The organism is Janibacter sp. LM (genome assembly GCF_039631275.1).
Lineage (GTDB): Bacteria > Actinomycetota > Actinomycetes > Actinomycetales > Dermatophilaceae > Janibacter > Janibacter terrae.
The window spans coordinates 111,184-167,471 of record NZ_JBDIVG010000014.1 but is presented as its reverse complement, the minus strand read 5'-3'; the positions used below and the strand labels follow the sequence as shown (position 1 = coordinate 167,471).

Here is a 56,288-nt window from a genome sequence, read left to right as displayed (position 1 = left end):
ACCTTCGCGCCGCCGGGGCCGATCTGCGCGGTGCCGCTCGCCTCGGCCTCCGCGCCGGCGACGTAGCCCTCGACCTGGGCCTGGGTGCCGTGCTCGTTGCCGTAGTGGGCCTCGCCCTTGCCGAGGTAGACGCCCGCCTCCGCGGCCGCCTCCACGTAGGCGCCGCGCGTCGCGTCGATGCCGGCCGTGCCCTCGGTCTTGGCCTTGGCCTCGGCGAGCGCGATGCTGGCACCGGTCTGCTCGTCACCGGCCCGGGCGGAGACCCACTGCTTCTCCCCGCCCTCCTCCCAGAGCTTCTGCTCGACGATCGGCTCGCTGCGGACGTTGTCCGTGACCTTCTTGACGTCCTGCCCGATGTTGTCGTCGAAGGACTTCTCCTTCGACCACTTCTCGCCGTACTCACGGTGCCCGCCCCCGTCGCCGCGGGTGGACTCGCGCTCCCAGCCGGTGTCGCCGACCGGGCCCTTGCGGGTGTCGCTGTCGTGCCCGAAGCGGTCCTGCGAGGACTCGTAGGTCCCACCCGGCGACTCCTGCCACCGCTTGCCGGTCACCGGGTCGTAGTAGTGCTTGCCGCCGGACCCGTCCGTGTTGACCTTGACCCAGGGCGCGTCCCTGCCGGGGTACTCGATGTTGCCCTTGGTGACCTTGGTCTCCTCGGTGGGGTCCCCGCCGGGACCGCCGGGACCGCCGGGGCTCTCACCGGGTCCACCGGGTCCACCAGGGCCGCCCGGTCCTGCGGGACCGCCCGGGCCACCGGACCCGCCCCCGACGACGTCCGAGGTGTCGTCCTGGTCGTCGGCGTTGCGCACCAGGGCCCGGGAGGCCTGGCGCACCGTGTCCGAGGCGGCGGTCAGCTGCCGGCTCGCCTCGTCCTGCCAGGTGGTGAGCATCCGGCGCACGTCCGCCCCCGCCCAGTTGGCCGAGAGGACGTTGGCGCTGGTGCCCCCGCGCGCGACGATGTCGGCGAGCTTGTCCGCCTGCGTCTCCAGCCGGCTCGCGATCTGCCGGATCCTGGCAGTGTCCATGCCCTGCTGCACGGCCATGTCGTCTCCCTGGTGGGCCCGGAGGCCGTCGTCATCGGTGTCGCGACAAACCTAGGGCGAGCAGGGTCGGGGAGGACATGGGGAGCACTCCCCGCCGGCTCCCCCGCCGGGTCAGCCGCGCTGCGCCCACCAGGTCCGCAGCCGCTGCGCCGCGGCGTCCTCGCCGATCGGGCCCTCGTCGAGGCGCACCTGCAGCAGGTACCGGTAGGCCTCCCCGAGCACGGGCCCCGGCGGGATCCCGAGCACCTCGGCGATCTGGTTGCCGTCGAGCTCGGGACGGATCGAGTCCAGCTCCTCCTGCTCACGGATGACCGCGATGCGCTGCTCGAGGTCGTCGTAGGCACGGCGCAGCCGGGTCGCCTTGCGCTGGTTGCGGGTGGTGCAGTCCGCCCGGGTCAGCCGGTGGAGCCGGTCGAGGAGGGGACCGGCGTCCGTGACATAGCGGCGCACCGCGGAGTCGGTCCACTGCCCGTCCCCGTACCCGTGGAAGCGCAGGTGCAGCTCGACGAGGCGGGCGACCCCCTTCGTCGTCTCCTTGTCGAACCGCAGCGCCCGCATCCGCTTGGCCGTGAGCTTGGCACCGACGACGTCGTGGTGGTGGAAGGAGACGCCGCCGTCGGGCTCGAAGCGCCGCGTGCGGGGCTTGCCGATGTCGTGCATGAGGGCGGCGAGGCGCAGGACGAGGTCGGGCGCGGGGACGGCACCCTCGTCGTCGGTCTCCAGGTCGATCGCCTGCTGGAGGACGGTGAGGGAGTGCTCGTAGACGTCCTTGTGCCGGTGGTGCTCGTCGATCTCCAGACGCAGGGCGGGCAGCTCGGGGAGCACCTCGTCGGCCAGGCCGGTGTCGACGAGGACGCGCAGGCCCGCGACCGGGTCGGCGCCGAGCAGGAGCTTGACCAGCTCGTCCCGGATGCGCTCGGCCGAGACGATCTGCAGGGTCGACGCGGACTCGGTCATCGCCGCGAGGACCTCCGGCGCGGGCACCAGCCCGAGCTGGGCGACGAACCGGGCCGCGCGCATCATCCGCAGCGGGTCGTCGGAGAAGGAGACCTCGGGGGCCGACGGGGTGCGCAGCCGCCCCGCGGCGAGGTCGATCATCCCGCCGTGCGGGTCGACGAGCTCGAGGTCGGGCAGCCGCAGTGCCATGGAGTTGACGGTGAAGTCCCGCCGGACGAGGTCGTCCTCGAGGTTGTCGCCGAAGGCGACGACCGGCTTGCGGGTCACGCCGTCGTACGCGTCGGCGCGATAGGTCGTCACCTCGACGGTGTCGGAGCCACGTCGCGCGCCGATCGTGCCGAACTCGCGGCCCATGTCCCAGTGCGCGTCGCCCCAGTCCGCGAGGATCGACTCCGTCTCCTCCGGCGACGCGGAGGTCGTGAAGTCGAGATCACCGCTGGTGCGCCCGAGGAAGGCGTCGCGCACGGGTCCGCCGACGAGGGCCAGCTCGTGGCCGTCCTGCGCGAAGCGCTGCCCGAGGTCCGTGAGCAGCGGCACGACCGGGGCCAGGTGGGCCACCGCGGCACGCAGGATCTCGGGCGGCAGGGCAGGGGAGGACATGGGCCCCAAGGTTACTGCCGCGCCACCGGGCGGTCTCGGACGGGATGGCTACAGTGACCACATGACGCACCCCGCCCACGCCTCCGGTTCGCAGCGTCGGCTGCCTGCCGTCGAGGAGCGGAGCGCCGGCGGTGTCGTCGTCGACGTGCACGAAGGGGAGGCCCGCATCGCCGTCATCGCCCGCCGCAACCGCGCCGGGCGCCTCGAGTGGTGCCTGCCCAAGGGGCACATCGAGGGCGAGGAGACCCTCGTCGAGACCGCAGCCCGCGAGGTCGCCGAGGAGACCGGCATCGAGGCCCGCGTCCTCGTCGAGCTCGGCACCATCGACTACTGGTTCGCCACGTCCGACCGGCGGATCCACAAGTTCGTGCACCACTACCTGCTCGAGGCCATCGGCGGGTACCTGACGATCGACAACGACCCCGACCACGAGGCCGTCGACGTCGCCTGGCTGCCGCTGCGCGAGGCGCACCGGCACCTGACCTTCCCCAACGAACGACGCATCGCGAGGGAGGCGTGGCAGCGGCTCGCCGGCGACGCCTGACGCGCGGGGGCGCCGCGCTCCTGCTCGCCGCGCCCGTCCTGCTGCCCGGCCTTGCCGTACCCACGTCCGCCATGTCGGCCGGACGCGCCGCGGAGCCCGGGGACGCCCGCATCACGATCACCTCGATCACCCCCGTCGTCGACGGCGACGGCACCGCCACCGTCCGGGGACGCGTGACCAACACCGGCAACGGCACCCTCGAGGACCAGCGCATGGCCCTCGTCGTGCAGCCCGGGGAGACCGACCGCGCCGGGCTGGACGCCTGGGCCGAGGGCGAGGAACCCGTCCTCGGTACGGCCCTGGACACCACGTCACCCCTCGACGTCCCGTCGGGTGGGTCCACCCCCTTCGCCCTGACCGTGGACGGTGCCGACCTCCTGCCCGGGACCGCGGCCGGGGCCGTCCGGCTCAGCGTGCAGACCGAGGCGACCGCGGTGCACACCTTCCTCGGGGTGCACCGGGCCAAGGAGTACGAGCCGCTGCGCATGGTCTGGGGTCTGCCGCTGCTGCTGCCCGGCGACCGCGAGCTCTTCGGCGAGTCCGGCACGACCCGCACGCAGACCTGGCAGGAGGCGGTCGGACCGGACTCGCGGCTGGCCGGGCTCACCGCTGACCCGCCCGGCGAGGACGAGGCGTGGCTGCTCGACCCCGCCCTGCTCGACGTCCCCCAGCCGTCCGAGGACTCGGGCGTGGAGGACACCGGCATCAGCGAGGAGGAGCGCACGGTCCGGGCCGAGCGGGCGGCCACCCTGCGCCGTCGCCTCGTCGCGAGCCGCACCCTCGTCCTGCCCGACGCCGACGCGGACGTCGCCGCCGGCGCCGCCTCCCCCGAGGCCCACCGGCTCGTCGGGCCCCGCGTCAAGCGCGGCACGAGCGTGGCCCGCGGCCTGGGCGCGCGCAGCGACGTCATGTGGCCCGCCGACGGGCTCGTGACGAGCGAGCGGGCGAGCGCCCTCTACCAGCTGCGGCCCTCGGGCAACCGGCCGACGGTGCTCGTGCCCGACACGAGCCTGCAGCCCGGCGGCTTCACGCCGACCGGTGGCACGCGCACGAGCGACGGGACCCCGCTCGTCGTCAGCGACAGCGTCCTGTCCGACCTCGTCTCCGACCTCGAGTCCACCGACGACGTGCCCCTGGCGCGGCAGCGGCTCGTCGCCGAGACCGCGGAGCTGCTCGGCGAGCGGCCCGGGACGAGCCGCACCGTGCTCGTCGTCCCGGACCGGGACAGCCAGCCAGAGGTCGACGCCTGGCAGCTGCTGCGCGACGGGGCCGGTCGCATCCCGTGGCTGGAGCCGGGCAGCCTCTCCTCGGTGCTGGCGGAGTCCGCGCAGGCCGACCCCACCTTCCTCGCGCGCACCCCGGGACAGATCGCCGAGGCGACGAAGGGGGACCCCGCCCCCGCCCCGCTCCTCACCCCGGAGCGGGCGCGCCGCGTCCAGCGCGACGAGCGGGCGATGGCGACCTTCGCCTCCGTCCGCTCCGACGGCACGTCGTGGCGGCGGGTCGTGCAGCCGGCGCTCCACCAGCTGACGTCCACGCGGTGGCGCTCGGACTCCTACGACTTCATCCGGCTGCACCGTCACCTGCACGACGCCGTGACCCTGGCCCGCGACGACCTCGTCGTCTCCTCCGGTGACGTCAACTTCTTCGCCGACACCGGGCGGCTGCAGATCACCGTCATCAACAACACCGACGTCGAGCTGTCCAACCTCGTGGTGCGGCTCACCCCGCGCAACCCCTCGCTGCGCATCGACGCGCCACCGGACCCGGTGACCATCGGCCCGGGGGGGCGCCAGACCGTCACCGTGCAGGCCTCCGCCCTCGCCGCCGGGCAGGTGCCGGTCGACGTGGGCGTCACGACGCCGGCCGGGCACCGGCTCTCCGCCCCGGCGACGCTCCACGTGCGGGTGCGGCCGACGGGTGACTCGATCTACTGGCTGGTCGGCGGCGCGGCCGTCCTGCTCCTCGCGGCCGGCACCTGGCGTAGCGTGCGGGGCGGTCGCCGCTCGCCGGCGGCCACCGCCAGGACCACCGAGCCCGAGGGACACGACGCATGAGCGAGGCCGCCACGCCGGACGAGGCGCTCGGCGACGGTGGGCGCAGCGCGCCGGACATCGGCCGCTCGAGCGCCGTCATGGCCGCCGGCACCCTCTTCTCCCGCGTCCTGGGCTTCGCCCGCAACAGCCTCACGGCCTACGTCGTCGGCCTGACGATCATCGCCGCCGACGCGTGGAACGCCGCCAACACGCTGCCCAACATCTTCCACCTGCTCATCGCCGGCGGCGTGCTCAACGCCGTGATCGTCCCGCAGATCACCCGGGCGATGCGGGATGCCGACGCTGGCGAGACCTACATCAACCGGCTGCTCACCATCTCCGTCGCGGCCCTGGCGGGCGTGACGGTCCTGCTGACGCTCGCGGCACCGCTGCTCGTCTCGCTCGTCGTCTCCAGCAGCTGGCCGCCGGAGGCGCGCACCCTCGCGACCGCCTTCGCGGTGCTGTGCCTGCCGCAGGTCTTCTTCTACGGGCTGTACACGCTGCTCGGCCAGGTCCTGACGGCGCACCACCGCTTCGGGGCCTTCATGTGGGCGCCCGCGCTGGCCAATGTCGTGGCGATCGGTGGTCTGCTGTGGTTCGTCCTGGCCGACCAGCCGAGGCAGGGGCCGGTCTCCTCGTGGGACCCGACGATGATCGCCGTGCTCGGTGGGACGGCGACGCTGTCGATCGCCCTGCAGGCGCTCGCCCTCGTCCCGGCCCTGCGGCGCACCGGGCTGCGGTTCCGGCCGGTGTGGGGGCTGCGTGGCAGCGGCCTGCGGGGCGCCTCGCGGATGGCGATGTGGGCCTTCGCCGCCGTGGCCGTCGGCCAGCTCGCCTACCTCGTCAACTCCCGCGTGCTGACGGGCGCGCTGCACGCCGCACAAGCGGAAGGGGTCGAGGGCGCTGGCCTCACCGCCTACGCCAACGCCTTCCTCCTCTTCATGCTGCCGCACGGGATCATCACCGTCTCGCTCGTCACCGCGCTCTTCACCCGCATCTCGCACGCCGCGCACGACGACGACACCGCGGCCGTCACGGCGGACCTGCGGCGCGGGCTGACGATGCCCGGCGTCCTGCTCGTCCCCGGCACGGCCGCCATCCTGCTCGTCGCCCCGCACCTGCTGGCAGCGGTCCTGCCCGGCACGCCGCGCGTGCAGACCGACGCGTCCGTGGGGGTGCTCTTCGCGATGATGCTCGGCCTCGTCCCGTACGGGTGGTTCTTCCTCGTGCAGCGGGCCTACTACGCCTACGAGGACGGACGCACCCCCTTCGTCCTGCAGCTCGTGGTCACGGGCATCGCGCTGACCTTCACGGTCATCGGCAGCATCGGGCCACCGACCCACGCCGCGACCTGGGTGGGCCTGGGCCAGACCGTGTCCAACCTCGTCGCGGCCGTCATCGGCCTGTGGCTGCTGCGCCACCGCCTCGGCTCGCTGGGCCTGTCCTCGGTCGTGCGCACCCTCGTGCGGCTCGCACTGGCGACCGCGGTCGGGACCGCGATCGGGTACGGCGTCCTGCGCGGGCTGGCGCTCGTCGTCGACGAGGGGACCTGGCTCGGCTCCGTCGTCATCACCACGGTCGTCGGGCTCGTCGTGCTCGGCGTGGCGCTCGTGCTCGCTGCCCGCCTGCGGGTCCGCGAGGTCGACGAGGTCCTCGGGCCGCTCACCCGACGGCTGCGACGGGGCTGATCGGGCCGGCCGTCCGGCCCAGCGGCTGACGCGCCCCGGGTGCGGCTCCCGGACGCAGCCCACGCGTCCACCTAGGATGGCGCGGCAGGCAACCACCGACGAGAGGGACAGCGTGCACGGGGTGAACCCGGGGACGGAGCTCGGTCGATACACGGTCGGCAGCAGGATCGAGACGATCGCTGGTGCCGAGCGCTGGAGCGCCCGGGACACGACGCTCGACCGCGACGTCACCCTGCTCGTCATGGCCGCCGACGCACCGCAGACGGCGGCCGGGCTCGACGCCGCACGGCGCGCGGCCGGGGTGGAGGCCTCACAGCTGGTCCGCATCCTCGACGTCGGCACGGAGGGCGGGCTGTCCTTCGTCGCCGAGGACGGCGTCGGCGACGGCGCGCGCACCTACGCCGACCTGATCGGGGGCGACGGCCTGCCCGCCGAGGAGGTCCGTCGGATCACCGGCGAGGTCGCCACCGGACTCGAGGCCGCCCGCAGCCGCGGCCTGCACCACCTCGCCCTGGGCCCGGACCTCGTCCTGCTCACCTCCGACGGACGCGTCAAGGTGCGCGGCCTGGCCACGATCGCCGCGCTGTCCGGGATCGAGTCCGAGGGCGAGGACGCCGACCGCGACGACGCCGTGGGGGTCGTGGCCCTGGCCTACGCCGGCCTGACCGCGACCTGGCCCCTCCAGCGCCCGTCGAGCCTGCCGAGCGCCGCCACCGGAGGCGACGGCCCGCCCGCCCCCTCCCGGGTCGCCGTGGGCGTCCCGGGCGATCTGGACACGATCTGCCGCGAGACCCTCGCCGAGGGCACCGGGCCCGACTCACCCGGGGACTACGCCGCCCAGATCGCCCCGTGGTCGCGCATCCCGCTCGCCGGCGCCGTGCGCACGAGCCCCGGGGCCCGGTCCGCGGCGACCACGCCTGCCGTGCCGGGCCATGCCGCCGACAGCCGCGCCGACGACGACACACCGACGACCGCCATCCGGGTGGTCGGTGCAACCCCCCGTGCGGAGGAGACCGCCCTCCCCGAGGACCAGGTGACGCGGGAGATCGCGCTCGACGCGGACGACGAGCCCACCGCGGTCATCCCCCGGGCCGCCGGTGGTGAGCGCGAAGACGCACCGGAGGACGGTGACGACACGCAGGCCGGTCGGGCTGCGGCTGCTGCCGCCGCCGCGGCAGCAGCGGCGGCCGCAGCCGCAGCGGGTGCCGTGGGCACCGGCGGCAAGGTCATCGGTGACCGGCTGGGTCGTGTCGCCAAGACGGCGAGCGGGCGCTCCAAGGAGGCCCTGCAGGACGCCCGCGCCCGCCGTGAGGCGATCCGCGCCGACCAGCGCACCCGCAGCTCCCTGGGGTCGGCCGCCGTGACCGCCGACCTGGAGGCCCCGGCCCCCCTGCTGCCGGCCGAGGCCGGCGCACCGCCGAGCCGCAGCCAGTCCAACCTCGTCCTGGTGCTCATGGCCGGCCTCGTGCTCATCGCCTGCGTCATCGGCGGCATCGGCGTCTCCCACATCGGTGAGGGCAGCGACCTGGGCAAGATCCTCGGGGGCGACGAGACCACGGCCGTGGCCACCAGCGAGGTCTCGAGCAGCACCCGCTCCAACCGTGGCGCCACCGGTGACGAGCCGTTGGGCATCCTCAACGCGGCCGGCTTCGACCCCCCGCCGGGGGACGGTGTCGAGCACAATGCCGAGGTCCAGCGGGTCTACGACGGTGACCCCTCGACCACCTGGACGACCGAGGGGTACGGCAGCGAGGCCTTCGGGGGCGTCAAGCAGGGCGTGGGCATCACCGTCGACCTCGGACAGGCCCAGGACGTCTCGTCGGTGACCCTCCAGCTCCCGACCACCGCCCAGGCCACCGTCTACGGCGGCGACCAGGCGACCAGCTCCGGCGACGAGATCGGCCGGACGCAGGGACGGACCGGTGAGGTCACCCTCCAGCCGGCGTCCCCGGTCCGAGCCCAGTACGTCACCGTGTGGTTCACCTCGCTGGCGCCCAGCGACGACGGCCGCTTCCGTGCCGCGCTCGGCGAGATCACGGTCCGCTGAGAGCCGGGCCCGATGACCGACACCGCCCTGGCCGAGGTCGACGACCGGCTCCTCCTGCGACGTCACGTCGAGGGGGACCCGGACGCCTTCGCCGAGATCTACCGGCGGCACCGGGACCGCATGTGGGCCGTCGCGGTCGGCGTCTGCGGTGACCGAGAGCTCGCCGCCGAGGCAGTGCAGGAGGGCTTCGTCTCCGCCTTCCGCAGGGCGAGCTCCTACCGGGGCGACTCTGCGGTCACCACCTGGCTGCACCGCATCGTCGTCAACGCCTGCATCGACCTGACGCGACGGGCCCGTCCCTCGAGCGAGCTCACCGACGAGGTCATCGCGCGCGCGCCCACGGCCCCGGACGCCACGGCCGGCGTGGACACCCGGCTCGCCGTCCACGAGGCGCTCCGCGCCCTCCCCGAGGCGCAACGGCTGGCCCTCGTCCTCGTCGACATGCACGGCGTCCCGGTGGCCGAGGCCGCCGAGATCCTCGAGGTCGCACCCGGCACGATCAAGTCCCGCTGCTCGCGCGGCCGGGAGGCCCTCGCCCGCGCCCTCGGGTCGACCGAGGGAACCTCGCGGGCCGCTGGCTCGTCAGACACATCAGGCCACTCGCAGACGAAGGGAGGTGGCCATGACTGACGACCAGGACCCCACCGGCATGCGTCACCTGCTCTCCGGCCTGAAGGAGAAGGGACCCATGCCCGCCGACCTCGCCGAGCGCATCCGCGCCACGCTCGAGGACGAGCACGCCCAGCGGGTCGCGTCTGCGGGCGAGGACGACACCTCGACCTTCTTCAGCGAGATGGACGACCCCGACGAGGCACGGCCGCGTCGCCGCTACCGTTCGGCGCCCCTGGTGCTCGCGGCCGCCGCGGCCCTCGTCATGGTCCTCGGCGTGGGTGGGCTCATCCTGGAGCGCAGCGCCGGGGGCTCCGACGAGGCAGGCTCGTCCGCGCAGACGGCCCAGCAGGAGTCCCGTCAGGGCAGCGATGCCGCTGCCCCGCGGGAGGGCAAGGACTCGTCCACCGCCTCGGCGTCGGAGGCGCCCGCCTTCGCCATCACCGCTTCGGGCAGGGACTACACCCGGGGCACCGCCGGCGACGACGCCGCCCGGCTCCTGGAGGACCCCGGATCGGTCAAGGCCAACGAGGACGACGACGTCCTCGGGACCCTCACCACCGCCGCCGGCGCCACCGACTGCCTCGCGCGGCTGGGCCAGCCCCAGATGACCGCCGTCGTCGTCGACGTGGCCACCTTCGACGGGGCTCCGGGTCTGCTGCTCATCGCGCAGGCGCTCCCCGCCGGGGGGGCCCGGGCGTGGGCCGTCACCGAGGGGTGCGCGCCGATCTGGTCCGACCCGGTCGACGTCCCCGTCCGCTGACCGAGCAGCGTCGCCGGCCGGTCGACCTGCGACCTGCTGGAACAGACGCACCTACGATGGCGTTGTCACCGTCAGACCCCGCGCCCCCCGGCGCCCCAACGACGCAAGGACTTCACCCGTGGCCGACGCCAGCACCGACATCCACGACGTCATCATCATCGGTTCGGGCCCAGCGGGCTACACGGCGGCCGTGTACGCCGCCCGCGCCAACCTCGAGCCACTGCTCTTCGAGGGCTCCGTCACCGCAGGTGGCGCCCTGATGAACACGACGGACGTCGAGAACTTCCCCGGCTTCGTCGAGGGCATCATGGGCCCCGACCTCATGCTCAACATGCGCGCCCAGGCGGAGCGGTTCGGTGCGCAGATCGTCACCGACGACGTCTCCTCGGTCGACCTCCTCGGTGACGTCAAGGTCGTCACCGACGGTGAGGGGACCACCCACCGCGCGCACGCCGTGATCCTCGCGATGGGCTCCGCCTACCGTGAGCTCGGGCTGCCCGACGAGAAGCGCCTGTCCGGCCACGGCGTCAGCTGGTGCGCCACCTGCGACGGCTTCTTCTTCCGCGAGCAGGACATCGTCGTCGTCGGCGGTGGGGACTCGGCCGTCGAGGAAGCGACCTTCCTGACGAAGTTCGCCCGCTCCGTGACGATCGTCCACCGCCGCGACGAGCTGCGGGCCAGCAAGATCATGGCCGAGCGCGCCCACTCCAACGACAAGATCCGCTTCGCGTGGAACTCCGAGGTCACCGCGATCCACGGCGAGGACAAGGTGACCGGGGTGACACTGCGCGACACCGTGACGGGTGAGAGCCGCGAGCTGGCGGCGACCGGTCTGTTCGTCGCCATCGGCCACGACCCGCGCAACGAGCTCGTCCAAGGGGTCGTCGACCTCGACGACGAGGGTTACGTCCTCGTCGACGGCCGCTCGACGCGTACCAACGTCGACGGCGTCTTCGCCGCCGGTGACCTCGTCGACCACACCTACCGGCAGGCGATCACCGCCGCCGGCTCCGGCTGCTCCGCCGCGCTGGACGCCGAGCGCTGGCTCGCCGCCCGCGAGGGCGCGGCCGCTCCGGCTCAGGACCAGGCCCTCATCGCCCAGGACTACCCCGTCGCCGGCACCGTCGGCGCCCGCTGACCACCGAACCACCCCGAGAGAGGAAGACCCACCCATGGCCACCACCCCCACCACCGACGCCACCTTCGACCAGGACGTCCTCAGCAGCGAGACCCCCGTGCTCGTCGACTTCTGGGCCACCTGGTGCGGCCCGTGCCGCGCGGTCGCCCCGGTCCTCGAGGAGCTGTCCGGTCAGTACGACGGCAAGCTGAAGATCGTCAAGCTCGACACCGACGCCAACCCGCAGATCACCGCGCGCTACGGGATCACCTCGATCCCGACGATGCACGTCTTCCAGGGTGGCGAGATCGTCAAGACGATCGTCGGTGCCATGCCGAAGCCCAAGCTGGTCAAGGAGCTTGAGCCCTTCGTCGGCTGAGTTCACCTGCGCTGCAACGGGTTTCGTCCCGTCGCCGTCAACGAGAGGGCCCCGAGGCGATTGCCTCGGGGCCCTCTCGCACGTGGCCACACCATCGCGGCTCAGCCGTGGTCGGGGTCAACGCCCATCTGGCCGAGGACACGGTGCAGGTCCTCGATCGACGCGAACTCGATCGTCATCCGCCCCTTGCGCTGACCGAGGTTGATCTTGACCCGCGTGTCGAGCCGGTCGCTGATCCGGCCCGCGAGGTCGTCGAGCTGGGGATGGTGCGCGCCGGCACGCGGCCCCGCACGCCTCTCCTTCTCCGGCTCCATGCCCAGGGCGACGATCTCCTCGACCGTGCGCACCGAGAGCCCCTCGGCGACGATGCGCTGGGCCAGCCGCTCCATCTGCTCGCCGTCGTCGAGGGTGAGGAGCGCGCGCGCGTGGCCCGCGCTCAGGACCCCGGCCGCCACGCGACGAGCCACCATGGGTGGCAGGCGCAGGAGGCGCAGGGTGTTGGAGATCTGCGGTCGGGAGCGGCCGATCCGCCCGGCGAGCTCCTCCTTGGTGCACCCGAAGTCGTCCAGCAGCTGCTGGTAGGCCGCGGCCTCCTCGAGGACGTTGAGGTTGCTCCGGTGCAGGTTCTCCAGGAGGGCGTCCCGCAGGAGCTCGTCGTCCTCGGTGGCCTTGATGATCGCCGGCACGGTCTCCCTGCCGGCCTCGCGGCTGGCGCGCCAACGGCGCTCACCCATGATCAGCTCGTAGGCGATGTCGTCGTCGCCCGTGACCGGCCGGACGACGATCGGCTGGAGGACGCCGATCTCTTGGATCGAGTGGACCAGCTCGGCCATGTCGTCCTCGTCGAAGACGCTGCGCGGTTGCTTCGGGTTGGGTCGGATGGCTGCGACGGGGACCTCGGCAAAGCTGGCCCCGGGGACGGGCGCCAGCCCTCCGGGCTGGGCGTCGGCAGCCCCGGGGCCGCCCTCGAGCGTCCCCGCGGCCGACCCCGGCGAGGTTCCCTCCTGCGACTGGTCCGCGTCCCGTGCACCCACGCCCGAAGAGTCCGCACCGACGGACCCTGCGCCGGCGGCGTTGCCCGTGGGTGTTGCGGCGAGCCTGCCGGCGACCGTGTTGGGCACGGCGGGGCGGTCCTGGTCCCGGAAGAAGACGTCGACCGGCCGCTCGGTCGCCCGACCTGCCGTGCCTGCATCCGGGATCAGGGCGCCCAGGCCCCGCCCGAGCCCACGTCGCTTGTCACTCATGCGTTGTCCTTCTGCTCTGCGCCGCGGTGCGCGATCTCGGCGGCTGCTGCGTGGTAGCACCGGGCGCCGGTGCTCTGGGGGTCATAGGTGATCACGGTCTGCCCGAAGCTCGGGGCTTCCGATACCCGCACCGAACGGGGGATCGTCGCCTCGAGGACCTGCTCTGGGAAGTGCTCCCTCACCTCTTGCGCCACCTGGGAGGACAGCCGGGTCCGTCCGTCGTACATCGTCAGCAGGATCGTCGAGACGTGCAACGCCGGGTTGAGGTGGGTGCGGATGAGGTCGATGTTGTTGAGCAGCTGGCTCAGGCCCTCGAGGGCGTAGTACTCGCACTGGATCGGGATGAGTACCTCGTCCGCGGCGACGAAGGCGTTGACGGTCAGCAGGCCCAGGCTGGGCGGGCAGTCGATGAGCACGTAGTCGATGCGCTCCTCGCCTCGATCCTGCGCGGTCTGCATCCACGCGGCGATCGCCTTCGTCATCCGGCTCTCCCGCGCCACGAGCGAGACGAGCTCGATCTCCGCACCGGCCAGGTCGATCGTCGCCGGCACGCACCACAGGTTGTCCACCTCCGGACATGGCTGCACGACATCCGCGATCGGCGTGCCGTCGACGAGCACGTCGTAGACAGAGGGCACCTCGGCGCGGTGGTCGATGTTCAGAGCGGTGCTCGCGTTGCCCTGGGGGTCGGTGTCGATGAGGAGGACACGCAGACCCGCCTGGGCGAGTGCCGCGGCGAGGTTGACTGCGCTCGTCGTCTTGCCGACACCGCCCTTCTGGTTGGACACGGTGATGACCCGCGGCCGGTCCGGCCGGGGCAGGGTGGCCGCTGGAGCGGGAGTCGGCACGCGCCCCACGTCCGGCGTGCTCGGCCCCGGCTGGGCGGTCGGCTGCGCTGACCCAGAGGGCGCCGAGGTCAGGCTCGGCCCCTCGGCGGGCTGGTCGCCTCCTTCACCTCCGAGCCATCCGACCGGTGCGGTCTCCGCAGGTCCGGCGACTGCCGGCCAACCGATACCCATGACGACGGAGCGTGGTGAGGTCACCGAGACATTCCTCCTGTGGGGACTGCGAGCCCAGCCATACAACCCCACCACGGCCCGACACGCCAAAACGGGGACCGGGGGACGGTCTGCCGTGGGGCCGCGAGGCACTTGTCCACCGGATGTCCACAGCTTGTGGTGGAAAAGTCGGGCCCGCGAGGCGTTTCACGTGAAACGCGCGGACCGCGCGGCGGACGACGCAGGGCACCGTTTCACGTGAAACGGTGCCCTGCGTGCACAGGCGGCGATGCCGGCGGTCAGTGCGTGCGCGGAACGGTCGTGCAGTCGACCGTGAGAGTCGGCTCGGCCATGATCTCGGTACCGTGAGCGCTGATCCGGCTCGCGACCACTCCGAGCCGACGCAGCGCCTTCATGGCCGCCTCGAGCTCCTCCTGCGCGGATCGGCCCTTCATGGCGACCATCGTGCCGCCGGGCGCGGTGAGGGGGAGACACCACCGGGCGAGCTTGTCCAGACGGGCTACCGCCCGGGCGGTCACGTACGACCCCTCCAGGCTCCCGTGGAGCTCCTCGGCGCGACCCCGGTGCACCGTGACATTGTCCAGACCGAGGTCGGCCACGGTGGACTCCAGCCACTGCGTGCGGCGGAGCATGGGCTCGACGAGGTGCAGGTCGAGGTCGGGGCGGGCGATGGCCACGGCCACCCCGGGCAGGCCCGCCCCCGATCCCACGTCCACGACGCGGGCGTCACGTGAGAAGGCGTCCTCGATCACGGCGCAGTTGAGGATGTGGCGCTCCCAGAGGATCGGCACCTCCCGTGGACCGATGAGGCCGTGGCTCACGCCGGTGTCGGCGAGGATCGCGGCGAAGTCCTCGGCACGGGCAAGGCGCCCACCGAAGACTCGGCGGGCGCCTTCCGGTGCCTGGGGCAGCTCAGCTGTCATGGGCCCAGCGTTTCACGTGAAACGTCCTCAGTCCTCGTCCGTCGCGGAAGTGTCGTCGGCCTGATCCGTAGCCACCTCTTCCGTGGGCAGCTCCTCCGTGGGGTCGGAGTCCTGCGTCGCGGGATGGATGACGACGAAGCGACGTGGCTCCGTCCCGGACGAGTCGGACACGAGTCCGGCGGCGAGCACCTCGTCGTGGACGACCTTGCGCTCGAAGGCGCTCATCGGCTCGAGCTCGACGGACTCGCCGTCGGCCGTCGCCGAGGCGATGGCGGTCCGGGCGATCTCCACCAGCTCGGCGCGGCGGGCGGCCCGGTGGCCGGCGACGTCGAGCATCAGACGGCTGCGGTCTCCCGTCGCGGACTGCACGGCGAGGCGGGTCAGCTCCTGGAGCGCCTCGAGCACCTTGCCGTCCTGGCCGACCAGACGTCGGGGCACGCGTCCCTCGTCGGAGTCGACGATGGCGACGGCGGCCCGGTCACCGTCGATGTCCAGGTCGATGTCGCCGTCGAGGTCGGCGATGTCCAGCAGTGTCTCGAGGAAGTCGGCCGCGACCTCACCCTCGCGCTCGAGCAGCTGACGCCGCGTCTTCTTCGGGGCCGCGTCCTGTGCGGGTGCGGCGGCCGAGTCCTCGGTGGTGGCCTCGGTCGTGGTGTTCTCGCTCATGCACTTCTCCTGCGTGTGGCGGGTGGTCGTCCGGCGCTGCCGGGACGACCGAGGTCAGTGGTCGGTCTCGGGCTGCTGCTCGTCGACGGCAGCGCCCGGCCCCGTCCTGGGCGGCTGACCGCCCTTCTTCTTGGCACGCTTCTTGCCGGTCGGCTGCTGGCGCTGCCCGGAGATGACGCCCTTCGCCTCCAGCTCGGAGGCCATCTCGGCATCGTGCCTGCGCTCCCGCGACTCCTCGGGGGTGTCCAGGGGCTTGCCCGACTTGCGGCGTCGGTCCTGCATCGCCTTCTCCGCGGCGGAGCCGGGGGCCGGCATGCGGCGAATCACGTAGAACTGCTGGCACATCGTCCACACGTTCGTGGTGAACCAGTAGAGGAGGACACCGATCGGGAAGTAGACGCCGGACACGGCGAAGATGATCGGGAACAGGTAGAGCATGATCTTCTGCTGCTGGGCGAAGGGGCCCTCCAGCGCGGACGCCGGCATGTTCTTGCGCATCAGCTGGTGCTGGGTCGTGAAGGTCGTGAGCGACATGAGGATGATCAGCGTGATCGTCACGAGCTTGACGCTCAGCCCGCCCTCGGTCCCGAGGAACTGGGCGGACAGCTGGGCCCCGAAGATCGAGGAGGACTCGGCCTGCGCCGCCACCTGCTGGGTGATCGGGCCGATACCCCGCTGGGCGCCGGAGCCGATCTCGTCGAGGCTGTTGAGGACCCGGAAGAGACCGAAGAAGAACGGCATCTGGGCGAAGATCGGGAGGCAGGAGGCGAAGGGGTTGGTGCCGCTGTCCTTGTACAGCGCCATCGTCTCTTCGGTCATCTTCTGCTTGGACTCGGGGTCGTTCTTCCCCTTGTACTTCGCCTGGATCTTCTGCATCTCCGGCTGGATGAGCTGCATCTTGCGCGAGGCGTGGATCTGCTTGACGAAGAGCGGGATGAGCGCCGCCCGCATGACGATGACGAGGCCGACGATGGACAGGCTCCACGTCCAGCCGTTGTCGGCAGGCAGACCCACCGCGGTGAGCAGCCCGTGCCACAGATACATGATCCAGGCGACGAGCCACTCGAAGGGGTACATGATGTCGCTGAAGCTCACGTGGTGGACGTCCTTCTGTCTGTGGCGTCGCGGGGGACGCCGTCGTCGTGGTCCTCGATGTCGGCGAAGCGCGGTTGGCTCAGCTCAGGAGCGCCGCGTTGCGCCCACGTCTCGGGCACGTGGTCGATGCCCCCGGCGGACCAGGGGTTGCACCGCACGATCCGGTGCACGGTCAGGTAGCCCCCACGCAGCAGGCCGAACCGCTGCAGGGCGGTCACGCCGTAGGCCGAGCAGCTCGGGAAGTACCGGCAGCTCGGCGGGAGCAGCGGCGAGACGAGCAGCTGGTAGCCGCGGACGAGCCAGATCAGGGGCCGGGCGAGGAGCGTCATGGTCCCTCACCAACGAGCAGACCGCGCAGGCAGTGCCGCAGCGCCTCGCCCAGCTCGTGCGAGTCGGCGTCGGCCGCGGCCGGGTTGGCGCGGACCACCACGTCCGTCCCCGCAGGGAGGGAAGGGAGGAGGCTCGCGGCCTGCGCCCGCAGGCGCCTCTTGACGCGGGTGCGCGTCACGGCGTTGCCCACGGCTTTGGACACGACGAGACCGACGCGCGGGGAGTCGTCTCCTCGAGCGTCGGTCCGGGTCGAGTCCGCCACACGGGCATGGACCACGAGCAGTCGGGAACCCTGGCGTCGAGCGCCTCGTCCCCGGATGGTTGCCGCGAAGTCCGCGCGATCCGTCAGGCGGTGCCGCGCGGGCAGCACCCGGCAGCTCGTCAGGCGGAGAGCTTGGAGCGGCCCTTGGCGCGGCGGGTGGACAGGATCGCCCGACCGGCGCGGGTGCGCATGCGCAGACGGAAGCCGTGCGTCTTGGCGCGGCGACGGGTGTTGGGCTGGAAGGTGCGCTTGCTCATTGCAGTCTCCGATGGGTCGATGGGGCCCGTGTGGCCCGGTGCGGAAGTCGGCGAGCCTCTTCGGCCGCGATCGGAAGCCCACGTCGTGACGCCGGAGCGGTCCGGCAGATCATGGGCATGCGAAAGCGGCCGACAGGCCGACGTCCACGGTACGGGACGGCCGAGCGCGGGGTCAAACCGCCCTTCGTCCTCGTGCGGAGTGACCCCAACCGGGCCACGCTGCCAGCACCTGGCCCCTGGTCCCCGCAGACACGCCGAGGGCCGGGACACATCGACGGGCCCCGGGTTGCCCCCACCCGTCCGGGTTGTTAGCGTCGCTCCTCACCACCTGCCATCGGTATATACCCACAGACTGTGGACAACGCTGTGGATCCCGCGACCGGCAGGCGATGATGTCAGTACCAGCGCGTGAATCGATCGGCCACCGGCCGCAGGAATGTGGGTGAGTCCGTGACCGGAGCCGAGGTCGACTTCGGTCAGGTCTGGCGCACCACGCTGGACTCCCTGGACGCCGACGGTGTCCCGGTCACCCGCCGCGCGTTCCTGAGCATGGCTCGCCTCGTCGGTCTGCTCGACGACACCGCGCTCATCGCGGTGCCGGACGACTTCTCGAAGAACTTCGTCGAGCAACGCCTGCGCATGCACGTCACCCAGGCCCTGTCCGAGCAGCTCGGCCGCGAGGTCCGCCTCGCCGTCACCGTCGACCCCGAGCTGGCCGACAGCGAGCCGCTGCCCCCGACCCAGGGTCTCGCCGAGCCGCTGCCGGGCCCGGTCGAGGAGCCCACGGACCGGCCCCGCCCCCAGGGCCTGTCCTCCACGCTGCCCGTCGACGGGCGCGACGACGGCCTCGTCGACGAGGACCCCGAGCCGGCCCCTCCCTCCCGACGCGGCCGCCCCGAGCCGGAGCAGGTGGAGCTGACCCGGCTCAACCCGAAGTACACCTTCGACACCTTCGTCATCGGCTCGAGCAACCGCTTCGCCAACGCCGCCGCGGTCGCGGTGGCCGAGGCGCCGGCCAAGGCGTACAACCCGCTGTTCATCTACGGCCAGTCGGGCCTGGGCAAGACCCACCTGCTGCACGCCATCGGTCACTACGCGCGCAGCCTCTACCCCCACGTCAAGGTGCGGTACGTGAACTCGGAGGAGTTCACCAACGACTTCATCAACAGCATCCGTGACGACAAGGCCGCCAACTTCCAGCGTCGCTACCGCGACGTCGACGTGCTGCTCATCGACGACATCCAGTTCCTGCAGGGCAAGATGCAGACGCAGGAGGAGTTCTTCCACACCTTCAACACGCTGCACAACGCCAACAAGCAGGTCGTCATCACCTCCGACGTGGCGCCCAAGCTGCTCTCGGGGTTCGAGGAGCGCATGCGCAGCCGCTTCGAGTGGGGCCTGCTGACCGATGTGCAGCCGCCCGACCTCGAGACGCGGATCGCCATCCTGCGCAAGAAGGCCATCCAGGAGAAGCTCTCGGTGCCGGCCGATGTGCTCGAGTTCATCGCCAGCCGGATCAGCACCAACATCCGCGAGCTCGAGGGCGCTCTGATCCGCGTCACCGCCTTCGCCAGCCTCAACCGGCAGCCCGTCGACATCGGTCTGGCGCAGATCGTCCTCAAGGACCTCATCCCCAACGAGCAGTCGAGCGAGATCTCGAGCGCGACGATCATGGCCCAGACGGCCGACTACTTCGGTCTGACGATCGAGGACCTGCAGAGTGCCTCCCGCACCCGGCTGCTCGTCACCGCGCGCCAGATCGCCATGTACCTGTGCCGCGAGCTGACCGACATGTCGCTGCCCAAGATCGGTGACCAGTTCGGCGGTCGTGACCACACGACGGTGATGCACGCCGAGCGCAAGATCCGCGAGCTCATGGGCGAACGGCGTGCGATCTACAACCAGGTCACCGAGCTGACCAACCGCATCAAGCAGCAGGTCGGCTGACGATCCCGGACTCTCGTCCAGTCTACGAGTGATCTGATACACGGTGATACACCGCCATCTGGATCGGTGAAGCCTGCTTGTCCACAGGCTTCTCCCCACCTGTGTGTGCCCGGAGACCACATCGTGACCGTCTCCCCCGATCGGCCGCGATCTCCCTTCGCCCACCCTCTGTCCACAGATCCACAGGGTGTGGACAACCCTGTGGGTCGTCGAAAGATGCCGGGACGAGCACGGATCCGTCCCCGCTGTCCCCATCTCCACACCGAGCCTGTGGGAAACCGGGGACGCCGAGGGCCGGCGACGGGTCACCGCTGTCGGTGTCCGGGCGACGCGCCGGGATCGGCCACCCAGCCTGAGGACGACGGTGTGCGCAGGCCTGTGCACGGACTGTGCAGGACGCCTGCGCCCTGGTGACGAGCTCGCGTCACCCACACCCGGTCCTTGTCGTTCCCCCCTTCGTCCACAGGCTCGCCCACAGGCACGATGCCCGGGACGACGGGGCCCAGCAGGGTTGTCCACGGTATCCACACCGCCTATGACAACGATGAGTCCTCTCTCCATCCGATCCCTCCCCCACGCATGGCTGCTGCCCGGTCTGTGGACCACGGACTGACGGGCGGATGACAACGGACCCTCGGTTCCCCGTCACGGCCCCGACCGCGTAATGTCAGGAACCCACGCGCTCGACGGCGCGTGGATCCGTGTCATTCCCATGAGCACGCGCACAGGGCGCGTCGAAGGGCAGGTCTGTCGTGAAGTTCCGCGTCGAGCGCGATGTGCTGGCCGAAGCGGTCACCTGGGTGGCCCGCGGGCTGCCGAACCGTCCCCCGGTGCCCGTGCTCGCGGGTGTCCTCATCGAGGCTGCCGACGACGGGACCCTCACCCTCTCGACCTTCGACTACGAGGTCTCGGCGCGCATCTCCGTCGCCGCCGAGGTCGCCGAACCCGGCACCGTCCTCGTCCTCGGCCGTCTCCTCGCCGACATCTCGCGCAACCTGCCCGCCAAGCCCGTCGACGTGGCAACCGAGGGCGCCAAGGTCCAGGTCACCTGCGGCAGCTCGCGGTTCGCCCTGCTGCAGATGCCGGCCGACGAGTACCCGACCCTGCCGACCTCGCCCGAGGGCAGCGGCTCGGTCGACGGCACCGTCTTCACCCAGGCCGTCCAGCAGGTGCAGATCGCCGCGGACCGTGGGGACACCCTCCCGATCCTCACCGGGGTGCGCGTAGAGATCGAGGGCGAGAAGGTCACGCTGCTCGCGACCGACCGCTACCGACTCGCGATGCGCGAGCTCACCTGGAACCCCAACGTCTCCGACGCGAGCCACGTCGCCCTCATCCCCGCCCGCACCCTCTCCGACACCGCCAAGGCGCTCGGCGCCGCCGGCTCGATCGAGGTCTCCCTCGGCGCGGCCGCGGGCGGGTCCGGGCTCGCTGGGTTCGAGGCCGGGCAGCGGCACACGACGACCCGCCTGCTCGACGGCGAGTACCCCAAGGTCGCCAAGATCTTCCCCACCTCGAGCGAGACCGAGGCGGTCGTCGACACGGAGGTGCTCACCGAGGCGGTCAAGCGCGTCGCGCTCGTCACGGAGCGCAACACCCCGGTGCGGCTGCGCTTCACCGAGGGGCAGGTGACCATCGAGGCCGGCGCCGGTGACGACGCCCAGGCCTCCGAGGCGGTCGAGGCGGTCGTCCACGGTCCGCAGATCGAGGTCGCCTTCAACCCCGGCTACCTGCTCGACGGGCTGGGTGTCCTCGGCACGGCCTTCACCCGCCTGTCCTTCACCGCCCCGCTCAAGCCGGCCATGATCACCGGCCAGGAGAGCCAGGACGGCGAGATCGACACCACCTACCGCTACGTCCTGCAGCCGGTTCGACTCGCCGGCTGAGGCCCCCCTTCGTCCCCGTCAAGGAAGGTCCCGTCATGCAGCTCGGTCTCATCGGTCTGGGCAAGATGGGCGGCAACATGCGTGAGCGTGTGCGCCGCGCCGGCCACGAGGTCGTCGGCTACGACACCAACCCCGAGGTCTCCGACGCCGAGAGCGTCCAGGCGATGGTCGACGCGCTCGCCGCGCCGCGGGTCGTGTGGGTCATGGTCCCCTCCGGCGAGATCACCCGGGCGGTCATCAGCGACCTCGCCGAGCGCCTCGAGCCCGGTGACCTCGTGATCGACGGTGGCAACTCACGCTTCAGCGACGACGGCCCCAACGCCGAGCTCCTCGGTGCGAAGGGGGTCGGCTACCTCGACTGCGGCGTCTCCGGCGGCATCTGGGGCTTGGACAACGGCTACGGCCTCATGGTCGGCGGCGACGCGCAGCACGTGGAGCAGGCGATGCCGATCTTCGACGCCCTGCGGCCGGAGGGACCCCGCGACGAGGGCTTCGTGCACGCGGGCGCCGTGGGCGCCGGCCACTACGTGAAGATGGTGCACAACGGCATCGAGTACGGCCTGATGCACGCGTACGCGGAGGGCTACGAGCTGCTCGAGCGCAAGGACATCGTCACCGACGTGCCGGGGGCCTTCAAGGCGTGGAGCCGCGGCACCGTCGTGCGGTCCTGGCTGCTCGACCTCATGGTCAAGGCCCTCGAGGAGAACCCCTCGCTCGAGGACGTCAGCGACTACACCGCCGACTCCGGCGAGGGGCGCTGGACCGTCGAGGAGGGCATCGCCAACTCGGTGCCGATGCCGGTCATCTCTGCCTCGCTCTTCGCGCGGTTCGCCTCGCGCCAGCAGGTCAGCCCCGCGATGCAGGCCGTCGCGGCGCTGCGCGGGCAGTTCGGTGGTCACCAGGTCATGACGGTCGCCGAGGGCGAGGACCTGCGGGCGGAGGCGGCCAAGGGCGTCGCGGCGGCCAGGACCAGCCGGGCGCAGGAGGAGAAGAAGATCGACAAGCCAGCCTCCCCCGCAGAGGCGCCGAAGGGGGACGCGGCCGATGCCGGTCCGACCTCCGGCACGCAGAGCACGGGTGGGTCGCCCGGGCCGACGAGCGGGACCGGCTCGACGCAGTGACGTGCACGTACGCCACCTGAGCATCGGCGACTTCCGCAGCTATCCCAGCGCCGAGCTGGCCCTCGAGCCGGGGATCACGACCCTCGTCGGGCTCAACGGGCAGGGCAAGACCAACCTGGTCGAGGCGATCGGGTACGTCGCCTCGCTCTCGAGCCACCGGGTCGCGACCGACCAGCCGATGGTCCGCTTCGGCTCCGACCGGGCGATCGTGCGCTGCGCGGTCGTGCGGGACGGGCGCGAGAGCCTCGTCGAGCTGGAGATCACCCCCGGCCGTGCCAACCGGGCCAAGCTCAACCGCTCCCCCCTCCCCCGGACCCGCGACGTGCTCGGCACGCTGCGCACGGTGCTCTTCGCACCCGAGGACCTGGCCCTGATCAAGGGTGACCCGGGCGAGCGGCGACGCTTCCTCGACGACCTGCTCGTGCAGCGCCAACCGCGCTGGTCGGGGGTGCGCTCGGACTACGACAAGATCCTCAAGCAGCGGGGCGCCCTGCTGAAGTCGGCGGCCGCGCTGCTCGGCTCTCGGAGCGGGCGTGGGCGACGCAGCTCCTCGGCCCCCGAGGGCGTGGACCCGCGCGCCGCGGTCGAGGACGCACTGCGGACCCTGGAGATCTGGGACGACAACCTCGCCACCCTCGGCAGCCAGCTGCTCTACGCCCGGCTGCGTCTGCTGCGCGACCTCGTGCCGCACCTGCAGGAGGCCTACCGGGAGGTGAGTGCGAACCAGTCCGAGGCGACCGCGGTCTACCGCAGCTCGCTCCACGAGGAGGCCGCCGAGGCGATCGCTGCCGGCGAGGTGCCCGAGCCGGAGCAGCTGCGCGCCGCGATGCTCGAGTCGATGGCGCGGGTGCGTGACCAGGAGGTCGAGCGGGGGGTCAACCTCGTCGGCCCGCACCGCGACGACCTGGTCCTCGGGCTCGGTGAGATGCCGGCCAAGGGGTACGCCAGCCACGGCGAGTCGTGGTCCTTCGCCCTCGCGCTGCGGCTCGCGGCCTACCACCTGCTGCGTCACGACCTCGGGGACGACCCGGTCCTCGTCCTCGACGACGTCTTCGCCGAGCTCGACTCCGGCCGGCGCGAGCGGCTGGCGGCCATGGTCGCCGACTGCGAGCAGGTGCTCATCACCGCGGCGGTGCCGCAGGACGTGCCGGAGAGCCTGGCGGGGCAGACCTTCACGGTCTCGCTCGGTGAGGTGGGCGCGGCATGAGCGAAGGGGAGGTCCCCCCGCCCGGGGACGAGATCGACGCGGCCGCCGCGGCGCTCGCCCGGGCGCGCGCCGTCGCCAAGGGCAAGGGGCTGCGCCCCGGGATGAAGCCGCGCCCCAGACGGAAGTGGCAGCCGCAGGGCATCCTGTCGACGGGTGGCCGTGACCCGCAGACGATCGGCGACCAGGTCGAGCGCCTCGTCGGTGACCGCGGCTGGCAGGTCGATGTCGCGGCGGGGTCGGTCATGGGTCGGTGGGGCGAGATCGTCGGTCGCGAGGTGGCGGAGCACTGCGAGCCGGTGACCTTCGAGGCCGGGGTCCTGTCCGTGCGCGCCGACTCGACCGCCTGGGCGACCCAGATCCGGCTGCTGTCGAGCTCGCTCCTCGGACGGATCAGCGAGCTCGTCGGGCCCGACGTGGTCCACGAGATCCGGGTGCACGGGCCGAGCGCGCCGTCGTGGTCGCGCGGTCTGCGGCGCACGAGCGACGGCCGGGGTCCTCGCGACACGTACGGGTAGCTCCTCGAGACGGCCGCGGGCGGCCTCCTCAGGATCCGGGCAGGATGGGCCCATGGGGATCCTCGACACCGACGCCATCGTCCTGGACCAGGTCCGGTCCTTCCTGAGCAACGACTTCGCGATCCACGACCTCGCAGGCACGCCCATCGGGCGCATCGTGACGGAGGGGAGCGCTGGGGCACGGATGCTCATGGGCAGCCGGCAGCTCGCGGTCGTCGACACCGACGGCACCCTGCTCGTCCGCGTCGTCGACACGCCCGACCTCGGCCTCGACCGCTTCCAGGTGCAGGACGGGCAGGGCGGGGTGATCGCCCAGGTCGTCAAGGAGTTCACCTTCTTCACGAAGGCGCTGCGCATCGAGTGCTGGACCGGGCCGCAGCTGTGCCTCGAGGGATCGATGTGGGACCGCGAGTTCACCGTCACCGGGCCCGGCGGGCTCGCGGCGACCGCGAGCCGGCACTGGCCGGGCGTGGCCCAGGCCTTCCTCGGGCGGGAGCGCTACGTCCTGGGGTTCAGCCCGCAGGTGCCGGTGCCGGAGAAGCTCGGCACGATCGGCGCGGTCATCGCGCTCGACCTCATCCGGGCCAAGGAGCGCAACGACGGGTGAGCGCCGCCCCGCAGACGCGGGACGGGCCCCCTTCGTCCGGCATTCCCCTAGGGCAATGTAGACCTGGACGTGCATTCCCCTAGGGGAATGCGGACCTTGACGCGCATTGCCCTAGGGGAATGCACGACCGGGACGAAGGGGGACGCCGCGCCTCGTCGTCGGAGCGTGCCGGAGCGTCCGGACGCGCCAGCGTCTCAGAACTTGTCGGCGACGAGGCTCTCGAGGAGGAACACGAAGGTGTCGTGGGCCTCGATCTGGGTCCAGTGACCGCTCTTGGGGATGATGTGCAGCGACGCGTCCGGCAGCTGCTGGGCCAGCCAGGTGCTCGACTGCACCGGGACGATGATGTCGTCGCGACCGTGGACGCACAGGATCTTGTGCGGGATCGTCGCCATCTCCTCGGCCGTGAAGCCCGGCTTGGGCGCCGAGGGGTCGAACATCGCCGCGTGCGAGCGCTGGATGTCGGGCCGCTCGATGTAGGGCATCCGCTCCGCGACGACCTCGTCGACCTTGGCGGCCAGGACGTCCATGTCGTAGACGAAGGACGAGAGCAGCTGCTTCATCGACGCCGGCGTGGGGTCGGCGTAGAAGCCGAAGAGGTGCTGCAGCCCCTCGGTGACCGGCAGGTCGGGTGCGCCGCCGGAGCCCATGAGGAGCATGGTGCGGATGCGCCCGCCGTCGAGGAGGGCCATCTCGAGCGAGATCATCCCACCCATCGAGTTGCCGACGAGGGTGACCGGCTCGGTGATGCCGAGGTGGTCGAGCAGCTCGAAGAGGGTGCGGGCCTGGACGAGGTTGAGCGCCTTCATCCCCCGCGGCGGGTCCTCGAGGTGCGTGGAGTCACCGAAACCGATCATGTCGGGGGCGATGCAGTAGTAGCGGTCCCCGAGCTCCTCGATGACGGCCTTCCAGTTCGAGGTCCCGGTGGCCCCGGGCCCGGAGCCGTGCAGCAGCAGGAGCGGGGTCATGCCCGGCTCCCCGGTGGTGTGGACCCGGTAGGTGACCTCGCTCAGGGCGACGTCGCGGCTGGTGACCTCGGCGTTCTTCGTCGGCATTGACGTGTCCTTATCTAGAGTGGTCGTTACACGATATGCCGGAAGCCGACGCGGAACAAGGTCTTGCCATGGCCCGCCTGAACTGGTGATCTGTTGCATCTACTACACGGAAGGTGGGTTGACGGATGAGGATGGCCAGCAGCGCAGGACGAGGGGTGGTTCTGCCGGGAGGTGTGGAGGGACCCCTCCACGGGTGGGACGTCGCGACCCTGAGTGAAGGGAGGATCGGCCCGGACCCCATGGCGATGTACGCGGCCGTGGACGAGCTGCGCTCTCTGGTCGCTGCGGCCGACCCGTCCACCGCCACCCCCGTGGCGCTCGAGGAGCTCGACGCGCCGGTCCCCCGCCCGTCGTCCGTCGTCGCCATCGGCCTCAACTACGCCGAGCACGCCCTCGAGTCCGGCTTCGAGCCGCCGGCGGACCTGCCGCCCGTCTTCACCAAGTGGCCGAGCTCGATCACCGGCGCCCACGGCGAGGTGGTCCTGCCGGAGGGGTCGGTCGACTGGGAGGTCGAGGTCGTCGCCGTCCTGGGACGTACGCTCCACCGGGCGAGCCCGCAGGAGGCCGTCGCCGCCCTCGCCGGGGTCACCGTCGGGCAGGACCTCTCCGAGCGGGACCGCCAGCTGCGCGGCCCCGCGCCGCAGTTCGGCCTGGCCAAGTCCTTCCCCGGCTTCTCCCCGATCGGTCCCTGGGTGGTCACCCTCGACGACGCGCCACCCCTGGACGATCTCGCGCTCGGGTGCGCGGTCGACGGGGAGGTCGTCCAGGACGGCACGACGGCCAAGCTCCTCTACCCGATCGCCCGGGCGATCGCCGAGCTGTCGCAGGTCCTGACCTTCTCCCCCGGCGACCTCGTCTTCACCGGGACGCCCGACGGGGTCGGCATGGCCCTCGACCCGCCGCGGTTCCTGCGGCCCGGGCAGACGCTCACGACATGGGTGACCGGGGTGGGGCGCATGGAGCACCGGCTCGTCACGGGCTGAGCCGACCCGACGGATCGTGCCCCGCCCCCCCTTCGCTGCACCGGAACTGACAGAGAAGTCTCGCTCACGACGAGCACGTCGTGACCGACCCGGAGCGCCGGGGCGGCGGACCGCTCATGTCCTGCCTGCGGGCCGAGCTGGTCTCCCGGGACAACGTCGCCTTCGTCGACGAGGCGCCGGTGCGCCGGCTGCTCACCGAGCCCGACCCCGAGCGCCCGGGCGACGAGCGCGTCGTCGGGTCTCGTCGCCGAGCAGAACGGCGAGCTCGTCGAGGTGCGGGCGGCGACGACGGTGGTCGCCACCGACGGCTTCGCGAACAACCCCGAGCTCATGCGGCGCTTCGCGGCGTCCCTCGGCACCCCCTTCTACGGCGGCGTGAGCACGTCGACGGGTGACTCCGTCGCGTGGCTCGAGCCGCTCGGGGCGCAGTGGACGCACATGGAGGCCTGCCTGCGGCACGGCCAGATGACGCTCGGCCACGGCACGCGGGTCAACCCGGCCCTGCCGTGGGCGGGCGCGGTCCTCGTCAACACCGACGGGGAGCGCTTCGTCGACGAGCAGGCCCACGGCTACTCCGGGCTCGCCGCGCAGATCCAGGCGCAGCCGGGCGAACGGGCCCTGATGCTCTGGGACGAGCAGGCGATGGCCGAGACGATCACCTCGGAGATGATGCGCGACTCCCTGGCCGCCGGGGCGATCCGCGAGGCAGAGGACCTGGCAGACCTCGCCCGGCAGACCGGCATCCCGCTCGCCCGGCTCGAGGAGTCGGTGCGCCCGATCGAGGGTCGTCGGGCCCAGAGCGGGCGCCTGCACCACACGTGGGTCACCCACGGGGTGCTGACGACCCAGGGCGGGGCGCTCGTGGACCCGCGGGGCCGGCTCGTGCGTGCGGACGGCTCGACCGTGGTCGGCCTGCGGGTCGGGGGCGGCAGCGCGGTCGGGACGGCCGGCCCGCGCTCGGAGGGCTACTCCTCCGGCGGGGGGCTCATGGCCGCCATGGGGGCCGGGTGGATCATCGGCGCGGAGGTGGCGAAGGGGGCCTGAACCCCCTTCGCCCTCCGCGCTCACATCATGAACCAGCTCTGGTAGTCCCTGAGCAGCTCGCTGCTGCCGTTGTGGCCGAGCGCGTCGGTCATCTCGGCGGCGGCCTGCTGCAGCGAGGCGACCCACTCCCGCACGACCGTCCCGTCGACGTCCTGCGGGAGCTGGGTCATCCGCAGGACCATGGAGACGCCGCCGTGGGGGTTGAAGACCGGGACGACGATCGAGCCGAGGTCGTAGGTGCCGTCCTCGCAGATGTCCACCGGTCCGAAGAAGAGCGACATCTGCGCGATGACCTCGCGGACGGCACGCTCGCGGCTCGGGGTGAGGGGGCCGGAGGCGTACTCGTCGAGCGCCTCGTGCAGGCGCGCGTACTCCTCCTCGCGCTCCGGACCGACCTGGACGACCGCGAAGCCGTCGCGGCGGATCGCCTCGAGCCGTCCGCGGTAGTGGGCGATCGCCTCCTCGTCCTTGGCCGCCTTCGCGAGCCAGTGCTCCTGGACCTGCGGCGGGGCGAACGCGACGTAGACCTCGCCGATCGGCGGCATCAGCGGGATCCGGGCCCCGAGCCGCTCGTACGCCTCCGCGCTCCCGCCGAAGGCGGAGTCGGCCGTGGTCATGTCCTCGTCGTCGATCGCGACGAGGACGGCCGACTCGCAGCCGTGCCGGTCGGCGATGCGGCGGATGTGCGGACGGGCCGTCTCGGCGAGGCGCAGGGCGGCGATGAAGTCACCGTCGCCGAGCGCGGACAGGCCCTTGGGGTTGAACCCGCCGTACCCGCCCTGGAAGAAGAGCAGGGGGGTCACCGGACGGTTGACCTCGAGGTCGTCGACCGCGCAGATGGTGATGTAGTGGTCGCCGGCGAGCACCTCCTGCTCGCGGCGGCAGTGGATCAGGGCGACCGCGTCGTCGAGCACGGGCGCACCCTGCGCGGAGGGCGACCAGCCGACGCGCTCGAACTTGTCGTCGGCCGGGATCGCCATCGTGCGGCAGACATCCGTCTGGTCGTGGGCGAGGACGTTGATGACGAAGGAGGGGCACTCGCGCAGCCGCGCGTAGGTGCCGGAGTGCGCCCCGGGCATGAAGGCCACGAGCGGGGGGTCCATCGACACCGAGCTGAAGGTGCCGACCACCATGGCGACCGGCTCGCCGTCGGGGTGCGTCCCGGTGACGGCGACCACGCCCGTCGGGTAGTGGCCGAGGACCTCGCGGAAGGTCGCGTCGTCGAAGCGGCGCTCGAGCGCCTGGTCCGCTGCCATGTGAGCTCCTCGTTGAGTCTCGGATGACGGCCCCACGGGGGAAGCCTGTAGTGGTTGCTACAGCGAGAGTAGCCATCGCGAAGGGGGTTGATCAAGCCTCCGTCGCAGGATTCCGCGCCAGACGGCATCGATCCCTGTAGGATCGCTTCCAGCACCGGCCCTGCTCGAGGCGGACCGAACGAGACCCGAGGGGGTGGCATGCCGCGCAAGACCGACCGCGTCCACAAGCAGGGCGAGGAGTCCAAGGAGTCGATCCTGCGGGCGACGCTGGAGATCGCCGCGACCTCAGGCTACGACGGCACGACGGTCGCCAAGGTGGTGGAGCGCACGGGCCTGCCGGCCAGCTCGATCTACTGGCACTTCGGCAACAAGGACCAGCTGCTCGCGGCGACCCTCGAGTACTCGTACCGTCAGTGGCGCCCGACCGCCCCGACGTGGGTGGAGCGGGCCGAGCCGGAGGACCTGCGCGAGCGGGTCGAGCAGCGCTTCCAGCGCGCCGCGCAGTCGCTCGTCGACACCCCTCAGTTCTGGCAGCTCGGCCTGCTGCTCACCCTGCAGAAGCGGGTCAAGCAGCCCGAGGCCCGCGCGCGCTACCTCGACGTGCGCCGTGACACCGAGGACGCGATGGCGAGGTGGTGGACCGAGGTGCTCCTCCCCGAGGCCTTCCCCGACGAGAGCGCGCGGCTCGCTGCCGCCCAGCGCGTCGCGCGGACCCACATGGTGCTCATGGACGGGCTCTTCGTCCACGTCCGCTCCAGCTCTCCCAAGGACGTGCGGCGCCTCACCTCGCTGCTCGCCATGGGCTGGTCGGCCCATCTCCGCGAGCTGGGGTGGGCCCGATGAGCGGCAGGCCGACCGGCGCGGCCGACCCCAAGGACCCGGGCCTGGCCTCCCGTGACCGGATCCTCGTCGCCGCCGCCGAGGTCGCCCGGGAGCGTGGTGTCACCGGCGCGACGATCGCCGCCGTCTGCAAGCGCTCCGGGCTGCCGGTCTCGAGCCTCTACTGGTACTTCAGCGACAAGGACGCCCTCTTCGCCGAGGTCGTGCGCACCAGCTTCGCGCGCTGGCTCGCCGAGTCGCCCGGGTGGGGAGCACAACCCGGCGACGTGCTCGAGCACGTCGGGCTGATCCTGCGGGCCTCGGAGGAGACCCTGCGGCAGCGGCCGAGCTTCATGAACATCGGCATGCAGGTGCTCCTGGAGACGGGCGAGGACACCCACCAGACCCGGCAGGCCTACCTCGACGTGCGCGCCCAGGCCCTGACGATGCTCATCGTCTGGCTCGAGCGGGCCCTGGGGCAGGTCGGCGACCCGCAGCTGACGATGGACCTCGCCGTGCTCTTCCGGGCGTTGTCCGACGGTCTCGTCGTCGCCGGCGAGGCTTTCGACGACTTCGCCGCCGCGGAGGTCATCGACCTCTTCCTCCCGATGATCCAGACCGTCATCCGCGAGGCCATCGGGACCGGCGGGCGTCCCTGACCGGACGCGACGCCTTGGCGCCGTCGTCGTTCCGCGCAGGGGAACGGTCTACCCCTTCGCCCTGCCGATGGGAGAGAGTCGTGGTACGGGGCGCAGTTGCCTCGTGAGCGACCACGAAGGAGTGTTCGGTGACGACGATCATCGTGCAGCCGTCGGGGACCGAGATCCACGTCTCGCCCGACGACACAGTGCTGGCAGGCCTGCAGAAGGCTGGCTACGCCTACACGGTGGGCTGCCGACGCGGCGGCTGCGGTATCTGCAAGATCGACGTGCTCGAGGGTTCCTTCACGTACAACCGACCCGTGGCCGACTCGGTCGTGACGAAGGAGGAACGCACCGACGGCACCTGCCTGAGTTGCCGTGCGGTCCCCGACGTCGACCTGACGATCCAGATGCGAGACGCGTCCCTGCGCCTCGTCAACCCCCTGCTCGGCCAGATCAACGCCGCCAAGCGCGAGCGCGTCAAGCCCGAGCGAACCCTCCCGGAGGAGCAGTAGATATGGGCATCATGCGAATGGGCTACGCCCACGTGCGTGTCACCGACATGACCGAGGCCAAGAACCACTACGCGTCGACCCTGGGGCTGTACGAGACCCTCGAGGACGTCTCCCCGGAGGGCAACAAGCGCGTCTTCTATAAGGGCTGGGACGAGTGGGACCACCACTCCGTCGTGCTCGAGGAGGGTGGCGTCGGCGTCGTCAAGTACGGCTGGAAGGTCGAGCACGAGAGCGACATCGATGACATCGAGGCCAAGGCCAAGACCTTCGGCGTGTCCGTCGAGCGGATGTCGAAGGGGGAGAACCCGGAGGTCGGCGACGGCATCCGCTTCGTCACCCCGAGCGACCACGTCTTCGAGGTCTACCACTCGCAGACCGCCATCGGCACCGAGGTCGGCACGCACAACCCCGACCCCTTCCCCCGTCACCTCGTCGGTGTGGGCGTCCCCGCGCTGGACCACTCGCTCGTCACCTGCGAGGACCCCAAGACGATGGAGCGCATGCTCATGGACGTCTTCGACTTCTACGCGACCGAGCGCATCCAGACGAGTCTCGACGACGACCACGAGCTCGCCGGCACTTGGCTGACGTCGAACAACCAGATCCACCAGTTCGCCGTCATCGGGGGCCCGCAGGGCAAGCTGCACCACTTCGCGTTCAGGCTCGACGACTGGAGCCAGGTAGGGCACGCGGCCGACCTGTTCACCATGGACGACGTGGCGGTCGACGTCACGCCGACCCGCCACGGCATCACCCGTGGTCAGACGACGTACTTCTTCGACCCGAGCGGCAACCGCAACGAGGTCTTCGCCGGTGGGTACCTGGCCTTCCCCGACCGCCCGACGAACGTCTGGACGGTTGACCAGATCGGGCAGGGCATCTTCTACCACGCGCGTGAGCTCAACGAGCGCTTCACCACCGTCCTGACCTGATGAGCCACACCCGACGCAGCGCCGTCCTGACCCTCGAGGGGGCCGGGGCGGCGCTCGCCGCTGCCCTGGCGTACGCCACCGAGCACGGCCTGCGGATGAACATCGCCGTCGTCGACACCGGTGGCGCGCTGCTGACCTTCGCCCGGATGGACGGCGCCTTCGTCCACTCCGGTCCGATCGCCATCGACAAGGCGTGCACGAGCGTCGGCTTCGGTGGCGCGCCGACCGCGGGCCTCTACGAGGCACTGGCCGGCGAGGACGCGGTGATCCGCGGGATCGGCAACCGTCCGGGGGTCGCCGCCTTCGGCGGTGGTGTCCCGATCACGGTCGACGGCGAGCTCGTGGGCGCGATCGGCGCCTCGGGTGGCTCTGCCGAGGAGGATGCGCAGGTCGCGTCCGCCGGGGCCGGGGCGGTCAGCTCCGGCTGATCCGCCGTCGGTGGGTGAGGTCGCGCACCTCGCTCCATCGCCAGGCGAAGGCCCGCGTGCGTTGCCGCTCGGGGGTGTCGCTCAGGAGGTACCGCCCGAGGCGGAGCATCAACCAGCCCAGCAGCAGGGAAGCGGCGAAGAAGGCCAGGCAGGTGAGGAACCACTCGAGCTCGAACCCGAGCAGGCTCGTCAGCAGCACGACGCCGGAGACCGGGACGGCGAAGGCGGCACTCGTCGCCCCGATGATGAGGACGACGACGAGCAGGCGGCGCCCGACGGAGCCGAGGGAACCCGAACCGGTGAGCGCTGGAAGGCCCCGGCCGAGCTGGCCCGGACGCCCCGCGGCCCAGTCCAGGAGGGCGGGGCGCACGCGACGTGCACCGAGGCTCTCGGTGATCCCCAGGACGAGCACCGTCAGCACGGCGAGCACGAGTCCCGCGATGCTGAGCAGGAGCAGCACCCCGGTGACCGAGTCGGTGGCGACATCGTCGAAGCGCCACCGCCACCCGTCCCACGCCCGGAAGACGCGGGTGAAGCCGCCGGTGACGAGGCCCGTGAGCACGGCCAGGAGCCCGCACCCGAGGAACACCCAGCCGCTGATGGTGAAAAGGGTCCCGGTCACGACCCGCCACAGCCGCCACACCGGGCCGAGCGCCATCTCGGCCACCTCGGTCGCCTCGCGCAGCTCCTCACGCATCGCCTCCGGGAGCTCCGTGTCGGCGGGCCGGATGCTGCCGGACCGTCGGCGGTCCGCGGCGAGCGCCCGCCGGGCAACGGACCGGTCCCGGGTCCCCACGTAACGCTCGACCTGCGCGTCGCTGAGAGCGTCGACGAGGATGCCTGCGCTGACCTCGAAGTCCTCAACCGTGTCCTGATGCCTCGACATGGCGCCGAGTGTAGGTGGGCTGGTCCCGGGGTCTTGCGACCGGCGCCGGTCAGCTGGCGGTGGCCAGCGTGCGGCTCGGCAGCTCGCCGTAGCGCGTCCGGTAGGCGGCGGCGAAGCGACCCAGGTGGGTCACGCCCCACGCGAGCGCGACGTCGGTGACGTTGCCACCACGAGCGTGCGAGAGGTCGTCGTGGATCCGCTCCAGGCGGATGTCGTGCAGGTGGGCGAAGGGGGTGGTGCCCACGTGCTCGCGGAAGGCCTGCTGCAGCCGTCGCACGCTCACCCCCGCGATCTCCGCGAGGTCGGCCGGGGTCCAGGCCCGCGCCGGGTCGGCCTCCATCGCCGCGATGGCCCGGTGCACCGGTCGGGGGCGCAGCATCTCGCGCCCGGTCGGCTCCTCGGGCACGGCCGCGAGGAGGAGCCCCGTGACGAGCATGCTCGCCACGGAGTCGGCGACCTGTGGGTCGCGGTAGAGGACGCCGCCGCAGTCGCGGGCGTTGTCGAAGGTCGTGCGCGCCATCCGCAACCACGCAGCCCCCGCCGGGGTGCGCAGGTCGATGTCGGTCGGCAACCGCACGCCCTTGCGGGCGAAGACCCGCTCGCTCTCACGGTGCAGGTGCGCGCTGTCGATGCGCAGGCCGAGGACGACGAGGTCAGGAGCCCAGGCCGGCATGTGTGCGGGGGTGTCGGCCGGGAAGGCCGTGGCCCGACCGGGTGCGGCGTCGTAGTTCATGCTGCCGATGCGGGAGGCGAGGTGACCGCTCAGCGGGATGTTGACTGCCACGGCACCGGGGTGGTCCGAGTCGATCCCCACGGTCGCGCCGAACTTGATGCGGGCCAGCCGGCAGCTGTCGAGGTCGACGACCTCGATGCCCGAGGCAGCAGCCCCGGACACGGCCTTGGGGTGCATCGCGTGCGGGAAATAGGCATTGGACAGGGCGTCGTGCACCCCCTCCCAGTCCTCGAACCGGGGTGCCGACTGCAGAAGGTGCCTCATCGCACTCCTCTCGCGATCATCCGTGATCGTTTGATGATGACCCGCCAGGGCGACGGGGCCGGTGGCGTTCCGCAGCGGGGAACAACGATGTGCTGACGGGTGCCTGCGCCGAGCGGACAGCGACTGCGCTCATCGGATCGTGGCGGGCGCCACACCCGGCCTACGTTGCCTCCACGACAGACCACGCCGGGGTGGTGGGGCGGACCTCGCTCCTCGTCCCCGGATCATCGAGGAGAGGTGCCATGACGCCCTTCATGACGCGCGTCGCCGAGCTCGTCGGCACGCCCCATCAGCACCTGGGCCAGCTGTCCCAGGGGCCGTCCACCGTGCCGCGGACCCGGATCAGCGAGCGGGTGGCGACCGGGACCGGCGCCGACCGGCACGTCGCCCTGCGGTCGCTCGCCGAGCAGTACGTCTGCGAGGCGAATGCCGTCCTCGGGTCCGAGCGCGAGCATCTCGGCCTCGTCGACGAGACCCTCCCGAACGAGCTGGCGTTCACCGTGACCTTCGGTGACGCCGGTGCCCGGTGCTCCACGACCTTCGCCGACGGCCGAGCGGTCGGTCGTCTCGTCGGCACCTTCGACGAAGGGGGTGACGAGCGTGAGCTCGACGGTCCCGACGCCCTGCCGGATCTGCTCGTCCGGCTCCTGGAGACCGCCCCGACGCAGGCGACGCGCACCGCGCAGCCGAGCTGACTCCCCCTTCGCCAGCCCACCAGACCAAGGAGAACGTCCAGTGCAGTACGAGCTCAAGACCCAGGTCATCGAACCCCAGCGGCAGACCTTCACCCACATCGCGAAGCGCTATGGCGACAAGCCGGCCTCGCGCTACCTCGAGGGCAGCATCGACGTGCAGCCCAAGGAGCACTTCCAGTACCGCCCGACGTGGGACCCGACGCGGGAGATCTTCGACGACTCCTACAGCGTCTTCCGGCTGACCGATGCCTACAGCTACCTCGACCCGCGGCAGTTCTACTACGCCCCCTACGTCACCGCCCGCTCCGGCCACCACGAGGCCTTCGCGACCTCGCTCGAGTACATCGAGGCCCGTGGGCTGCTCGAGCGTCTACCCGACGGCTGGCGCAGCGTCCTCACCGAGCTCGTGCTGCCCCTGCGGCACCTCGAGAGCGCCGGCCAGCTGATCCTCTGCGGGATGGCCCGCTTCGGCTGGGGCGCAACGGTGACCCAGGCGGCTGCCTACTCTGCCTTCGACCGGGTCGGCAACGCTCAGGTCCTCAGCCGGGTCGGCATCGCCCTCGGCGGCGGCACGGCGGACCTGCTCGCCGGGGCCAAGGAGCACTGGCTGCAGGACGCGCCCTTGCAGGGGCTGCGCCGGATGGCCGAGGAGACCATCGTCGAGACCGACTGGGGTCTGGCGCTCTTGCGTCTCGACGCCGTCGACCGGCTCGTGTACGACCTGCTGTACCAGCACCTCGATGACCAGGCCGTCGTCAGCGGTGCGCCGGCCTACTCGCTCGTCGCGCAGCACATGGCGAGCTGGTTCGCCGACAACCGCAGGTGGATCGACGCGCTGTACACGGCCTGGCGCGAGGACCCCGAGCTCGGTGCGACCAATGCTGCCCTCCTCGCGGAGCACGGTGCGGCCGCCGTCGACACGGCGCTCGAGGTCGTCACCCCCTTCGCCGCCCGCATCGACGAGCTGCTCGGCGGTAGCTCGGCCGTCGACCGGATCACCACGACCGCCGCCGAGGTGCGCGCTGCGCACACCGGCGCGGCCGCCTGAGAGGAGAGCGCCATGCAGGAGCAGACCACGGCAGACGATCCGCAGACGAAGGGTGTCCGCGACGTCGGCGTCGTCATCCAGGAGTCGGAGAACAACAGGCCCGTCATCGAGGCCATCGAGGCCGACAACCCCGGGTGCACCGTCATGCACACCCCCGGCCTCGTGCGGATCACCGCCCCCGGACGGATCGTGATCAACCAGGAGACGGTCGAGGAGAAGGTCGGCCGGGAGTGGGAGACGCACGAGTTCCAGATGGCGATCGTCAGCTACTTCGGCAACATCCAGGAGTGGGACGACGACGAGATCGTCATCGCCTGGGACCACTGAGACAGACAGACAGACAGACCAACCGACCGCATCAGGTCTCGAGGCTCGGGCGCCCGGCGCCCTCACACCTCGACCACCGTTGACCACAGGAGAGACCCACGATGACACTTGCACCGGAGAAGAAGACGAAGAAGGCCAAGAAGCTGTCGATGAAGGCCCGCTACGAGGCCCTCACCCGCGGCCTCGACTGGGAGCCGTCCTACGTCGAGAAGGACGAGATGTTCCCGCACCTCGACTACGAGGGCATCAAGATCCACGACTGGGCGGCCTGGGAGGACCCCTTCCGCCTGACGATCGACGCCTACTGCAAGTACCAGGCCGAAAAGGACAAGCGCCTCTACGCCGTCCTCGACGGCTTCGCGCAGGGGCAGGGCCACCTCGGCCTGACCGATGCGAGCTACCTCAACGCGATGAAGATCTTCATCCAGGGCGTCACCCCGCTCGAGTACGGCGCCCACCGGCACTTCGCCTACCTGGCGCGGCACTTCGCCGGACCCGGCCCGCGGTTTGCGGCACTGTGCCAGTCGATCGACGAGATCCGTCACATGCAGACCGAGATCCACACCCTGTCCAACTACAACAAGTACTACTCGGGCCTGCACAACTGGCCGGAGCAGTACGACCGGGTCTGGTACCTGTCGGTGCCCAAGAGCTTCATGGAGGACGCACTGTCCTGCGGGCCCTTCGAGTTCCTCATCGCGATCGGCTTCTCCTTCGAGTACCTGCTGACCAACCTGCTCTTCGTGCCCTTCATGTCCGGGTCGTCCTTCAACGGCGACCTGCCGACGATGACCTTCGGCTTCTCGGCGCAGTCCGACGAGTCGCGGCACATGACCCTGGGCCTCGAGGCGATCAAGTTCCTCCTCGAGCAGGACGAGGCCAACGTCCCGATCGTCCAGGGCTGGATCGACAAGTGGTTCTGGCGCTCCTACCGCGTCACCGCACTCGTCGCCCAGATGCTCGACTACATGCTCCCGCGCAAGGTCATGAGCTGGAAGGAGTCCTTCGAGCTGTACTTCGAGGAGCAGATGCTCGGTGGCCTCTTCGAGGACCTCGCCTTCTACGGCATCACGCCTCCGCGCCACGTCGAGGACGCCATCAAGGAGAAGGACATCCTCTCCCACCAGGTGTACTGGACCCTCTACCAGTTCTCCTTCGCGGCCGCCTTCACGACGAGCGTTCCGAGCGACGAGCACATGGACTGGCTCTCGCAGGCCTACCCCGACACCTTCGACACCCACTACCGACCGCTCTGGGAGAAGGAGAAGAAGAACATCGAGGCCGGCGGACGGCATTTCGCGCCGGGCCTGCCCCAGCTGTGCCAGGTCTGCCAGGTGCCGATGCTCTTCACCGAGCCCGGCGACGCGACCACCTTCGCCCAGCGCGAGTCCGAGTTCGAGGGCGAGATCTACCACACCTGCTCCAACGGCTGCCAGTGGATCTTCGAGCGCGAGCCGGAGAAGTACCGCCAGGCCTGGCTGCCCGTGCACCAGATCTACCAGGGCAACTGCGGGGGTCCGACCGTGCCGGAGGTGCTCGAGTGGTACGGCCTGCAGGACGGCGACGCCGGTGAGTACATCGGATCGCGCGACCACCGCAACTGGCAGGCCTGGCACGACGAGGCCGCAGCCGACACCGCCACCCCCGACGACACGAAGGCAGGTGCCTGACATGGCGCTCAAGAGCATGGGTGCGTACGACTTCCCCTCCCGCTCCCGGCAGGAGCTCTACGGCGACGACCAGCTCGTCTCCGTGTGGTTCCAGGACACGATGTGGTTCGCCTCCCCGGCGATGTTCCGGGCACCGAGGGCGATGACCTGGGCCGACTTCCGGGACCAGATGTTCGTGCCCTTCGCCGAGGAGGACCCCGACTACGACCCCGCTGCTCCCCGCACGTGGACGCTGCACGGCGCCCCCTTCGAGCCGCGTGACGACCAGACGCTCGCCGAGCTCGGCGTCCGTCACAAGGACGTCATCGGCACTCGCGTGGCCGCCTGAGGTGGAGACGACGATTCCCTGAGGCGCTCCTGCGTGGCGCTCCGGGGAATCGTCGTCTCCTAGACCTCCCGCACAAGCCGTCAGCTCCCCCCTTCGTCCCGCTCGAGGAGAGACCCATGACCACCCACACGATCACCGTCGAACCCGTCGGCCGCGAGGTCGAGTGCGACGAGGACCAGACGATCCTCGACGCCTGCCTGCGGGCGGGGGTGTGGCTGCCCCACAGCTGCACCCACGGCACCTGCGCGACCTGCAAGGTCGACAAGCTCGACGGCGAGGTGGACCTGGGCGAGGCGAGCTCCTTCGCCCTCATGGACTTCGAGCGGGACGAGGGCAAGCTGCTCACCTGCTGCGCGAAGCCCCGCGGGGACGTGACGATCGAGGCCGACCTCGACGTCGACGAGGACATGGAGGTGCACCCGGTCGAGGACTACACGGGCACCGTCGTCGTCCTCGAGGACATCGCGCAGGACACCAAGCGGCTCGTCGTCGAGCTCGATCGTGAGATCGGTTTCAACGCGGGCCAGTACATGAAGTTCACCGTGCCCGGCGCGGGCGGGGCCGAGCCGTGCGACCGCACGTGGTCGATCGGCTCGCCCCCCGGAGAGAGCTCCCGGCTGGAGTTCCACATCCGCAACGTGCCCGGCGGGCGCGGGACGGACGGCTGGGTCTTCTCCACCCTGGCGACGGGGGACGAGGTCCGGTTGTCGGGGCCCTATGGGCGCTTCGTGCTCAAGACGGGTGACGACAAGCACGCGATCCTCGTCGGCGGCGGCACGGGTGTCGCGCCGCTGAAGTCGATGGTCCGGCACGCCCTCGAGGCGGGCGAGTACGAGGGAGACCTCACCCTCTACGCCGGAGGGCGCACCCGAGCCCACCTCTACGACGTCGACGTCTTCCGGGCGCTCGCCGACGAGTACGACGAGTTCACCTACCGGCCCTGCCTCTCCGACGAGACCCCCGAGCAGGTCGAGGCCGACGGCGAGGACCCGGACGACTACGCCTTCGGCATGGTCACCGATGTCATCGAGGCCGACCACGCGAAGCTCTCCGGCTGCCGCGGCTACCTCTGCGGCCCGCCGCAGATGGTCGACGCGGCCCTGAAGACCCTGATGAGCCGACGCCTCTTCCCCCGGGACATCTTCCGCGAGGACTTCTTCGACGAGTCGGACAAGAACTCCACAGGCCTGAAGAGTCCGCTCATCAAGCGCTGAGCCGACGGTGCGCTACAGGCCGGCGTCCCGCAGCTGCCGCGAGAGCGTGAAGGCAGCGGTGCGCACGGCCACGCCGAGGCGGGGCAGGTCCATCAGCTGGGTCTGCCCCGTCACGGACAGTGCGGCGCGGATCTTCTTGTCCGCGCCGAAGACGGGTGCGGCGACGCACGAGACCCCGAGATGGGACTCCTCGTGGTCGTAGGACGTGCCGTTGGTGCGGATGTCGCGCAGCGCCCGCTCGAGGCCTGGCGCCGTGACGATCGTGTGCCGCGTCATCGGCGTCAGGCCGGCCTCGACCCGTTGCGCGACGACGGCCCGCGGCGAGTACGCGAGCAGGGCCTTGCCGACGCCCGTCGCGTGCGCCGGGAGACGTCCCCCGATGCTGGAGGAGAGGGGCAGGCCGCCGCGCACGATCTCCACGTAGACGACCTCGACGCCGTCGAGGACCGCGAGGTGGACCTGGCGGTCGGTCGCCTGGTGCAGGTCGACCATGAGCGGCAGCGCGGCCTGGGCGAGCGTGCGCGGCAGCGGCACGTGCGTGCCGAGCTCGAAGAGCCGGACCCCGAGCGACAGCCGGGAGTTCTCGTGGCGCTCGACGAGGCGCTCGTCGACCAGCTGCGCGACGAGGCGGTGGACCGTCCCCTTCGCCAGCCCCGTGGCACCGGCGATCTCGCTGATGCCCACCGGGCCGGGCGCCTCCTCGATGACGGTGAGGATCGACGTGATCCGGCCGACGACGGACGAAGGGGGGTCGTTTCGTTGATCGGAACGCACTCCTTGATCATGCCCCATCCGAGGGCGACAGTGGACTCACCGACGCAGAGAAAGGGTGGACGAAGATGACCACCGCGACGCACGACCCCCACCCCCACGCCACCGTCGAGGACGCCTACTGCACCTCGACCCCCAAGCGGGCGGCCGGCGGCGGGCTGCGCTCGGTCGGCACCGCGCTCGACGTCCTCGAGTGCTTCGCCGTCGACTCCGCGCTCGGGGTCTCGGACGTCGCCCGTCGCCTCGGCGTCGCGAAGTCCACGGCCCACCGGGTGCTCACCACCCTCGCCGGTCGCGGCTTCGTCGAGCAGGACGCCAACGGCCTCTACCGTCTCGGCCTGCACCTCTACGACCTCGGGATGCTCTCCCACGCCCGCAACGGTCTGCGCCATGCAGCCTTGCCTGTCATGCAGGCCGTCGCCGAGCAGACCGGGCACACCGTCAACCTGGGCGTGCCCGACGGAGGCGACGTCGTCTTCATCGAGCGCATCGAGTCCGTCGACGGCGTGCGCATCCTCGGGCACAGCGGGCGGCGGCAGGCAGCCCACTGCGTCAGCTCGGGCCTGGCCATCGCGGCCTTCAACCCCGACGTCGACCGCGCCCGTCGCGAGGCCGGCTTCCCGCCCCGCACCCGCGGCACCGTGCGTCGGGTCGAGGAGTGGGAGGAGGCACTCGGCGTGGTCCGCCAGCGCGGCTATGCGGTGCTGCACTCCGGCTCCATCGCCGGGGCCAGCTCGGTCGCCGTCCCGATCCGCTCCCAGGGGCGTGCCATCGGCTCCTTGTCGGTCTTCGGCCCGACGCCCCTCATCGAGGCGGACGTGCGGCGGGTCGTCCCGCTGCTCACCGCCGCCGCCAACCGCATCGCCAAGTCGTACCAGACGACCTGAGCCGTGCCCCGACCGCTGCATTCCCCTAGGGCAATGCAGACCAGACCCTGCATTCCCCTAGGGCAATGCAGACCAGACCCTGCATTCCCCTAGGGCAATGCAGACGAACGGCCCCCAGATCGTGCATTCCCCTAGGGCAATGCGGGCGAAGGGGAGATCACGACCGAGTGCGTTCCCTCCGCGGGAACGTACGCCCCGACCAGCGAAGGACAGTCCTAGCGTGACCACCATGGAAGAGAGCACAGACGTCCGGTCCCGGGCAGCCCGGGTCCTCCTCGAGGCCTACGAGACCGGCCGTCCCACGGCCCCCCTCACCGAGCAGTTCGACGGGCTGACCGTCGAGGACGCCTACGCGATCCAGCTCGAGCAGGTGCGGTCCTGGACCGACGCCGGCCGCACGATCATCGGCCACAAGGTGGGGCTCACCTCGCTGGCGATGCAGAAGCAGCTCGGGGTGGACCAGCCGGACTTCGGCCACCTCACCGACGACTTCGCCCACCTGGAGCACCAGCCGATCGCCCTCGACACCTACCTGCAGCCGCGGGTGGAGCCCGAGATCGCCTTCGTCCTGCGCAAGCCCCTGACCGGGCCCGGCGTCACCCTGACCCAGGCCATCGACGCCGTCGACTACGTCCTGCCCGCGCTCGAGGTCGTCGACAGCCGCGTCGCGGACTGGAAGATCACCCTCGTCGACACGATCGCCGACAACGCCAGCTCCGGCGGCTTCGTCCTCGGCAGCACGCCGACCCGTCTCACCGACGTCGACCTGCGCCTCACCGGCTGCGTGTTCTCCCGCAACTCCCAGGTCGTCGGGACCGGCGCCGGCGGCGCCGTCCTCGGCTCGCCCATCTCCAGCCTCGTGTGGCTGGCCAACACCGTCGGTGCCTTCGGCACGACGCTCGAGGCCGGCCACGTCATCCTCCCCGGGTCCGTCACCTCGATGGTTCCCGTCGCGCCGGGCGACGTCTTCACCGCGACCTTCGGTGGTCTCGGCAGCGTCACCGCCGTGTTCGCAGACAAGTGAAAGGTGCACCCATGACCACCCGGACCAAGGGAACTGCCGCGATCGTCGGCCCCGGCAACATCGGCACCGACCTGATGTTCAAGCTCATGCGCCGCTCGGAGGTCCTCGAGCCGCGCTGGATGGTCGGCGTCGACCCCAGCAGCGACGGCCTGCGCCGCGCCAAGACCCTCGGCCTCGAGGCCAGCCACGAGGGCGTCGACTGGCTCCTCGCCCAGGACGAGCTGCCCGACGTCGTCTTCGAGTGCACCTCCGCCAAGGCCCACGAGGCCAACGCGCCGAAGTACGCCGAGGCCGGCATCCTCGCCGTCGACCTCACCCCCGCGGCCGTGGGTCCCTACCTGTGCCCGCCGGTCAACCTCGACTTCAACCTCGACGCGATGAACGTCAACATGATCACCTGCGGTGGCCAGGCGACGACCCCGATCGTCGCCGCCGTCTCGTCGGTCGTCGACGTCCCCTACGCCGAGATCGTCGCCTCGATCTCGAGCAAGTCGGCGGGTCCCGGTACCCGGGCCAACATCGACGAGTTCACCGAGACCACGAGCGAGGCCCTCGAGGTCGTCGGTGGCGCCAAGAGCGGCAAGGCGATCATCATCCTCAACCCGGTCGAGCCGCCGCTGATGATGCGCAACACCGTCTTCTGCGCCATCCCGCAGGCCGCGGCCGAGGCCGGCGCCCTGCGTGACCGCGTCGAGGAGTCCATCCACGCGATGGTCGCCCGCGTCCAGGAGTACGTGCCCGGCTACCACCTGCGGGCCGACCCGCAGTTCGACGACGCCCGCGACCTGTGGAACGGCATGGCCCGGGTCACCGTCCCGATCGAGGTCAAGGGTCGCGGCGACTACCTGCCGGAGTACGCCGGCAACCTCGACATCATCACGTCCGCCGCCGCCCGTGTGGGCGACATGATGGTGGCCCACAAGCTGGGGGTCGACTCCGGCTGGGTCGCCAGCGACGCCACGACCGGCCAGGAGGTCCCCGCATGAGCAACCAGATGACCCACCCCATCCCCCAGTTCTCCGGTGACGTCGACGTCCGCCTGACCGACACGACCCTCCGTGACGGCTCGCACGCGATGTCCCACCAGTTCACCGAGGAGCAGGTCCGCACGACGGTCCGCGCCCTCGACGACGCCGGCGTCCAGGTCATCGAGGTGACCCACGGCGACGGCCTCGGCGGCTCCTCCTTCAACTACGGCTTCTCCGCCGTCGACGAGATGTCCCTGATCAAGGCCGCGGTCGCCGAGGCGCACCAGGCCAAGATCGCCGTCCTCATGCTCCCGGGCCTGGGCACCGTCGAGAAGCTGCACGAGGCGCACAACATGGGTGCCCAGATCGCGCGCATCGCGACCCACTGCACCGAGGCCGATGTCTCGATCCAGCACTTCGGTGCCGCGCGTGACCTCGGCATGGAGACCGTCGGGTTCCTCATGCTCAGCCACATGATCGGCCCCGAGGAGCTGGCCAAGCAGGCCCGCATCATGGTCGACGCCGGCTGCCAGTGCGTCTACGTCGTCGACAGCGCCGGCGCCCTCATCCTCGAGGACGTCTCCGACCGCGTCGCCGCGATCGTCGCCGAGGTCGGCAAGGACGCCCAGGTCGGCTACCACGGCCACCAGAACATGTCCTTCGGCGTGGCCAACTCGGTCCTCGCCTACCGGGCGGGTGCCCGTCAGATCGACGGCTCGCTGTGCGCCCTCGGCGCGGGTGCCGGCAACTCCCCCACCGAGGTGCTCGCCACCTCCTTCGAGCGCCTGGGCATCCGCACCGGCGTCGACATCAGCGGCGTGCTGGCCGCGGCGGAGGACGTCGTCAAGCCCTTCATCCGCCGGATGCCGATCATGGACCGCTCCTCGATCACCCAGGGCTACGCGGGCGTCTACAGCTCCTTCCTGCTCCACGCGGAGCGGGCGGCCGAGCGCTACGGCGTGCCGGCCCACGAGATCCTCATGAAGGTCGGCGAGTACGGCTACGTCGGCGGCCAGGAGGACATGATCATCGACGTGGCCCTGGAGCTGCGCGACGGGAAGAAGGTCTCTGCATGAGCACGCAGTGGGACGTCGAGTCGGTCGCGACCGAGCTCCTGGCCTGCGAGGACGAGCGTCGCGACCGGGTGAAGTTCACCGACGAGTGGCCCGAGCTGGACGTGGCCACCGGCTACGAGATCCAGGACCTCACCCTGCAGCGCCGCCTCGACCGCGGGGAGAAGCTCATCGGCATCAAGCTGGGTCTCACCTCCCGGGCCAAGCAGCAGCGCATGGGGGTCGACACCCCCTTCGTCGCCTGGCTCACGGACGCCATGATCCTGCCGGCCGGTGACCCCGTGCCGCAGGACCAGCTGATCCACCCGCGCATCGAGCCCGAGCTCGTCTTCGTCATGGGCGAGCGGCTCGAGGGCCCCGGCGTCACAGCCGCCCAGGCGATGGCCGCCGTCGACCAGGTCCTCGGCGGCGCCGAGGTCATCGACAGCCGGTACAAGGACTTCAAGTTCGCGGCCGGCGACGTCATCGCCGACAACGCCAGCTCCGGCGCCTTCGTCACCGGCCCGGTGTCGCTGCCGCCGAGCGAGCTCGACCTGTCGACCGAGGCCGTCCTCGTCGAGGTCGACGGCCAGGTCGTCGACTCCGCCACGGGTGCCGCGGTCCAGGGCCACCCGGGCGAGGCGCTCGCGCTCGCGGCCAACGACCTCGCCCGGCGTGGTCACGCCATCGAGCCCGGCTGGATCGTCCTCACCGGCGGCATGACCGACGCGTACTTCGCGACGCCCGGGACCTCGATCTCGCTGCACTTCACCTCCCTGGGCTCCGTGCGGATCAACGGGGGCGAGTGACGTGCCCGTCGTCCAGGTCACGCTCACGCACGGGCGCAGCCCCGAGACGATCCGGTCGATGATCTCGGCGATCACGCAGGCCATGGTCGACTCCGGGGTCGCCCCCAAGGAGGCCGTGCGCGTCATGGTCTCCGAGATCCCCACCGCCCACTTCGCCGCTGGTGACGTCACCATCGCCGAGCGGCACGCCGCGCAGCAGCCCGCCACCCCCACCGAGGAGACCCCGACATGAGCGACCAGTTCTTCGGTCACATCATCGACAACGAGGAGGTCGAGTCGCTCAGCGGTGAGCGCTTCGACGTCTACAACCCGTGGACCCAGGAGGTCTTCGCCCAGGCCGCCGAGGGTGGTGCCGAGGACGCCGAGCGCGCCATCGCCAGCGCCCGCAAGGCCTTCGACGAGGGCCCCTGGCCGCGGATGACGCGCCCCGAGCGGGCCGCCGCGATCCACCGGCTCGCGGACCTCATGGAGGAGCGCGCCGACGAGCTGGCGACGCTCGACTCGACCAACATGGGCAAGCCCTTCGCCCAGGCCAAGCACGACGTCGGCCGGTCGGTCGCCAACTTCCGCTTCTTCGCCGACCACCAGCGTGACCACACCGGTGACGTCTACCCGATGCCGTCCGGGCACCACACCTACAGCGAGTTCGGTCCCGTCGGCGTCGTCGCGGCGATCTCGCCGTGGAACTTCCCGCTGATGATGGCGACGTGGAAGATCGCTCCCGCGATCGCCTGGGGCAACACCTGCATCATCAAGCCGAGCGAGGACACCCCGGCCTCGGTCACCCTGCTCGGCCGGCTCGCGGTCGAGGCCGGGTTCCCCCCGGGCGTGCTCAACGTCCTCAACGGCCACGGTGCGCCCGCCGGCTCGACGCTGACGGCCGACGACCGCGTCGACCGCGTCACCTTCACCGGCTCGTCGACCACGGGCAAGGCCGTCATGGCCTCGGCCTCCACGCACCTCGCGCCGGTCTCGCTCGAGCTGGGCGGGAAGGGGGCCAACCTCGTCTTCGACGACGCGGACATCGACAACGCCGTCTACTGGGCGGTCGAGGCGATCTTCCGCAACTCGGGGCAGATCTGCCTCGCGGGCTCGCGCCTCTTCGTCCAGTCGGGGATCTACGACGAGTTCATGGAGCGCTTCCAGGCCGCGGCCGAGGCGCTGACGATCGGCGACCCCTTCGATCCCGAGGTGAAGTTCTCCGTCCTCTCGTCCAAGAAGCACTTCGACAAGGTGTCGGGGTACGTGGGCGGCGTCGAGGCCGACGGCGGGACCATCCGCACCGGTGGGGTCGACGAGGACGGGCGCTGGCTCGTGCGGCCCACGATCATCGAGGACCTCCCGCTCGACGCCGCGGCGTACTGCGACGAGATCTTCGGTCCCGTGGTCGTCGTCAACAGGTTCGACACCGAGGCCGAGGCCGTCCGCCTGGCCAACGACACCCGCTACGGGCTCAACGCGATGCTCTTCACGGAGAACCTCTCCCGTGCGCACCGCGTCAGCTCCAACCTGCGGGCCGGCACGGTCTGGGTCAACTGCTTCTTCATCCGCGACCTGCGCACGCCCTTCGGTGGCGTCGGCGACTCCGGCGTCGGCCGCGAAGGGGGCGACTTCAGCCGCGAGTTCTTCACCGAGCCCAAGGCCGTGGTCATGCAGATCGACCGGAGCGTCCCCGGCGCCTGACGCCCCCTGACGAGCGAGACTCCCGGACCCCAGCCCTCGGGCGGGTCCGGGAGTCTCGTCGTGTCAGCGGCGTGGGGCGCCGACGTTCCGCGGAGCCGGACGATTGGCCGTCTCCCCGGGTCGTTATGGCATCGTGAGATGTCGCTCTTGATCCCGGGGGCGGTGACGTGCATTCGAGGAGAGCAGACATGAGCGGTCCGGAGAGCCCGCGGGGCGGCGACGCCTTCGACGACTTCTTCGGCGACCCCACCCCGTCCGGTCGGATGGGCCCCGCGCCCGACCAGCCGGCGGGAACCCCCTTCGCCGATGCCGACGACGAGACGACCCGAGCCATGGCCCCGGCCCGGCCCGAGGCCGACCCGGAGGCCACCCAGGCCGCCGAGGTGCTCCCCCCGATCACGCCCGAGCCGACGCCCCACGGCGCCGTCCCCGAGGCCTGGTGGGCACCCGAGCCCGAGAGCGCGCCCCCGCAGCGCGCCGATGGCGGCCACGGCAGCACCTGGCAGCCGGTCCCGTCTGCCGGGCCTGCGCGCGACGAGCCCCAGCCGTACCGCGAGCCGGGCCACCCGGGTCGCTCGGTGTCCCCGCTCGCCCTCGTCGCCATGCTCGTCGGTGGCGTCCTCCTCGGTGGGCTCTGCGTCGGCGGGCTCGTCATGACCCTGGGCGGCGGCGACGAGCCGGTCGCGCAGTCCACGACGGTCACCGAGCCGGGCACGCCGCCGGACTCGACGTCGTCGGGTGCGACACCGCCGTCCACGTCGTCGACGCCTCCGCCGTCCTCGTCGTCCTCGTCGTCCTCGTCCGCCCGCACCGGTCAGCTGCCAGCGGGCGCGAGCCGGTGCGCCGGCCCCAAGGACGGCGCCTCGGTCGCCCGGGGCACCCAGGTCACCAGCTGCGAGTTCGCCGCGGTCGTGCGCGACGCCTACCTCGCCGAGGCCCCCGAGGACGGGCGCGCCACGCTCGAGGTGCGCAGCCCGGTGACCGACAAGACCTACACGATGACCTGCAGCGGGGCGGCGGTCACCCGCTGCACCGGCGGTGACAACGCCGTCGTCATCCTCTACTGACGTGCGCCTGCCGCTCGTCGGGGTGAGCGCCCTGCTGCTCGGCCTCCTCCCCGCCTCGGCGTGCACCCGGGAGGTCGCACCGACGCCACCCGCGACGACGGCCAGCCCCACGTCCGCGGCCACGACGGCCCGGCCCTCGTCCACGAGGACACCGACGCGCCCGGACGCCCGTCGCCTGGACGCCGCCCTCGAGCGGGTCGCCCGGCAGCACCCCGACTCCGAGGTCGCCGTGGCCTGGGCGCCCGTCGGGACGAAGGGCAGGCCCCACGTCGTCGGCGACCCCACCCGTCTCGTCGCCTGGTCGACCATCAAGGTCCCCTTGGCCCTCGCCGTCGTCCGCGCCGGGCACGGCGAGGAGATGACGGACGACATCGACCGGGCGCTGCGCGCCTCGGACAACGAGGCGGCGACCCGGCTCTGGGAGCGCCTCGGCGGCGGCAGCCGCGCGAGCGAGGCGGTGGGCACCCAGCTGCGACGTGGCGGGGACCGGACCACCGACGTCCCGGCCGAGGTCACCGTCCCGGGGTACTCCCCCTTCGGCCAGTCGTCGTGGGCGCTCACGGCCCAGACCCGCTTCACCGCCGCCCTGCCGTGCCTGACCGGGTCGGCGTCGGTCACCGACGCGATGGGCCGGGTCTCCGACGGCCAGCGCTGGGGGCTGGGGGGCATCAGGGGTGCGCGCTACAAGGGTGGCTGGGGGTCGACGCCGGGCGGGTACGTCGTGCGGCAGCTGGGCATCGTGCCCGGGACGAAGGGGGACACCGCCGTGACCCTGCAGGTGCGGACCGGGACCCACGAGCAGGGCACGGCGATCGCCGACGAGCTCGTCGCGGCCCTGCGGGGGCACCGCGACGGACTGCCGGTCGGCACCTGCCGCTGAGCGGGGCGGATCAGGAGGTCGTGACCGAGTCGATGATCGTCTCCGCGACCTCGTCGGCGGTGTCCTGAGAGCCGGCCGAGACGGTGATCATCGCGGCGCCGGCATCGGTCGGCACGGCGAGCATCCGGGCGTGGAACTGCTGCGAGCCCTGGCCCATGGTGTAGCTGCTGTCGAGGGCCGCGCCGAGCTCGGTGCCCGTCTCGTCGATCTGGCCGACCTTGGCGCCGATCCCCTCCAGCTGCGACGTCATGTCGGCCTCGGTGGGCATCGCCGGCGAGGCGACGACGTTGACGTTGTTGCCGAAGCCCTGCTCCGTGTCACCGATGACCATGACGTCGACGGACTCCGCCACCTGCGCGACGAGCTCCTTGGCCGTGGTGCCCTGCCGTTCCGCCGAGTCCTCGAGGGCCTGGGGCGCCTGCTGGCTGCCGTCGGCGATCTTGGCCGGGTCGACGACGGTCCAGCCCTCGGGCACGTCGAAGGCGACGCCGGCCTGGGTCGCCGTCGCTGACTCGGCCTCGGGGGTGGACTCGGCCGAGGACTCGGCGGAGGACGTGGTGGCGGCGCTCGACTCGTCGCTCGTGCCGTCCCCGCCGCAGGCGGAGAGGGCGAGGACGGCGGCGCCGGCCAGGGCGGCGAGGACACGGGAGCGGTGCGTTGTCGTCATGCTTCGACCCTCGTGAGGCCACCCGGATCCGCGATGGGGAGCCCTCCCCGTCGACGACGCCCGCAGGCGGCGATGAGAGCGCCGCGGGGGCCGGGACACGTGTGGGGAGTCGTCCGACCGTCCCTCCCGCGCCGAGAGCGGCCGCCACGGGGCGTGCATGATGCTTCGTGGAGAGGGGGCGCGGGGTAGAATCGGGGGGTTGAGGCCGCGGCGCCAGCCCCATGGGGCCAGCCCGCGGTAATCCATGCACCGCACCAGCTCGAGGAGCACCGTGGCAGACGAGCAGTCGCCGAAGGCCCAGCCGAAGACCCCGGACCCCGGGGGGCCGGAGTACGACGCCAACGCGATCCAGGTCCTCGAGGGCCTCGAGGCCGTCCGCAAGCGCCCCGGCATGTACATCGGCTCCACCTCGGAGCGGGGCCTGCACCACCTCGTGTGGGAGATCGTCGACAACGCGGTGGACGAGGCGATGGCCGGCTACGCCGACACCATCGACGTCACCCTCATGGACAACGGCGCGGTCCGGGTCAAGGACAACGGCCGCGGCATCCCGACCGACATCCACGAGGCGGAGGGCATCTCGGCCGTCGAGCTCGTGCTCACCCAGCTGCACGCCGGCGGCAAGTTCGGCGGCGGCGGGTACAAGGTCTCCGGTGGTCTGCACGGCGTCGGCTCGTCCGTCGTCAACGCGCTCTCGACGCGGCTCGACGTCTGCGTGCGGCAGAAGGGTCACGCGCACCGCATGTCCTTCGAGCACGGCGTGCCGACCGGCCCCCTTCGCCAGGAGGAGGAGACCGATGCGACCGGCACGACGATCACCTACTGGGCCAACGACGAGATCTTCGAGACCGTCGAGTACGACTGGGAGACCATCCGGGCGCGCTTCCAGCAGATGGCCTTCCTCAACAAGGGCCTGACGATCAACCTCGTCGACGAGCGCGTCGAGGAGCCCACCGAGGCCGAGCAGGCCGAGGACCTCGACCACGTCGACGACGACATCACCGAGGTCGTCGACTCCGAGGACGGCGCGGCCGCGGCCCCCAAGAAGGCGCGCAAGGTCTCCTACCGCTACGACAACGGCATCGTCGACTACGTCACCCACCTCGTCTCCTCCAAGAAGGCCGAGCCGGTGACCGCCGAGATCATCTCGATCGAGACCGAGGACGTCGACCGGGCGCTCTCGCTCGAGCTGGCGATGCAGTGGACGAGCGCCTACAGCGAGTCGGTGCACACCTACGCCAACGCGATCAACACGCACGAGGGCGGCACCCACGAGGAGGGCTTCCGCGCGGCGCTGACCAAGCTCGTCAACGACTTCGCGCGCAAGCAGAACATCCTCAAGGACAAGGACGACAACCTCACCGGTGACGACATCCGCGAGGGCCTGACCGCCGTCATCTCCGTCAAGCTCGGTGAGCCGCAGTTCGAGGGCCAGACCAAGACCAAGCTTGGCAACTCCGAGGTCAAGGGCTTCGTCCAGCGGGCCATGACCGACGAGTTCGGCCACTGGCTCGAGGCGCACCCCAACGAGGGCAAGGACATCGTGCGCAAGTCGGTCCAGGCCGCCGCGGCGCGCATGGCCGCCCGCAAGGCGCGCGAGGCGACCCGCCGCAAGGGCCTGCTCGAGTCCGGCGGCCTGCCGGGCAAGCTCTCCGACTGCCAGAGCAAGGACCCCACGGTCTCCGAGGTCTTCATCGTCGAGGGCGACTCCGCCGGCGGTTCGGCCAAGGCCGGGCGCAACCCGGAGAACCAGGCGATCCTCCCGATCCGCGGCAAGATCCTCAACGTCGAGAAGGCCCGCATCGACAGGATCCTCGCCAACCAGGAGGTCCAGGCGCTGATCTCGGCCTTCGGCACGGGCATCGGCGAGGACTTCGACATCGCCAAGGCGCGCTACCACAAGATCGTGCTCATGGCCGATGCCGACGTCGACGGCATGCACATCCGCACGCTCCTGCTGACCCTGCTCTTCCGCTTCATGAAGCCCCTCATCGAGGCCGGGTACGTCTACCTCGCCCAGCCGCCGCTCTACCGGCTCAAGTGGTCCAACCACGACCACGAGTTCGCCTTCACCGACCGGGAGCGTGACGCGATGATCGCGGCCGGCCAGGCGAAGGGGTGGCGACTGCCCAAGGACAACTCGATCCAGCGCTACAAGGGTCTCGGCGAGATGAACTACCAGGAGCTGTGGGAGACCACGATGGACCCCGACACCCGGGTGCTGCTCCAGGTGACGCTCGACGACGCGGCCGCCGCCGACGAGATCTTCGCCGTGCTCATGGGCGAGGACGTCGAGTCCCGACGCAGCTTCATCCAGAAGAACGCGCGCGACGTGCGCTTCCTCGACATCTGAACCCTCGGGGGGCTCCGCCCCCCGAGTGCCCCCCCGAGAACCGCGGAGCTGGCCCCGAACCCGCCTCCGCCCCCTTCGGCCACGACCCCGAGGTGACCTGCAGACCATGACCGACACTCCCACCACGCCCGAGACCGACCGGACCGAACCGGTCGACCTCAACGCGGAGATGCAGCGCAGCTACATCGAGTACGCGATGAGCGTCATCGTCTCGCGCGCGCTGCCCGACGTGCGCGACGGCCTCAAGCCGGTGCACCGCCGCATCGTCTACGCGATGTACGACGGCGGCTACCGCCCCGACCGTGGCTACAACAAGTGCTCGCGCGTCGTCGGCGACGTCATGGGCCAGTACCACCCGCACGGTGACAGCGCGATCTACGACGCCATGGTCCGCCTCGTGCAGCCGTGGTCGCTGCGCTACCCGCTCATCGACGGCCAGGGCAACTTCGGCTCCGCCGGCAACGACGGTGCCGCCGCCCCGCGGTACACCGAGTGCAAGATGGCGCCGCTGTCGCTGGAGCTCGTGCGCGACATCGACCAGGAGACGGTCGACTTCGTCCCCAACTACGACGGCAAGACGCTGCAGCCGGACGTGCTGCCCGCGCGCTTCCCCAACCTGCTGGCCAACGGCTCCGCCGGCATCGCCGTCGGCATGGCCACGCAGATCCCGCCGCACAACCTGCGCGAGGTCGCCGACGCCGCCCAGTGGATGCTCGACCACCCCGAGTCCTCGCGCGAGGAGGCCCTCGAGGCGGTCATGGGCTTCATCAAGGGCCCCGACTTCCCGACCGGCGCGCTCATCATGGGGCACCGCGGCATCGAGGACGCCTACCGCACCGGCCGCGGGTCGATCATCATGCGCGCGGTCGTCGAGGTCGAGGAGATCCAGGGCCGCACCTGCCTCGTCGTCACCGAGCTGCCCTACCAGGTCAACCCCGACGCGCTGGCGCAGAAGATCGCCGAGATGACCAAGGAGGGTCGCCTGAGCGGTATCGCGGACATCCGCGACGAGACCTCCGGGCGCACCGGCCAACGCCTCGTCATCGTCCTCAAGCGGGACGCGGTCGCCAAGGTCGTGCTCAACAACCTCTACAAGCACACCCAGCTGCAGACCAACTTCGGCGCCAACATGCTGGCCCTCGTCGACGGGGTGCCCCGCACCCTGCCGGTCTCGGCCTTCATCCGGTACTGGGTCGAGCACCAGATCGACGTCATCATCCGGCGCACCGAGTACCGGCTGCGCAAGGACGAGGCCGCGATCCACATCCTGCGCGGCTACCTCAAGGCCCTCGACATGCTCGACGAGGTCATCGCGCTCATCCGCCGCTCGCCGACGGTCGACGAGGCCCGTGCGGGTCTGATCGAGCTCCTCGACATCGACGAGGTGCAGGCGATGGCGATCCTCAACCTCCAGCTGCGGCGCCTCGCCGCGCTGGAGCGGCAGAAGATCATCGACGAGCACGACGAGATCGAAGCCCGGATCCTCGACTACAAGGACATCCTCGCCAAGCCCGAGCGGCAGCGGCAGATCGTCAAGGACGAGCTCGCGGAGATCGTCGACCGCTACGGCGACGACCGGCGCACGCGGATCCTGCCCTACGACGGCGACGTCGCCATGGAGGACCTCATCCCCGAGGAGGACGTGGTCGTCACGATCACCCGGGGCGGCTACGCCAAGCGCACCCGCGTGGACGAGTACCGGGCGCAGAAGCGTGGCGGCAAGGGGGTGCGCGGCGCCTCCCTGCGCGGTGAGGACGTCGTGCGCAACTTCTTCACGACCACCTCCCACCACTGGCTGCTGTTCTTCACCAACCTCGGCCGGGTCTACCGGGTCAAGGCCTACGAGCTGCCCGAGGCGGCGCGTGACGGCAAGGGCCAGCACGTCGCCAACCTGCTGGCCTTCCAGCCGGACGAGCAGATCGCGGCCGTCTACGCGATCAAGGACTACGAGGCGGCGCCCTACCTCGTGCTCGCGACCAAGCGCGGCCTGGTCAAGAAGACCCGCCTGACGGAGTACGACTCGCCGCGCAGCGGCGGCCTCATCGCCATCAAGCTGCGTGAGGACGACGAGCTCATCGGCGCCGCCCTCGTCGCCGCCGAGGACGACCTGCTGCTCGTCTCGCGCAACGCGATGTCGGTGCGCTTCCACGCCACGGACGACGTCATCCGCCCGATGGGCCGCTCGACGAGCGGTGTGACGGGCATGAAGTTCCGCGGCGACGACTCGCTGCTCGCGCTCAACGTCATCGAGGACGGCACCGACCCGGACGTCTTCGTCGTCTTCGAGAACGGTGTGGCCAAGCGGACCGCCGCCTCGCAGTGGACCGCCAAGGGCCGGGCCGGTCTGGGTGTCACGGCGGCCAACTCCGGCAAGGGCGGCCAGCTCGTCGGCGCACTCGTCGTCGACGAGAGCGACGAGGTCATGGTCGTCATGGAGAAGGGCAACATCGTGCGCTCCGCGGTCACCGAGATCAACCGCACGAGCCGCAACACGATGGGGGTCAGCTTCGCCACGCCGCGCAAGGGCGACGCGATCGTGGCCGTCGCCCGCAACGTCGACCGCGGCGACGCGGACCCGGAGGCTGACGTCGACGAGCAACCCGACGGGGTAGCGTCGGAGCCTGACGAGCAGTCCGCCGGGAGCGACCCGGTGGAGCCCGCCCAGCAGGGGGACATCCCCGGAGGTGACCAGGAGTGAGCCCGACAGGAGACACCACGGCCGTGCGCACGGCCGCCGGCCCGTCCCAGACGCCCCGCCGCGCCCCGTCCGGCAGCGCGGCCCGTCCGGCCCCGAGGGCCGGCCGACGCGTGAAGCTCATGGTCTCGCGGGTCGACCCCTTCTCCGTGATGAAGGTCGGCTTCCTCGTCTCGGTGGCCATGGGCATCGCCATGGTCGTCATGACCGGCGTGATGTGGGGCCTGCTCTCGGCGATGGGGGTCTTCGACTCCGTCAACGAGCTGGCCGGCCAGATCATCGGCGACGGCTCCGGTGAGACCTTCGACGTCATGGACTTCCTCGGCTTCGGCCGCGTGCTGTCCCTGTCGATCGTCCTGGCGGTCGTCGACGTCTTCCTGCTGACGGCCATCGCGACCCTCGGCGCCTTCCTCTACAACATCGTCGCCAGCCTCGTCGGCGGCGTGCACATGACGCTGACCGACGACTGATTCCCCCCGGCCTGCCGCCGTTTTGGTGGTGGCGGCAGGTGTGGGGTAATCTCGGGCGTCGCGCCACGGAGAGATCCACGGCGCAGCACGGGCCCATAGCTCAGGCGGTTAGAGCGCTTCGCTGATAACGAAGAGGTCGGAGGTTCAAGTCCTCCTGGGCCCACCACTTTCGACGGTGAGGAGAGATCCATGAAGAAGGTCCTCGTACTCGTCGCGGCAGCAGCCGGCGCGGTGTACGCGCGGCACAGGATCGAGCAGCAGCGTTCCGAGAAGGACCTGCACGCCGCCACCAGCCGCATGGGCAACGCACCGAAGTCCTCCTCCGGGACCGGCGCCGCATGGGCGGCCGCCAGCGACCGTCCCACCTGATCCACCAGCCCTCGGGGGCGTGGCGCAATTGGTAGCGCACCTGCTTTGCAAGCAGGGGGTTGTCGGTTCGAGTCCGATCGCCTCCACCGAGGACGAAGGGGGTGTTCCGCGCTGCGGTTCACCCCCTTCGTCGTATCCGGGTCATCCCTAGATTGCGGGGTATGACCTCTGTCGAGACCGCCAACCCAGAGATCGCCGAGACGATCGACGTCAACGGCATCGCCACCAACTACCACGACGTGGGGGCGGGCGACCCGGTCCTGCTGATCCACGGCTCCGGGCCGGGCGTCAGCGCCTGGGCCAACTGGCGCGGCGTCCTGCCGGTCCTCGGCGAGCGCTACCGCGTCATCGCTCCCGACATCCTCGGCTTCGGCTACACCGAGCGGCCGGACGGCGTCACCTACGACCTCGCGACCTGGACCGAGCACCTCGTCGGTCTGCTCGACGCGCTCGGCCTGGAGCGGGTCGCGGTCGTCGGCAACAGCTTCGGCGGGGCGCTCGCCCTCAACGTCGCTGTGCACCACCCCGAGCGGGTCTCCAAGCTCGTCCTCATGGGTGCCGCGGGCGTCCCCTTCGAGATCACCGAGGGCCTGGACCGGGTGTGGGGCTTCGAGCCCAGCCTGCCCAACATGATCGACCTCATGGACCTCTTCGCGTACGACAAGTCCCGGCTCACCGAGGACCTGGCGAAGATCCGCCTCGCGGCCGCGACGCGCCCGGGCGTGCACGAGGCCTTCAGCGCGATGTTCCCGGCGCCGCGGCAGCGCTCGGTCGAGGCGCTCACCGTGCCCGACCAGTACATCCGCGAGCTGACGCAGCCCACGCTCGTGATCCACGGCCGCGACGACGAGGTCATCCCGCTCAGCACCTCGCTGCGCCTGCACGAGCTCATC

General features: G+C 71.2%; 57 protein-coding genes and 2 tRNA genes (2 of these 59 only partly in view). 43 read left to right on the top strand and 16 right to left on the bottom strand.

Annotation, left to right across the window (positions count from 1 at the left end; all coding sequences use genetic code 11):
- Together ABC138_RS09210 and ABC138_RS09205 are read right to left on the bottom strand one after the other, a co-directional pair.
- Positions 1–1,043 carry the 5' portion of a hypothetical protein gene (locus ABC138_RS09210; RefSeq protein WP_345913460.1) on the bottom strand. The gene continues 301 nt to the left of window position 1, outside the view, so the window shows 1,043 of its 1,344 coding nt (coding positions 1–1,043); the start codon lies at positions 1,041–1,043; the stop codon falls past the left edge of the window.
- A 111-nt stretch (positions 1,044–1,154) separates the two neighbouring features.
- Complete coding sequence (locus tag ABC138_RS09205; protein ID WP_345913459.1) at positions 1,155–2,600, bottom strand: CCA tRNA nucleotidyltransferase; 1,446 nt, start codon at positions 2,598–2,600, stop codon at positions 1,155–1,157.
- Between the two features lie 61 nt (positions 2,601–2,661).
- Here ABC138_RS09205 and ABC138_RS09200 point away from each other — a divergent pair, with 61 nt between their 5' ends.
- The 8 genes from ABC138_RS09200 (at position 2,662) to trxA (ending at position 11,783) form a co-directional block, all read left to right on the top strand.
- The gene (locus ABC138_RS09200) at positions 2,662–3,144 is read left to right on the top strand and encodes an NUDIX hydrolase (RefSeq protein ID WP_068327685.1); all 483 of its coding nucleotides are present in this window, start codon (positions 2,662–2,664) and stop codon (positions 3,142–3,144) included.
- Positions 3,117–5,201: a DUF6049 family protein gene (locus tag ABC138_RS09195; RefSeq protein ID WP_345913458.1), complete on the top strand. Its 2,085-nt coding sequence runs from the start codon at positions 3,117–3,119 to the stop codon at positions 5,199–5,201. Before ABC138_RS09200 ends, ABC138_RS09195 begins: the two co-directional genes overlap by 28 nt.
- Positions 5,198–6,868, top strand: a complete 1,671-nt coding sequence (gene murJ, locus ABC138_RS09190; RefSeq protein WP_345913457.1) for a murein biosynthesis integral membrane protein MurJ — start codon at positions 5,198–5,200, stop codon at positions 6,866–6,868. Before ABC138_RS09195 ends, murJ begins: the two co-directional genes overlap by 4 nt.
- 121 nt (positions 6,869–6,989) lie before the next feature.
- The gene (locus ABC138_RS09185; RefSeq protein WP_169702013.1) at positions 6,990–8,915 is read left to right on the top strand and encodes a hypothetical protein; all 1,926 of its coding nucleotides are present in this window, start codon (positions 6,990–6,992) and stop codon (positions 8,913–8,915) included.
- A gap of 12 nt (positions 8,916–8,927) precedes the next feature.
- Complete coding sequence (gene sigM, locus ABC138_RS09180; protein ID WP_068327676.1) at positions 8,928–9,545, top strand: RNA polymerase sigma factor SigM; 618 nt, start codon at positions 8,928–8,930, stop codon at positions 9,543–9,545.
- A complete protein-coding gene (locus ABC138_RS09175; RefSeq protein ID WP_170307640.1) occupies positions 9,538–10,287 on the top strand; it encodes a hypothetical protein in 750 nt (249 codons plus the stop codon). The genes sigM and ABC138_RS09175 overlap by 8 nt, the downstream gene beginning before the upstream one ends.
- Positions 10,288–10,405: 118 nt before the next feature.
- Positions 10,406–11,425 carry a thioredoxin-disulfide reductase gene (trxB, locus tag ABC138_RS09170; protein WP_068425860.1) on the top strand — a complete coding sequence of 340 codons (1,020 nt, stop codon included), beginning with the start codon at positions 10,406–10,408 and terminating at the stop codon, positions 11,423–11,425.
- 34 nt (positions 11,426–11,459) lie between these two features.
- The gene (gene trxA / locus ABC138_RS09165; RefSeq protein WP_068327668.1) at positions 11,460–11,783 is read left to right on the top strand and encodes a thioredoxin; all 324 of its coding nucleotides are present in this window, start codon (positions 11,460–11,462) and stop codon (positions 11,781–11,783) included.
- A 101-nt stretch (positions 11,784–11,884) separates the two neighbouring features.
- Here the strand turns inward: trxA and ABC138_RS09160 are convergent, their stop codons facing one another.
- From ABC138_RS09160 to rpmH, 8 genes are all read right to left on the bottom strand, one after another.
- A complete protein-coding gene (locus ABC138_RS09160; protein WP_068425856.1) occupies positions 11,885–13,027 on the bottom strand; it encodes a ParB/RepB/Spo0J family partition protein in 1,143 nt (380 codons plus the stop codon).
- Entirely contained in the window at positions 13,024–13,875 is an 852-nt protein-coding gene (locus ABC138_RS09155; RefSeq protein WP_068327662.1) for a ParA family protein, read from the bottom strand. Before ABC138_RS09155 ends, ABC138_RS09160 begins: the two co-directional genes overlap by 4 nt.
- A 449-nt stretch (positions 13,876–14,324) precedes the next feature.
- A complete protein-coding gene (gene rsmG / locus ABC138_RS09150) occupies positions 14,325–14,969 on the bottom strand; it encodes a 16S rRNA (guanine(527)-N(7))-methyltransferase RsmG (RefSeq protein ID WP_068425852.1) in 645 nt (214 codons plus the stop codon).
- 27 nt (positions 14,970–14,996) lie between these two features.
- Positions 14,997–15,635, bottom strand: a complete 639-nt coding sequence (locus tag ABC138_RS09145; protein WP_082817265.1) for a R3H domain-containing nucleic acid-binding protein — start codon at positions 15,633–15,635, stop codon at positions 14,997–14,999.
- Between the two features lie 54 nt (positions 15,636–15,689).
- On the bottom strand, positions 15,690–16,730 hold the full coding sequence (gene yidC / locus ABC138_RS09140; RefSeq protein WP_082807684.1) for a membrane protein insertase YidC: 1,041 nt from the start codon (positions 16,728–16,730) through the stop codon (positions 15,690–15,692).
- Positions 16,727–17,059, bottom strand: coding sequence for a membrane protein insertion efficiency factor YidD (gene yidD / locus ABC138_RS09135; RefSeq protein WP_082807683.1), 333 nt, complete (start codon positions 17,057–17,059; stop codon positions 16,727–16,729). Before yidD ends, yidC begins: the two co-directional genes overlap by 4 nt.
- Positions 17,056–17,430: a ribonuclease P protein component gene (gene rnpA, locus ABC138_RS09130; RefSeq protein WP_068327656.1), complete on the bottom strand. Its 375-nt coding sequence runs from the start codon at positions 17,428–17,430 to the stop codon at positions 17,056–17,058. The genes yidD and rnpA overlap by 4 nt, the downstream gene beginning before the upstream one ends.
- An 11-nt stretch (positions 17,431–17,441) precedes the next feature.
- The gene (gene rpmH / locus ABC138_RS09125) at positions 17,442–17,579 is read right to left on the bottom strand and encodes a 50S ribosomal protein L34 (protein ID WP_068327653.1); all 138 of its coding nucleotides are present in this window, start codon (positions 17,577–17,579) and stop codon (positions 17,442–17,444) included.
- Between the two features lie 450 nt (positions 17,580–18,029).
- Here rpmH and dnaA point away from each other — a divergent pair, with 450 nt between their 5' ends.
- The 6 genes from dnaA (at position 18,030) to ABC138_RS09095 (ending at position 24,862) form a co-directional block, all read left to right on the top strand.
- Positions 18,030–19,526, top strand: a complete 1,497-nt coding sequence (gene dnaA / locus ABC138_RS09120; RefSeq protein WP_068329288.1) for a chromosomal replication initiator protein DnaA — start codon at positions 18,030–18,032, stop codon at positions 19,524–19,526.
- 752 nt (positions 19,527–20,278) lie between these two features.
- Complete coding sequence (gene dnaN / locus ABC138_RS09115; protein WP_068327649.1) at positions 20,279–21,412, top strand: DNA polymerase III subunit beta; 1,134 nt, start codon at positions 20,279–20,281, stop codon at positions 21,410–21,412.
- Positions 21,413–21,447: 35 nt separating this feature from the next.
- Positions 21,448–22,533, top strand: coding sequence for a phosphogluconate dehydrogenase (NAD(+)-dependent, decarboxylating) (gene gnd, locus ABC138_RS09110; protein ID WP_068327646.1), 1,086 nt, complete (start codon positions 21,448–21,450; stop codon positions 22,531–22,533).
- 1 nt (position 22,534) lies between these two features.
- Positions 22,535–23,740 carry a DNA replication/repair protein RecF gene (gene recF / locus ABC138_RS09105; RefSeq protein ID WP_345913455.1) on the top strand — a complete coding sequence of 402 codons (1,206 nt, stop codon included), beginning with the start codon at positions 22,535–22,537 and terminating at the stop codon, positions 23,738–23,740.
- A complete protein-coding gene (locus tag ABC138_RS09100; protein WP_068327639.1) occupies positions 23,737–24,255 on the top strand; it encodes a DciA family protein in 519 nt (172 codons plus the stop codon). Before recF ends, ABC138_RS09100 begins: the two co-directional genes overlap by 4 nt.
- A 52-nt stretch (positions 24,256–24,307) precedes the next feature.
- Entirely contained in the window at positions 24,308–24,862 is a 555-nt protein-coding gene (locus ABC138_RS09095) for a hypothetical protein (protein WP_068327636.1), read from the top strand.
- A gap of 194 nt (positions 24,863–25,056) precedes the next feature.
- Here the strand turns inward: ABC138_RS09095 and ABC138_RS09090 are convergent, their stop codons facing one another.
- Positions 25,057–25,917 carry an alpha/beta hydrolase gene (locus ABC138_RS09090; protein ID WP_345913454.1) on the bottom strand — a complete coding sequence of 287 codons (861 nt, stop codon included), beginning with the start codon at positions 25,915–25,917 and terminating at the stop codon, positions 25,057–25,059.
- A gap of 173 nt (positions 25,918–26,090) precedes the next feature.
- Here ABC138_RS09090 and ABC138_RS09085 point away from each other — a divergent pair, with 173 nt between their 5' ends.
- Positions 26,091–26,900, top strand: a complete 810-nt coding sequence (locus tag ABC138_RS09085) for a fumarylacetoacetate hydrolase family protein (RefSeq protein ID WP_255218331.1) — start codon at positions 26,091–26,093, stop codon at positions 26,898–26,900.
- Positions 26,901–27,173: 273 nt separating this feature from the next.
- The gene (locus ABC138_RS09080; RefSeq protein WP_068327624.1) at positions 27,174–27,944 is read left to right on the top strand and encodes an FAD-binding protein; all 771 of its coding nucleotides are present in this window, start codon (positions 27,174–27,176) and stop codon (positions 27,942–27,944) included.
- Positions 27,945–27,964: 20 nt separating this feature from the next.
- On the opposite strand, the gene ABC138_RS09075 is transcribed toward ABC138_RS09080, so the two are convergent.
- Positions 27,965–29,200 carry a flavin reductase gene (locus tag ABC138_RS09075; protein ID WP_068327622.1) on the bottom strand — a complete coding sequence of 412 codons (1,236 nt, stop codon included), beginning with the start codon at positions 29,198–29,200 and terminating at the stop codon, positions 27,965–27,967.
- A gap of 198 nt (positions 29,201–29,398) precedes the next feature.
- On the opposite strand from ABC138_RS09075, the gene ABC138_RS09070 reads away from it, so the two are divergent.
- The 5 genes from ABC138_RS09070 (at position 29,399) to ABC138_RS09050 (ending at position 32,535) form a co-directional block, all read left to right on the top strand.
- Positions 29,399–30,043 (top strand): TetR/AcrR family transcriptional regulator, encoded by a 645-nt coding sequence (locus ABC138_RS09070; protein WP_068327613.1) that lies wholly within the window; start codon positions 29,399–29,401, stop codon positions 30,041–30,043.
- Positions 30,040–30,678, top strand: a complete 639-nt coding sequence (locus ABC138_RS09065; RefSeq protein WP_345913453.1) for a TetR/AcrR family transcriptional regulator — start codon at positions 30,040–30,042, stop codon at positions 30,676–30,678. The genes ABC138_RS09070 and ABC138_RS09065 overlap by 4 nt, the downstream gene beginning before the upstream one ends.
- A gap of 128 nt (positions 30,679–30,806) precedes the next feature.
- Positions 30,807–31,175, top strand: coding sequence for a 2Fe-2S iron-sulfur cluster-binding protein (locus tag ABC138_RS09060; RefSeq protein WP_068327607.1), 369 nt, complete (start codon positions 30,807–30,809; stop codon positions 31,173–31,175).
- A gap of 2 nt (positions 31,176–31,177) precedes the next feature.
- The gene (locus ABC138_RS09055; protein WP_068327605.1) at positions 31,178–32,107 is read left to right on the top strand and encodes a catechol 2,3-dioxygenase; all 930 of its coding nucleotides are present in this window, start codon (positions 31,178–31,180) and stop codon (positions 32,105–32,107) included.
- Positions 32,107–32,535: a heme-binding protein gene (locus tag ABC138_RS09050; protein ID WP_345913452.1), complete on the top strand. Its 429-nt coding sequence runs from the start codon at positions 32,107–32,109 to the stop codon at positions 32,533–32,535. The genes ABC138_RS09055 and ABC138_RS09050 overlap by 1 nt, the downstream gene beginning before the upstream one ends.
- Here ABC138_RS09050 and ABC138_RS09045 read toward each other — a convergent pair.
- The gene (locus tag ABC138_RS09045) at positions 32,522–33,421 is read right to left on the bottom strand and encodes a hypothetical protein (RefSeq protein ID WP_345913451.1); all 900 of its coding nucleotides are present in this window, start codon (positions 33,419–33,421) and stop codon (positions 32,522–32,524) included. The genes ABC138_RS09050 and ABC138_RS09045 overlap by 14 nt on opposite strands.
- A 49-nt stretch (positions 33,422–33,470) precedes the next feature.
- Positions 33,471–34,418: an AraC family transcriptional regulator gene (locus tag ABC138_RS09040; protein ID WP_345913450.1), complete on the bottom strand. Its 948-nt coding sequence runs from the start codon at positions 34,416–34,418 to the stop codon at positions 33,471–33,473.
- Between the two features lie 242 nt (positions 34,419–34,660).
- On the opposite strand from ABC138_RS09040, the gene ABC138_RS09035 reads away from it, so the two are divergent.
- From ABC138_RS09035 to ABC138_RS09010, 6 genes are all read left to right on the top strand, one after another.
- Positions 34,661–35,113: a hypothetical protein gene (locus ABC138_RS09035; protein ID WP_068327599.1), complete on the top strand. Its 453-nt coding sequence runs from the start codon at positions 34,661–34,663 to the stop codon at positions 35,111–35,113.
- A gap of 40 nt (positions 35,114–35,153) precedes the next feature.
- The gene (locus tag ABC138_RS09030) at positions 35,154–36,161 is read left to right on the top strand and encodes a hypothetical protein (protein ID WP_345913449.1); all 1,008 of its coding nucleotides are present in this window, start codon (positions 35,154–35,156) and stop codon (positions 36,159–36,161) included.
- 12 nt (positions 36,162–36,173) lie between these two features.
- On the top strand, positions 36,174–36,488 hold the full coding sequence (locus ABC138_RS09025) for an MmoB/DmpM family protein (protein ID WP_068327596.1): 315 nt from the start codon (positions 36,174–36,176) through the stop codon (positions 36,486–36,488).
- A 101-nt stretch (positions 36,489–36,589) separates the two neighbouring features.
- Complete coding sequence (locus ABC138_RS09020; RefSeq protein ID WP_068425811.1) at positions 36,590–38,158, top strand: YHS domain-containing protein; 1,569 nt, start codon at positions 36,590–36,592, stop codon at positions 38,156–38,158.
- Position 38,159: 1 nt separating this feature from the next.
- Positions 38,160–38,486 (top strand): phenol hydroxylase subunit P4, encoded by a 327-nt coding sequence (locus tag ABC138_RS09015; protein ID WP_068327592.1) that lies wholly within the window; start codon positions 38,160–38,162, stop codon positions 38,484–38,486.
- Positions 38,487–38,602: 116 nt separating this feature from the next.
- Positions 38,603–39,700 carry a 2Fe-2S iron-sulfur cluster-binding protein gene (locus ABC138_RS09010; protein WP_068327589.1) on the top strand — a complete coding sequence of 366 codons (1,098 nt, stop codon included), beginning with the start codon at positions 38,603–38,605 and terminating at the stop codon, positions 39,698–39,700.
- A 12-nt stretch (positions 39,701–39,712) separates the two neighbouring features.
- Here ABC138_RS09010 and ABC138_RS09005 read toward each other — a convergent pair whose 3' ends face one another.
- The gene (locus ABC138_RS09005; protein WP_068327587.1) at positions 39,713–40,474 is read right to left on the bottom strand and encodes an IclR family transcriptional regulator; all 762 of its coding nucleotides are present in this window, start codon (positions 40,472–40,474) and stop codon (positions 39,713–39,715) included.
- Between the two features lie 65 nt (positions 40,475–40,539).
- On the opposite strand from ABC138_RS09005, the gene ABC138_RS09000 reads away from it, so the two are divergent.
- The 9 genes from ABC138_RS09000 (at position 40,540) to ABC138_RS08960 (ending at position 48,841) form a co-directional block, all read left to right on the top strand.
- Positions 40,540–41,358, top strand: a complete 819-nt coding sequence (locus tag ABC138_RS09000; protein WP_082807682.1) for an IclR family transcriptional regulator — start codon at positions 40,540–40,542, stop codon at positions 41,356–41,358.
- A 229-nt stretch (positions 41,359–41,587) separates the two neighbouring features.
- On the top strand, positions 41,588–42,382 hold the full coding sequence (locus ABC138_RS08995; protein WP_068329284.1) for a 2-keto-4-pentenoate hydratase: 795 nt from the start codon (positions 41,588–41,590) through the stop codon (positions 42,380–42,382).
- Between the two features lie 11 nt (positions 42,383–42,393).
- On the top strand, positions 42,394–43,368 hold the full coding sequence (locus ABC138_RS08990) for an acetaldehyde dehydrogenase (acetylating) (protein ID WP_068327585.1): 975 nt from the start codon (positions 42,394–42,396) through the stop codon (positions 43,366–43,368).
- Positions 43,365–44,426, top strand: a complete 1,062-nt coding sequence (dmpG, locus tag ABC138_RS08985; protein ID WP_255218330.1) for a 4-hydroxy-2-oxovalerate aldolase — start codon at positions 43,365–43,367, stop codon at positions 44,424–44,426. The genes ABC138_RS08990 and dmpG overlap by 4 nt, the downstream gene beginning before the upstream one ends.
- Entirely contained in the window at positions 44,423–45,211 is a 789-nt protein-coding gene (locus tag ABC138_RS08980; protein WP_338539079.1) for a fumarylacetoacetate hydrolase family protein, read from the top strand. Before dmpG ends, ABC138_RS08980 begins: the two co-directional genes overlap by 4 nt.
- Before the next feature lies 1 nt (position 45,212).
- Entirely contained in the window at positions 45,213–45,443 is a 231-nt protein-coding gene (locus tag ABC138_RS08975; RefSeq protein WP_068327578.1) for a tautomerase family protein, read from the top strand.
- Entirely contained in the window at positions 45,440–46,894 is a 1,455-nt protein-coding gene (locus ABC138_RS08970) for an aldehyde dehydrogenase (protein ID WP_345913447.1), read from the top strand. The genes ABC138_RS08975 and ABC138_RS08970 overlap by 4 nt, the downstream gene beginning before the upstream one ends.
- A gap of 188 nt (positions 46,895–47,082) precedes the next feature.
- Positions 47,083–47,961, top strand: coding sequence for a hypothetical protein (locus ABC138_RS08965; protein ID WP_345913446.1), 879 nt, complete (start codon positions 47,083–47,085; stop codon positions 47,959–47,961).
- 1 nt (position 47,962) lies between these two features.
- Complete coding sequence (locus ABC138_RS08960; RefSeq protein ID WP_338539076.1) at positions 47,963–48,841, top strand: hypothetical protein; 879 nt, start codon at positions 47,963–47,965, stop codon at positions 48,839–48,841.
- Between the two features lie 10 nt (positions 48,842–48,851).
- Here the strand turns inward: ABC138_RS08960 and ABC138_RS08955 are convergent, their stop codons facing one another.
- Complete coding sequence (locus ABC138_RS08955) at positions 48,852–49,508, bottom strand: hypothetical protein (protein ID WP_068327562.1); 657 nt, start codon at positions 49,506–49,508, stop codon at positions 48,852–48,854.
- Positions 49,509–49,779: 271 nt separating this feature from the next.
- On the opposite strand from ABC138_RS08955, the gene gyrB reads away from it, so the two are divergent.
- From gyrB to ABC138_RS08920, 7 genes are all read left to right on the top strand, one after another.
- Positions 49,780–51,861 (top strand): DNA topoisomerase (ATP-hydrolyzing) subunit B, encoded by a 2,082-nt coding sequence (gyrB, locus tag ABC138_RS08950; protein WP_068425345.1) that lies wholly within the window; start codon positions 49,780–49,782, stop codon positions 51,859–51,861.
- A 106-nt stretch (positions 51,862–51,967) separates the two neighbouring features.
- The gene (gene gyrA / locus ABC138_RS08945) at positions 51,968–54,559 is read left to right on the top strand and encodes a DNA gyrase subunit A (protein ID WP_068327558.1); all 2,592 of its coding nucleotides are present in this window, start codon (positions 51,968–51,970) and stop codon (positions 54,557–54,559) included.
- A complete protein-coding gene (locus ABC138_RS08940) occupies positions 54,556–55,026 on the top strand; it encodes a DUF3566 domain-containing protein (RefSeq protein WP_245634814.1) in 471 nt (156 codons plus the stop codon). The genes gyrA and ABC138_RS08940 overlap by 4 nt, the downstream gene beginning before the upstream one ends.
- Before the next feature lie 89 nt (positions 55,027–55,115).
- Positions 55,116–55,192 (top strand) — tRNA-Ile (locus ABC138_RS08935).
- Between the two features lie 23 nt (positions 55,193–55,215).
- The gene (locus ABC138_RS08930) at positions 55,216–55,395 is read left to right on the top strand and encodes a DLW-39 family protein (RefSeq protein ID WP_068425341.1); all 180 of its coding nucleotides are present in this window, start codon (positions 55,216–55,218) and stop codon (positions 55,393–55,395) included.
- 13 nt (positions 55,396–55,408) lie between these two features.
- Positions 55,409–55,481: transfer RNA gene (locus ABC138_RS08925), tRNA-Ala, on the top strand.
- Positions 55,482–55,556: 75 nt separating this feature from the next.
- Positions 55,557–56,288 carry the 5' portion of an alpha/beta hydrolase gene (locus tag ABC138_RS08920; RefSeq protein ID WP_068327553.1) on the top strand. 99 nt of this gene lie beyond the right edge of the window, so 732 of the gene's 831 nt are visible here — the first part of the coding sequence; its start codon is at positions 55,557–55,559; the stop codon falls past the right edge of the window.

Excerpts from the sequence above, each read along its gene's own strand:
- ABC138_RS09205 (WP_345913459.1), bottom strand. The coding sequence starts at position 2,600 with ATGTCCTCCCCTGCCCTGCCGCCCGAGATCCTGCGTGCCGCGGTGGCC.
- ABC138_RS09200 (WP_068327685.1), top strand. The coding sequence starts at position 2,662 with ATGACGCACCCCGCCCACGCCTCCGGTTCGCAGCGTCGGCTGCCTGCC.
- murJ (WP_345913457.1), top strand. The coding sequence starts at position 5,198 with ATGAGCGAGGCCGCCACGCCGGACGAGGCGCTCGGCGACGGTGGGCGC.
- sigM (WP_068327676.1), top strand. The coding sequence starts at position 8,928 with ATGACCGACACCGCCCTGGCCGAGGTCGACGACCGGCTCCTCCTGCGA.
- ABC138_RS09175 (WP_170307640.1), top strand. The coding sequence starts at position 9,538 with ATGACTGACGACCAGGACCCCACCGGCATGCGTCACCTGCTCTCCGGC.
- trxA (WP_068327668.1), top strand. The coding sequence starts at position 11,460 with ATGGCCACCACCCCCACCACCGACGCCACCTTCGACCAGGACGTCCTC.
- ABC138_RS09160 (WP_068425856.1), bottom strand. The coding sequence starts at position 13,027 with ATGAGTGACAAGCGACGTGGGCTCGGGCGGGGCCTGGGCGCCCTGATC.
- rsmG (WP_068425852.1), bottom strand. The coding sequence starts at position 14,969 with ATGACAGCTGAGCTGCCCCAGGCACCGGAAGGCGCCCGCCGAGTCTTC.
- ABC138_RS09145 (WP_082817265.1), bottom strand. The coding sequence starts at position 15,635 with ATGAGCGAGAACACCACGACCGAGGCCACCACCGAGGACTCGGCCGCC.
- yidD (WP_082807683.1), bottom strand. The coding sequence starts at position 17,059 with ATGACGCTCCTCGCCCGGCCCCTGATCTGGCTCGTCCGCGGCTACCAG.
- rpmH (WP_068327653.1), bottom strand. The coding sequence starts at position 17,579 with ATGAGCAAGCGCACCTTCCAGCCCAACACCCGTCGCCGCGCCAAGACG.
- gnd (WP_068327646.1), top strand. The coding sequence starts at position 21,448 with ATGCAGCTCGGTCTCATCGGTCTGGGCAAGATGGGCGGCAACATGCGT.
- ABC138_RS09100 (WP_068327639.1), top strand. The coding sequence starts at position 23,737 with ATGAGCGAAGGGGAGGTCCCCCCGCCCGGGGACGAGATCGACGCGGCC.
- ABC138_RS09095 (WP_068327636.1), top strand. The coding sequence starts at position 24,308 with ATGGGGATCCTCGACACCGACGCCATCGTCCTGGACCAGGTCCGGTCC.
- ABC138_RS09090 (WP_345913454.1), bottom strand. The coding sequence starts at position 25,917 with ATGCCGACGAAGAACGCCGAGGTCACCAGCCGCGACGTCGCCCTGAGC.
- ABC138_RS09075 (WP_068327622.1), bottom strand. The coding sequence starts at position 29,200 with ATGGCAGCGGACCAGGCGCTCGAGCGCCGCTTCGACGACGCGACCTTC.
- ABC138_RS09070 (WP_068327613.1), top strand. The coding sequence starts at position 29,399 with ATGCCGCGCAAGACCGACCGCGTCCACAAGCAGGGCGAGGAGTCCAAG.
- ABC138_RS09065 (WP_345913453.1), top strand. The coding sequence starts at position 30,040 with ATGAGCGGCAGGCCGACCGGCGCGGCCGACCCCAAGGACCCGGGCCTG.
- ABC138_RS09055 (WP_068327605.1), top strand. The coding sequence starts at position 31,178 with ATGGGCATCATGCGAATGGGCTACGCCCACGTGCGTGTCACCGACATG.
- ABC138_RS09050 (WP_345913452.1), top strand. The coding sequence starts at position 32,107 with ATGAGCCACACCCGACGCAGCGCCGTCCTGACCCTCGAGGGGGCCGGG.
- ABC138_RS09045 (WP_345913451.1), bottom strand. The coding sequence starts at position 33,421 with ATGTCGAGGCATCAGGACACGGTTGAGGACTTCGAGGTCAGCGCAGGC.
- ABC138_RS09040 (WP_345913450.1), bottom strand. The coding sequence starts at position 34,418 with ATGAGGCACCTTCTGCAGTCGGCACCCCGGTTCGAGGACTGGGAGGGG.
- ABC138_RS09035 (WP_068327599.1), top strand. The coding sequence starts at position 34,661 with ATGACGCCCTTCATGACGCGCGTCGCCGAGCTCGTCGGCACGCCCCAT.
- ABC138_RS09025 (WP_068327596.1), top strand. The coding sequence starts at position 36,174 with ATGCAGGAGCAGACCACGGCAGACGATCCGCAGACGAAGGGTGTCCGC.
- ABC138_RS09020 (WP_068425811.1), top strand. The coding sequence starts at position 36,590 with ATGACACTTGCACCGGAGAAGAAGACGAAGAAGGCCAAGAAGCTGTCG.
- ABC138_RS09015 (WP_068327592.1), top strand. The coding sequence starts at position 38,160 with ATGGCGCTCAAGAGCATGGGTGCGTACGACTTCCCCTCCCGCTCCCGG.
- ABC138_RS09010 (WP_068327589.1), top strand. The coding sequence starts at position 38,603 with ATGACCACCCACACGATCACCGTCGAACCCGTCGGCCGCGAGGTCGAG.
- ABC138_RS09000 (WP_082807682.1), top strand. The coding sequence starts at position 40,540 with ATGACCACCGCGACGCACGACCCCCACCCCCACGCCACCGTCGAGGAC.
- ABC138_RS08995 (WP_068329284.1), top strand. The coding sequence starts at position 41,588 with ATGGAAGAGAGCACAGACGTCCGGTCCCGGGCAGCCCGGGTCCTCCTC.
- ABC138_RS08990 (WP_068327585.1), top strand. The coding sequence starts at position 42,394 with ATGACCACCCGGACCAAGGGAACTGCCGCGATCGTCGGCCCCGGCAAC.
- dmpG (WP_255218330.1), top strand. The coding sequence starts at position 43,365 with ATGAGCAACCAGATGACCCACCCCATCCCCCAGTTCTCCGGTGACGTC.
- ABC138_RS08980 (WP_338539079.1), top strand. The coding sequence starts at position 44,423 with ATGAGCACGCAGTGGGACGTCGAGTCGGTCGCGACCGAGCTCCTGGCC.
- ABC138_RS08970 (WP_345913447.1), top strand. The coding sequence starts at position 45,440 with ATGAGCGACCAGTTCTTCGGTCACATCATCGACAACGAGGAGGTCGAG.
- ABC138_RS08965 (WP_345913446.1), top strand. The coding sequence starts at position 47,083 with ATGAGCGGTCCGGAGAGCCCGCGGGGCGGCGACGCCTTCGACGACTTC.
- ABC138_RS08955 (WP_068327562.1), bottom strand. The coding sequence starts at position 49,508 with ATGACGACAACGCACCGCTCCCGTGTCCTCGCCGCCCTGGCCGGCGCC.
- gyrA (WP_068327558.1), top strand. The coding sequence starts at position 51,968 with ATGACCGACACTCCCACCACGCCCGAGACCGACCGGACCGAACCGGTC.
- ABC138_RS08930 (WP_068425341.1), top strand. The coding sequence starts at position 55,216 with ATGAAGAAGGTCCTCGTACTCGTCGCGGCAGCAGCCGGCGCGGTGTAC.